The sequence below is a fragment of the Citrobacter sp. S46_ASV_140 genome (assembly GCF_018919545.1).
GTDB classification, from domain to species: Bacteria; Pseudomonadota; Gammaproteobacteria; order Enterobacterales; family Enterobacteriaceae; genus Citrobacter; species Citrobacter braakii.
Genome location: NZ_JAHLRC010000022.1, coordinates 1 through 56,138, shown reverse-complemented (window position 1 = coordinate 56,138; position 56,138 = coordinate 1). Strand labels below are relative to the sequence as shown.

The following is a 56,138-nucleotide window of genomic DNA, read 5'->3' as shown; positions in this document are numbered from 1 at the left end:
GCAACTGCGAGGAATCCACGACAATTTCGCAATTAGTCAGTAGATTCGCCGAATCACGATCGTCAACGCCTTTCAGCTTGATGATCAGATCCTGATTGTGGTGCTTCCAGCTTTCCAGCTGTACTTGCTGCCACTGACCCGCCTTCTGGATAAACCAGGGCTGATAGTCAAAAATGCTTTCGGCGTCTTCAGTGGAAGAAAACACTCTGAGCCAACCACGGATACCGTAAGAAGACCCCATTTTCCCCAAAACGATGGGTTCCACAGGAGCCTGCGCGGCGAGTTGCTTGCTCATCATGACCACCGTGACAGATTAAGCTGCTTTGTTTGCTGCTTTGATCAGCGTAGCTACGCGATCAGAAATAGTCGCGCCCTGGCCAACCCAGTGAGCGATGCGATCCAGATCCAGGCGAGTGCCTTCTTCTTTTTCGCTAGCGATTGGGTTAAAGAAGCCAACGCGCTCGATGAAGCGACCGTTGCGTGCATTACGGCTGTCGGTAACAACAACCTGGTAGAACGGACGCTTTTTAGCGCCGTGACGAGCTAAACGAATAGTAACCATAACATCCTCTTGTGTGAATAAAACACCCAGGCCCCATCGAGGAACGGAGCCCGGGTGTCATATTAAAAGCCCGAAAATTTTACTGATTTCTGGGAAAAAAGCAATCAACATGTGATGAGGCTTTATACCAGGGCGTTACCATTGCAGCCAGTTTGGCGTCGGCGTGCGCGCAGAAAGCGGAACGTACATGCAGTACGTGAGCATTTCGAGCCCACCCCGACGTCAAAAAGGTAAATTAGGTAGCCCGATATATTTATCTACCAGGGAAGCCTGGCGGCATCATACCCTTCATGCCACGCATCATCTTCGCCATACCGCCTTTCTTCATTTTCTTCATCATGCGCTGCATGTCGTCGAACTGTTTCAGAAGGCGGTTTACGTCCTGTACCTGCATACCGCAGCCGGCAGCAATACGGCGTTTACGGGAACCTTTGATGATTTCCGGCTTAGCGCGTTCTTTCATCGTCATCGAGTTGATGATGGCTTCCATACGCACCAGCACTTTATCGTCCATCTGCGATTTCACGTTGTCTGGGATCTGCCCCATGCCCGGAAGCTTGCCCATCAGGCTTGCCATGCCGCCCATGTTTTTCATCTGGTTGAGCTGCTCAAGGAAATCGTTGAGATCGAAGCCGTCGCCTTTTTTCAGCTTGCTGGCTAATTTCTCTGCCTGCGCGCGGTCAACCTTGCTTTCGATATCTTCGATCAGCGACAGCACGTCACCCATGCCGAGAATACGCGAAGCAATACGATCCGGGTGGAACGGCTCCAGCGCTTCGGTTTTCTCGCCGACGCCGAGGAATTTAATCGGCTTGCCGGTGATATGACGAATAGAGAGCGCCGCACCACCACGAGCATCACCATCAACTTTGGTCAGCACGACACCGGTTAACGGCAGCGCTTCGTTGAAGGCTTTTGCGGTATTCGCGGCATCCTGACCGGTCATGGCATCGACCACAAACAGCGTTTCAACCGGCTTGATAGAAGCGTGGACCTGTTTGATTTCGTCCATCATCGCTTCATCAACGTGCAGGCGACCAGCGGTATCCACCAGCAGCACGTCGTAGAATTTGAGTTTGGCTTCTTTCAGCGCGGCGTTAACGATATCGACCGGCTTCTGGCCGACATCCGACGGGAAGAAGTCCACACCGACCTGCTCGGCCAGCGTTTCCAGCTGTTTTATCGCCGCCGGGCGATAAACGTCCGCGGAGACCACCAGCACTTTCTTCTTGTGCTTCTCACGCAGGAATTTCCCCAGCTTACCGACGCTGGTCGTTTTACCCGCCCCCTGCAGACCAGCCATCAGCACAACGGCTGGCGGCTGTGCAGCCAGATTCAGGGTCTGGTTTTCTTCGCCCATTGCCGCAACCAGTTCGTTACGGACAATCTTGACGAACTCCTGACCCGGCGTCAGGCTTTTGTTAACTTCATGACCAACCGCTTTCTCTTTTACGCGATTGATAAACTCACGCACTACCGGCAGCGCTACGTCAGCCTCCAGCAGCGCCATGCGCACTTCGCGCAGCGTCTCTTTAACGTTGTCTTCAGTAAGGCGTCCACGGCCACTGATATTGCGCAGCGTGCGCGACAAACGATCGGTTAAATTATCAAACATTGTCTCTCGCCTGGGGTGGAAACGGTCGGTCGCGACAGCGACACATCAACAGAAATTTGTCGCAGTATAACATGAAGCCGCCTTTGTTGTTATGCAACGGTTGGAGCAGCGGTCACGTAACGCTATACTGCTTTTCTTTATCACTGGCCAACTGTCGACACCTATATGCCCGTTTTTGCTCTGCTCGCCCTTGTCGCCTACTCAGTCAGCCTCGCGCTGATTATTCCCGCTCTGCTGCAAAAAAACAGCGGCTGGCGGCGTATGGCTATTCTCTCTGCGGTCGTCGCGCTGGTAAGTCATGCTATCGCCCTGGAAGCGCGAATTCTGCCCGGCGGTGAAAGCGGACAAAACCTGAGTCTGTTGAACGTCGGCTCACTGGTTAGCCTGATGATCTGTACGGTAATGACTATCGTCGCTTCCCGCAATCGTGGCTGGCTATTGCTGCCCATTGTCTACGCCTTTGCGCTGATCAACCTGGCCTTCGCCACGTTTATGCCGAACGAGTTCATCACCCATCTCGAAGCTACGCCGGGCATGATGATTCACATCGGGCTATCGCTATTCGCTTACGCCACGCTGATTATCGCCGCACTGTATGCGCTGCAACTGGCATGGATCGACTACCAGTTGAAAAACAAAAAACTGGCCTTCAGCAATGAGATGCCGCCGCTAATGAGTATTGAGCGGAAAATGTTTCATATCACCCAAATTGGCGTGGTTCTGCTGACGCTCACCCTGTGCACAGGCCTGTTTTACATGCATAACCTGTTCAGTACCGAGAACATTGATAAAGCCGTTCTCTCTATCGTGGCATGGTTTGTCTATATCGTTCTGTTGTGGGGGCATTACCATGAAGGCTGGCGCGGACGTCGCGTCGTATGGTTTAACGTCGCAGGCGCAGGCATTCTAACGCTGGCCTATTTCGGCAGTCGTATCCTGCAGCAGTTCGTGAGTTAAATCTTTAAGGAACCCTACGTGGAACACATCTCCACCACCACGCTCATTATCACGCTTCTCATCATGGTGGTCATTTCCGCCTATTTTTCCGGTTCTGAAACCGGAATGATGACCCTGAATCGCTATCGTCTACGTCATCGGGCCAAGCAGGGGAATCGTCAGGCAAAACGCGTTGAAAAGCTACTTCGTAAGCCGGACCGCCTGATAAGCCTGGTGCTCATCGGTAATAATCTGGTGAATATTCTGGCCTCCGCGCTCGGCACCATTGTCGGTATGCGCCTGTATGGCGATGCGGGTGTCGCTATTGCCACTGGGGTACTGACGTTTGTCGTGCTGGTTTTTGCCGAAGTACTGCCCAAGACTATTGCTGCGCTGTATCCAGAAAAAGTCGCCTATCCGAGCAGTGTACTGCTGGCTCCACTGCAGATTCTGATGATGCCGTTGGTGTGGCTACTCAACACCATCACGCGGCTACTTATGCGCATGATGGGCATCAAAACGGATATCGTGGTGAGCGGTTCGCTGAGTAAAGATGAACTGCGAACGCTGGTGAATGAATCGCGCTCGCAAATTTCACGCCGTAACCAGGATATGCTGCTGTCAGTGCTGGATCTGGAAAAAGTCAGCGTCGATGACATCATGATCCCGCGTAACGAAATCATCGGCATTGATATTAACGATGACTGGAAGTCAATCGTGCGTCAGCTTTCGCACTCTCCACACGGCCGTATTGTGCTGTACCGCGACTCGCTGGACGACGCCATCAGTATGCTGCGCGTACGTGAAGCCTGGCGATTGATGGCAGAGAAAAAAGAGTTCACCAAAGAGACCATGTTACGTGCCGCCGACGAAATTTATTACGTCCCGGAAGGTACGCCTCTCAGCACCCAGCTCATTAAGTTTCAGCGAAACAAGAAGAAAGTGGGTCTGGTTGTTAATGAATATGGCGATATTCAGGGGCTGGTCACGGTCGAAGATATTCTGGAAGAGATTGTCGGCGACTTCACCACTTCAATGTCACCCACGCTTGCCGAAGAGGTAACGCCGCAGAATGATGGCTCGGTGATCATTGACGGCAGCGCCAACGTTCGTGAAATCAATAAGGCGTTTAACTGGCACCTGCCGGAAGATGACGCACGTACCGTGAATGGTATTATTCTTGAAGCGCTGGAAGAGATCCCGGTTGCTGGCACGCGTGTGCGTATTGGACAGTACGATATCGATATTCTCGACGTGCAGGACAATATGATTAAACAGGTGCAGGTATTGCCGGTCAAACCGCTACGGGAAAGCGTGTCGGACCAGTGAGAATAATTCAGGCCGGGTAGCGCGTGAGCATTACCCGGCCTGAAGGCTGATTAGCCTTTGGCTTTCGCCACAGAGACCATCGCGGCGCGGATGGTACGTCCGTTCAGCGTATAGCCTTTCTGCATTACCATCAGCACATTACCGGCAGCAACGTCGTCAGACTCTACCATTGCAATTGCCTGGTGCACGTTCGGGTCCATCGGCACATCGATATCCGCAACCACCTGTACACCAAACTTCGCCACGACATCCAGCATTGACTTACGGGTCAGCTCAATACCTTCAACCATCGCCGCCATAGCGTCATTATCTTTATCCGCCACTTCCAGAGCGCGGTCCAGGCTATCCAGCACCGGCAGCAGTTCGTTGACGAATTTTTCCAGCGCAAACTTATGCGCTTTTTCTACGTCCAGTTCGGTACGACGACGCAGGTTTTCCATTTCCGCTTTGATACGCAACACGCTGTCGCGCTCGCGAGTTTCGGCCTCAGCAAGCTGAGCTTCCAGATTCGCAATTTTTTCATCGCGCGGATCCACCTGCTCAGCAGAAGCGTCTGATTCAACCGCCTCAACTTCTTCGTGCTGATCCATGATAATTTCTTCCGGGGCTTGCCCCTCAGGCGTTTTCTGTTCTTTACTACTCATGAATTTCTCCGCGTTTTTTTCGCATTCATCTCGCTAACTTGGCTTATTATGGGGATCAGATTCAGGGATTCAAGGGAAGTACTCACATTGTCACTAATCTTCGTTACAAGGACCTCGAGAAAATGAACAAACATTTCAAGTGTATTGGCATTGTGGGGCATCCACGTCACCCCACTGCACTGACCACACATGAAATGCTCTACCGTTGGCTGTGCACCAAAGGTTATGAGGTTATCGTTGAGCAACAAATCGCCCACGAACTGCAGCTGAAAAATGTGAAAACCGGCACGCTCGCAGAAATTGGCCAACAGGCAGACCTCGCCGTGGTAGTCGGCGGCGACGGCAATATGCTGGGCGCCGCACGCACCCTGGCACGTTATGACATCAAGGTTATTGGCATTAACCGCGGCAACCTCGGTTTTTTGACCGACCTTGACCCAGACAATGCCCAGCAACAGTTAGCTGACGTGCTGGAAGGCCACTACATCAGCGAAAAGCGCTTTTTACTCGAAGCTCAGGTGTGTCAACAGGATTGCCAGAAGCGCATTAGCACTGCCATCAATGAAGTTGTGCTGCACCCCGGGAAAGTGGCGCACATGATTGAATTTGAAGTCTATATCGATGAAATTTTTGCCTTCTCCCAACGTTCAGATGGGCTGATTATCTCGACGCCGACCGGCTCTACCGCCTACTCGCTCTCTGCCGGAGGCCCAATTCTGACGCCTTCTCTGGATGCCATTACGCTGGTACCCATGTTTCCGCATACGCTTTCCGCGCGACCGCTGGTGATCAACAGTAGCAGCACCATTCGCCTGCGCTTTTCTCATCGCCGTAACGATCTGGAGATCAGCTGTGACAGCCAAATCGCCCTACCTATACAGGAAGGTGAAGACGTATTGATTCGCCGCTGTGATTATCATCTGAACCTGATACATCCAAAAGATTACAGCTATTTCAACACATTAAGCACTAAGCTTGGTTGGTCAAAAAAATTATTCTAATTTAACGCTAACCTCTTTACTGTATAAAAAACCAGTTTATACTGTATGAAATCACAGTTATGGTTTTTCATACAGGAAAACAGCTATGTTGGCACAACTGACCATCAGCAATTTTGCTATCGTTCGTGAACTTGAGATCGATTTCCAGAACGGAATGACCGTTATCACCGGTGAGACCGGTGCGGGTAAGTCCATTGCCATTGATGCTCTCGGTTTGTGTCTGGGCGGACGCGCAGACGCAGACATGGTGCGTGCAGGCGCCATGCGAGCCGACCTTTGCGCCCGTTTTGCCTTAAAAGATACCCCCGCAGCCCTGCGCTGGCTGGAAGAGAACCAGCTTGAGGAAGGCCGTGAGTGTTTGCTACGTCGCGTTATCAGCAGCGATGGCCGCTCCCGTGGGTTTATTAACGGAACCGCCGTTCCGTTATCGCAGTTGCGCGAGCTGGGCCAGTTACTTATTCAAATCCATGGCCAGCATGCGCATCAGCTCCTGACAAAATCAGAACACCAAAAATCCCTGCTTGATGGTTACGCCAATGAAGCGTCTCTGACCCAGGAAATGGCTGCGCGCTACCAACTGTGGCACCAAAGTTGTCGTGACCTGGCGCATCATCAGCAACAAAGCCTGGAACGCGCAGCCCGGGCGGAATTGTTGCAATACCAGTTAAAGGAACTGAACGAATTCAATCCGCAGCCGGGTGAGTTTGAGCAAATTGATGAAGAGTACAAGCGCCTGGCTAACAGTGGGCAATTGCTCACCACCAGCCAACAGGCGCTGGCTATCCTGGCTGATGGTGAAGACATCAATCTGCAAAGCCAACTGTACACCGCAAAACACCTGGTCACTGAACTGGCAGGCATGGACGGCAAACTTTCAGGTATTCTGGATATGCTGGAAGAGGCCACCATCCAGCTCAGCGAAGCCAGCGACGAGCTGCGCCACTATTGCGATCGTCTGGATTTAGACCCTAACCGCTTGTTCGAACTCGAACAGCGTATCTCCAGGCAAATCTCGTTGGCGCGTAAACATCATGTTGCCCCTGAAGTGCTGCCACAGTTCTATCAGTCGTTACTGGATGAACAACAGCAACTGGACGATCAGGCCGACTCGCTCGAAACCTTAACCCTGGCGGTGAACAATCACCACCTGCAGGCGCTGGAAACGGCAAAAATGCTGCACCAACAGCGTCAGCATTATGCGCAGGAACTGGGACAACTTATTACAGAGAGCATGCATGCTCTCTCGATGCCGCACGGTGTCTTTTGCATTGATGTGAAATTTGAGGAGCATCATCTGAGCGCAGACGGTGCCGATCGCGTGGAGTTTAAAGTGACCACTAACCCAGGTCAGCCGTTACAGCCAATTGCGAAAGTCGCTTCTGGCGGGGAACTGTCACGTATTGCGCTGGCTATTCAGGTCATTACAGCACGTAAGATGGAAACGCCTGCGCTAATTTTCGATGAGGTGGATGTTGGTATCAGCGGCCCGACGGCTGCGGTAGTGGGTAAAATGTTGCGACAGTTGGGCGAGTCAACGCAGGTAATGTGTGTTACTCACCTGCCGCAGGTTGCGGGCTGTGGTCATCAACATTTCTATGTCAGCAAAGAAACAGATGGCGCGATGACGGAAACACACATGCAGCCGCTTGATAAACGCGCTCGCCTGCAGGAATTAGCCCGTCTACTTGGCGGTAGCGAAGTGACGCGCAATACCCTCGCAAATGCAAAAGAACTGCTGGCGGCATAAACTTTTTTACCTTGTGAAGGTCTGAGTTCAACATAAAATCGCCGACCGACCCGACAGCAAAAGGTTTTAAAGTGGTGAAAGGTCTATTATCATCGGCATATTACATATGAGCCGCGTACTGCTCGGGCCCGAAAAGGAATCAAATCACTATGCGCTGTAAAACGCTGACTGCTGCTGCAGCAGTACTACTGATGTTGACTGCAGGCTGTTCCACTCTGGAGCGAGTGGTTTACCGCCCTGACATCAACCAGGGAAATTATCTGACACCTACCGATGTCGCTAAAGTGCGCACGGGTATGACGCAACAGCAGGTTGCTTATGCTCTGGGTACACCAATGATGTCCGATCCTTTTGGCACTAACACCTGGTTTTATGTGTTCCGTCAGCAACCTGGACATGAAGGCGTAACCCAGCAAACGCTGACGCTGACCTTTAACAGCAGCGGCGTATTGACCAACATTGATAACAAACCCGCTTTGACCGATAACAAGTAGGTTTGAGAGATCAAAAAAAGGTGCTCAATGAGCACCTTTTTTATTGTCTGTTACTTTTTAGCGGATTTCTCTGCTCGCTGTCTGCGCAGCTCTTTTGGGTCCGCAATCAGTGGCCGGTAAATTTCCACCCGATCGCCGTCATGCAGAACATCAGCAAGCTTTACCGGACGGCTGTAGATACCCACTTTATTTTTACTGAGATCGATATCGGTACGTAATTCCAGCAGCCCGGAAGCGCGGATAGCCTCTTCCACCGTTGCTCCCTGCTGCAGCGTTACGCGCTGTAAATACTGTTTCTCGGGTAGCGCGTACGCCACTTCAACAACAATTTTAGCCGACGCTGACACTGTAAACCTCTTTCGCGCGAACCGTGAAGGCCTGCACCATATTTGAAGCCAGTTCTTTAAAAATACGGCCAAACGCCAGCTCGATTAACTTATTGGTGAACTCAAAATCGAGGTGAAATTCAATACGACACGCGTCATGACTCAGTGGCGTAAACTTCCAGCCGCCAATCAGCTTCTTGAACGGCCCATCGACCAGATGCATCAGAATGCTCTGATTACTGGTCAGTTGATTGCGCGTGGTGAACGTTTTGCTGATCCCTGCTTTCGAGACATCCACAGCGGCCGTCATTTGTCCCGGAGTCGACTCCAGTACGCGGCTACCGGTGCAACCCGGCAAAAACTGAGGATAGGACTTAACATCATTCACTAGCTGATACATCTGTTCCGCACTGTAGGGTACTAAAGCGGTCCGGCTAATCTGAGGCATAACAATTCCCATCAATATCAATCACACAAATAATACCATTTATCACCCGCTAAAAAAAACGCTATAGCCTAACTCGTGCTAAGATAGCGCCTTGCGCCCCGCTGGATGAAATGGGGTGTTTTTCGATTCCAGATTACCTATACTGAGCGGCATTATGACGAAGAAAAAAGCACACAAACCTGGCTCAGCCACAATCGCGCTAAACAAGCGCGCACGACACGAATACTTTATTGAAGAAGAGTTCGAAGCAGGACTCGCCCTGCAAGGTTGGGAAGTCAAATCCCTGCGCGCGGGTAAAGCCAACATCGGCGACAGCTATGTCATACTCAAAGACGGCGAAGCGTTCCTGTTTGGCGCCAACTTCACGCCGATGGCGGTGGCCTCAACACACGTGGTATGCGACCCCACCCGAACCCGTAAACTGTTGTTAAACCAGCGTGAACTCGACTCCCTGTATGGTCGTATGAATCGTGATGGTTATACCGTCGTTGCGCTTTCGTTGTACTGGAAGAATGCCTGGTGCAAAGTGAAAATTGGCGTTGCGAAAGGTAAGAAACAGCACGACAAGCGCTCTGATGTAAAAGAACGCGAATGGCAGTTAGATAAAGCGCGTATCATGAAAAATGCTGGCCGCTAAACGCTACTCCCCTGTGACCAGTCTCCCCTCCTGAGACTGGTTCTTATTTTTTAGTTATCGAAACCCACACAATACATTCACCGCGTTTATAGTTTATTTATGCTGAATCGTTCAGATATGAAATAAACCCCCTGTCATTACCGTAGCGGTCTATAGTCCAATAATATAAAAGTTCAAGACCATAGCATTCATATTTCCATTTATTGAATAACACTATTATTACTGTTGTTTATTATATTGATGTTTATTTCAATAAAAACAAACCCATTTAAATACAATTATTTACCATAAAAACAACCATTAAAAGCAAACTGGAAAGTATCCTTTTCAAATGACTAATTACTTTTTTAATATGGATAAGTTGCAGAATACTTTCTTTCTGACTATATCATCTAATACGAAAGAACTATTCAGCCGAAAGGGCCCGGACGTATTTAATCAATAAACTAACATCTATGTGACCTAATCAATGAAATTACATGTGTAAATTCATCTTTATGATGAACGGAGCCCCTATCTGCTCATTTTCCCAGCGCGCTGTTGCGGATTAATACTCCCGGCATGCCATCAGGAGTGAACATATGCGTCTACTCGCCGTTGTATCAAAATTAACTGGCGTTTCCACAAATGTTGAAGCCTCTGAAGTTACGCTCAGTTCACCTTCTATCGTGAAACTGTCTGTGTCGCGTGAGGAGGTGAGTCAACTCACGCGCGTTAATCAGGATCTGGTTGTCACACTCCGCTCAGGTGAAACCATCACCATTAAAAATTTCTACCTCGGAAAAGGCGAAGCGCAAAACCAACTTGTTCTGGAGGACAGTAATGGCGCACTGTGGTGGGTTCAGGATACTGACGGAGCATTCCATTTCCAGCACCTGGACGATCTCACACCGCTGATGACGGCCGAAGGCAGTCATGAAGGCGGCGCCGTCTGGCCGTGGGTTCTTGGCGGGATCGCTGTCGCTGGCGGGATTGGCCTCGCTGCGGGTGGTGGTGGCGGCGGCGGTGGGAGCGATAATAACGCTGGGAACGGTAATGCCGGGAACGGGAACGGCAATGGTAGCGGCGGCAACGGCGGCAACGGCGAAGGTAACGGTAACGGTAACGGTAACGGTAACGGTAACGGTAATGGTGACGGTGACGGTGATGGCGGCACACCGCCAACGACAACCCCTAACAGGCCTGACGTCCCCGTTATCACCAGCATAATCGATAACCAGGAGCTGATTACTGGCCCTGTCAATCAGCAGGAATCCACCAACGATAATACGCCGACACTCCAGGGCACCGGCCCCGCGAATGCCACATTACATATTTTTGATAACGGCGTCGAAATAGGCCAGGTCACAATCGATGCCAACGGCAACTGGTCGTTTACGCCATCCTCTCCTCTGGCAGACGGCACACACCAGTTTACCGTCAGCGCTTCAAACGGTGCTGGCAGCAGCGGCATGTCGGACAGTTGGGAAATTATTGTCGATTCGCTTGCCCCCGACGCCCCCGTGGTCACTCAGGAAACCGACAATGTCGGTTCCATTACCGGCTTTATCGCCAATAACGGCGTAACCGACGATGCTACGCCGACGCTCACTGGTACAGGCGAAGTAGGTAGTTTCATCAGCATTTCTGATAACGGCATTCTGATTGGCATGGCCAGGGTGGATGACAATGGGAACTGGACATTTACACCGGACATTCCGCTCAGCGATGGTGTTCACAATCTGACGCTGACGCAAACTGACGCCGCAGGTAACGTGAGCGCGGAAACGCGCGTGCCGACATTCACCGTTGATACCACCCCGCCTGCAGCCGCAGTCATTTCCTCCGTTAATCCGGAAGGTACAACGGTAACCGGTAGCGCTGAGGCGGGAAGCCTGGTCATTATCATCGGCAGTAATAATCAGGTTTTGGGTTCAACAACGGTCGATCAAACCGGCAATTTCTCCATCGCGATTTCGCCCTCACAGACGCACGGTGAAACGCTGATCGCGAAAATTCAGGACCCAGCAGGCAACATCGGGCCAGATACCTCTTTCAATGCCACCAACTCTGGCTACCCAGGCGTGCCCGTTATCGTCAGCATAATGGATGATTCTGCACCCTCAACCGGACCATTGAGCAATAATCAGGCCACCAATGATAATACCCCCACGCTCTCTGGCACTGCCGACGCCAACAGCACGGTGACTATTTACGACAACGGCACAATTATCGACAGCGTACTGGCTGACGGTAACGGTAACTGGACATGGACTTCCAGCTCCCCGTTATCAGATGAGCTACACGCCTTCAGCGCCACCGCGACAAACCAGTCAGGTACAGGAGGCATGTCACCAGCGTTCAATATCAACATCGACACCCAGCCACCGTCGCCACCTGATGATCTCAACGTATCTGCGGATGGGACTGTCGTCACCGGAACGACCGAACCAGGCAATACCGTGGTTATCACCGGCAGTGGCGGAACTCAGATCGGCAGCGGCGTCGCCGGAACGGACGGCTCATTTACCATCACCATTAACCCACCACAGACCAATGGTGAAACCGTTGAAGCCATCGCAACCGATCCGGCAGGAAACCCAAGCCTGCCAGAAACGGCGCTTGCACCAGACATTACCGCGCCACAGCCCCCAACAAACCTGCTAGTTAATGGCACTGGCGACCAGGTCACCGGCAAGGCCGAACCCAACAGTACGGTCAATATTCTGGATCCAGATGGCAATATCATTGGTACGGCAACTGCCGATACGGATGGGGATTTCACCGCAACGCTGGTTCCGCCGCAAACCAACGGCGAGACCCTTACGGCAAATGCGACCGACACCGCAGGCAACAAGGGCGACGACGCCTCTGTCACCGCACCGGACACCACGGCACCTGATGCGCCAACCGGCGTCACCGTCGCCGGAGACGGCGGTTCTGTAAGCGGACATGCTGAAGCAGGAAGCACCGTTACCGTAAAAGACAGCAACGGTAACCCGATAGGCATAGGCCAGGCTGACAGCGGCGGCAATTTCACCGTGTCTATCGCGCCGTCGCAAAAGAACGGCGAAACGGTAAAAGTCACCGCAACGGACAGTAGCAATAACGAGAGTCAGCCTACCTCCGCGTTGGCTCCGGATATCACTGCACCAAACCAGCCAGTTATTATTGCCGTTACTGATGATGTTGACGATTTCACTGGCCCCATCAATAACAATGCGTTAACCAACGACGATAAACCGAAAATTGAAGGCATCGCCGAAGCAGGTTCGCGGGTCAAAATTTATGATAATGGCACCCTGCTTGCGACCGTTAACGCTGATAACAACGGTAACTGGAACTATACGCCCACCGCAGCACTAAGCCAGGGCGCGCACGTATTTACGGTGACGGCAACAGACGCTGCCAACAACACCAGCAGCGCCGCCAGTTGGAAAATTATTGTCGATAGCATCGCCCCAACCGTTCCAGTAATAACGTTGGTTAACGATGATGTTGGCAGCATTACGGGCAACGTTGCAAATAACGGTTGGGTCACCAACGATAACACGCCAACCCTCTCGGGTACCGGTGAACCAGGTTCACTGGTGACGCTGTATGATAATGGTCTGCAAATGGCAGCCTTTTTTATCGACAGAACAGGCACCTGGAGCCATAACGTTACAACCGATGAGGCCCTCGCCGAAGGCACTCACCGTTTTACGGTGACCGCAACGGATGCCGCCGGGAACGTCGTCACTTCCCCCAACCCTGTCATCGTGACCGTTGATACCCTGGCACCCGCAGCGCCCGTTATTGTGAGCGCCACCGACGACGTTGGGAATGCGCCGATCGATCTGCCTTCCGGAAGCCGTTCAAACGATACCTTACCAGAGCTGAAAGGAACCGGAATAGCCGGTTCTACAATCACCCTCTATGAGGGTTCCACGCCAATTGGCAGCACAACGGTTTTACCCGCCGGCACCTGGAGTATTCAACTCAGCCAACCGCTCAGTGAAGGCGCACACAATTTATCCGCTATCGCCACGGACGCTGCAGGCAACGCCAGCAGCGCCGGGAACTTTACGCTGACGATTGATACCACCCCACCAGTTGCCCCGGTTATCAGCTCCGCAGAAGGTCTGATTGGGACAAATCTACAAACGCTGAGTAACGGCAGCAGTACCAAGAGCTCGAATCCCGAACTCTCCGGAACCGGCGAGCCCGGCGCGAAGATTACGATTTATGATAATGGCGGTTCTATTGGCACCGTCACCGTACAGCCAGACGGCACCTGGACATTTACCCCAACCTCACTCGCCGACGGACCGCATAAATTTACCGCCACGGCGACTGACGTTGCAGGCAACACGGGGATCCCGTCGGCAAGCTTTACTCTGACAGTAGACAATACGCCTCCCGCACAACCAGCCGCGCCAATCATTACCGACGATGTGGCTCCGGTAACGGGTGTGGTCACTAATGGCAACACCAATGACACCACGCCAACCTTTAGCGGCACGGGGAACGTCGGGGATCTGATTACCCTCTATCTTGCCGGTACTCCCCCATTGCAGGGAACAACAACAGTAGGTGCAGACGGTACCTGGAGCTTCACTCCGTCAGCACCGATTGTTCCTGGTAGTTATCAGGTAACTCTCACCGCAACCGATCCAGCAGGCAACGTCAGCCTGCCATCTAACGCCATAACACTGAACATCGACACGACGCCGTCTGCACCTCCGGTGATTATCGCCGCCAACGATAATGTCGGTGATGTCACGGGCGACCTTGCGACAGATGCCGTGACTGATGACACCACGCCAACCATTCGCGGTACTGGCACAGACGGGGATACCATCACCCTGTATAACGGGGGGACGGTGATCGGTACTACAACGGTGGCTGGTGGAACCTGGAGTATTACGCCAGGGACTGCGCTGGCGAACGGAAGCTACACGTTAAGCGCCACCGCAACCGATCCGGCAGGTAACATCAGCAGCAATTCAAACAGCATTTCGTTTACGGTTAACAACACGAAGCTGACGTTGCCGCAGGTAACGGATATTCAGGATAACGTTGGAATCTTTACCGGTTCGCTAACCAGTGGCAGCGTCACGGACGATACCACCCCGACCATTAGCGGGACCGGCACACCGGGCAGTACAGTGTTAATTTTCGATGGCAATAATCCCGTCGCAATTGCTACGGCTACGGTTGCTGCTAACGGCACCTGGAGTGTGGATGTTCCCCTCACGCCGAACGTCACTCACACACTGACGTTCGGCGCCGTGGATGCCGCAGGTAACTCACTGGCTGCAGATAACCCGCTGACGGTGATTGTCGATACCCTGCCGCCTGCAACGCCTACGGTTACCAGCGTAGATCCTAACGGGACGCTGGTAAGCGGTACGGCCGATGCCGGCAGCACCGTGATTATTCGCAGCGGTAACACCATTCTCGGCCAGGGGGTGGCAGACGGTTCTGGTAACTTTGCTGTCACCATTTCGCCAGCGCAAACAACCGGCCAGGCGCTCAATGCCATCGCTCAGGACCCCGCCGGAAATCAAAGCGACCCTACAACGTTTAACGCCGCTACCTCCAGCGTTCCGCATCCACCGACTCTTGAGATCGTTGATGACATCGCGCCCATCATGGGGGTGATTGGCAACGGTAAAACCACCAACGACACCTTACCGCTGCTGCAAGGGACGGCCACTGCTGGGGCATCGGTGACTATCTATCAAAATGGCGCATCCATCGCCACGGTAACCGCCGATGCCGTGTCTGGCGCATGGAGTTATCAGCTACCCACTGCGCTGACTAACGGCATAACCTATAACTTCACGGTTTCACAAACGGTGGACGGTACCCCAAGTGGTCTGTCGCCCAACTACGCAATCACCATCGACACCACGCCCCCGCAGGTGCCAACTATCACCAGCATTATTGACGATATTGCCCCTGGCACCGGATCGTTGGATAAAGGGCAAATTACCAACGATTCACGCCCGACGTTTAACGGAACCGGCGAAGCGGGGGCAACCATCACCCTTTACGATAATGGCATCGCTTATGCCACTACCACGGTAAACAGCAACGGATTCTGGAGTTTTACCCCGACCGCTCCGCTGGGAGAAGGCGACCATATCTTTACCGCTCGCGCAACAGATGCCGCAGGCAACCAGGGAGATCCATCCGGTGATTTCCAGATCATTGTCGATACCCTGGTGCCGAATGCCCCCTCTATTGTGACAGTCACGGACAACGTTGGTGCGATTCAGACCCTGACCTCCGGGCAGTTGACCAACGATAATACTCCAACGCTTGCTGGCGTTACCGAGGCGGATTCGATTGTTACCATCCGCGATAACGGGGCGGTCATCGGCACAACCATCAGCGATGAAAACGGCAACTGGAGCTTTACGCCTGCGCCTGCCCTCGGTGAAGGCAGCCACTCGCTGACTGCCACCGTCACAGATGCCGCGGGCAATATCAGCCCGGCAACGCCGCCGTTTGTGGTTGTCGTCGACACGCTACCGCCAGCGGCACCGACCATTACCTCCGTAATTGACGATCAGCCTGGCAATACAGCGCTGACCAACGGACAACTGACAAACGATGCGCAGCCTACGCTGAACGGCAAAGGCGAGATCGGTACCATCATCACGATCCGTGATAACGGCGTCGCCATCGGTACAGCGCAGGTGGACGAGTCAGGCAACTGGCGCTTCACACCGGATGCACCGCTGGGACAGGGACAACATATATTCACCACCGTTGCCACCGATCAGGCAGGTAACTCCGGCGGAGTATCATCATCGTTTACTATTGAGCTGGACTCAGTTGCCCCGTCAATCCCGGTCATCAGCTCAGTTCAGGACAGCACCGCACCGACAACAGGCCCGATAACCAACGGGCAGACCACGAATGAATCACGTCCGGCCCTGAGCGGCACCGGTGAAATTGGCGCGACCATTACCGTCCTGAGCGATGGTCAGCCCATCGGCACCACCACCGTTGGGGCTAACGGCACCTGGAGCTTAACCCCAACGGATGCACTCAGTAACGGCCCGCATACGCTGACCGTCACCGCCACCGACAGCGCCGGTAATACCAGCCAGCCATCCAATGGCTTCACGCTTATCGTGGATACCGTGTTGCCTGGTGCGCCAGCGATTACTCAGGTTGCAGATGATGTCGGCCCGCTGATCGGTAATCTGAACAACGGTCAGGCCACGAACGATCCACTCCCGACGCTTAGCGGCACGGCTGAAGCCAATGCCACGGTAAGAGTTTACGATAACGGATCGTTTATCGGCTTTACCTCAGCGGATGGCTCGGGCGCCTGGAGCTTCACGCCAGGAACCGAGCTTGGCAACGGTAACCACGCGCTGACAGTGACAGCCACCGACGCTGCCGGAAACGTCAGCCTCACGTCCGCTGGATTTAACATCGTTGTTGATACCGTCGCCCCGCTTGCGCCAACGATTATCCAGGCTTTTGATGACGTGCTGCCGGGAACCGGAACGCTGTCGAGCGGGGCCTTTACCAACGACACCCGTCCCGTACTCAACGGCTCAGCGGAAGCCGGTGCCCGAGTAGCCATCTACGATAATGGCACGCTGCTGGCAACGGTAACTGCGGCGATAGACGGCACCTGGGAATATCTGCCTGCCGCGCTGGGTAACGGTCAGCATGTGTTTACCGCTATCGCCACCGATGCGGCCGGAAACGTAAGTCCCACCTCCGGCGGGTTTATTATTAATGTCGACACCATTGCGCCATCCGCCCCGCTGCTGGTCTCAGTGGTGGATGATATCGCAGGCGGCGTGTTCAATGCGGCGCTCAACAACGGACAACTGACCAACGATGCGCGCCCGACGCTGAACGGTACCGCCGAGGCAGGCAGCACCGTCAGCATCTATGATGGAAGCACCCTGCTGGGTACGGCGCTGGTGCAAAGTAATAACAGTTGGTCGTTTACCCCAACTACGCCGCTGACGAATGGATCGCACACCTTCACCGTCACCGCGACAGATGCGGCTGGCAACACCAGCAGTGCGACGGCAGGCTTTAGCGTGGTGGTCGACACCACAGCGCCGACGCAGCCTTCAATCAGCAGCATTATTGACGACGTCGGGCCAAACACCGGGGCGATTGGCGCTAATCAGCCAACCAACGACGCACGCCCAACGTTAAACGGCACCACAGAAGCCAACGCGCGGGTCGATATTTACGATAACGGCAGCTTTGTCATCAGCGTGACGGCGGACGGCAGCGGTAACTGGAGTTACACCCCAACCACCGCGCTGGCACAAGGTACCCACTCCTTTACCATCACCGCAACGGACAGTGCGGGTAATACCAGTGGCATATCATCTGCGGCAGCGATCGTGGTCGATACCGTCGCCCCGGGCATTCCTACAGGGCTGGCGGTAAACGCCAACGGTACCACGCTCACCGGCGTTGCCGAGCCAAACAGCACGGTCATTATTACCTCCAGCGGTGGAACGGTGCTCGGCACGGCAACCGCCAACGCCTCCGGTAATTTCACCTTCACGCTGAACCCACCGCAAATCAGTGGGCAAACGCTGCAGGTCAGCGCCCAGGATGCCGCAGGCAACATTGGCACGGCGGGTAACGTTCTGGCACCGTTTACTGGCGTACCGCCTGCGCCGGTTATTGCCACCGTTCTCGATGACGTCGGTACGATCACGGGGCCCGTCGCCCCCGGTAAAACAAGCAATGATACGCTGCCAACGCTCAGCGGAACGGCGCAGGCTAACGCCATCGTCAGCCTGTACAACAACGGCGTGCTAATGGGCACCACGACCGCAGACGGTAACGGGATCTGGAGCTTTACCCCATCCGGGGCGCTCAGCGAAGGTAACCACGCGTTTACCGCCACTGCAACAAACGCCAACGGCGCAAGCGGGTTGTCCAGCTCGTTCAGCGTGATTGTGGACACCACGCCACCGACCGCGCCAACGATACTGATCAGCGCCGATGGCGGCACCGTCAGCGGCGTCGCCGAAGCGGGAAGCACGGTCACTATCTCCCTGCCCGGCGGCACCAGCGTGACGGCAATCGCCAACAGCAGCGGTGTCTACAGCGTCAACCTGCCGGTTCGCCAGATTGAAGGTCAGTCGCTGTCCGCCACAGCGACCGATGCGGCGGGCAATACCTCATCGCCGACAAGCGCTATCGCACCGGTATTACCGCTGCTGGCTGAAGACAATGTCACCAGTCTGCCGCTGCAAACCGATGTCATCGTCAGCACCGATCATCAAAGCGATTATGGTTTCCTGCTGGTTAATGCGTTGGGGAATGTCGCCAACGTGCTGGGGAACGATACGGCAAGCGTTAATTTCAGCATCGCTTCTGGCGGCAGCGGGTCCATTACGATCAATGCCGCCGCGACCGGCGTGGTGCTGTCGCTGTTAAACACGCTGGAGATCGTCATCCAACGCTTTGACACCGGGCTGAATGCCTGGGTAACGGTGGTGGATACCGGGAAACCAGACTTCGCCAGCCTGCTCACCTTGGGCGCCTCGGGCGTAACGCTCAATTACGGCGGGCTGACTGGCGGTGATTACCGCGTGGTCAGTTACAACACCAACCTGCTGGCGACCGGCGCATACACCAGCCTTGATGTCTCGGTGGTGAAAGCCAGCGCAGGGACCATCATCGGCGGTACCACGGAATCCGGGAACATCATCACGGATACCGATCCCGCCAATGGGCAGGATAATGCGCCTTCCGGCACGTTGGTCACCTCCATCACCGACGGTAACGGCAACGTCGTGAATATCCCGGCGGGCGGCATTGATGTGCAGGGGAAATACGGCATCCTGCATATCAATCAGAACGGTAGCTACACCTATACCCTGACCAATACGTCAATCTCGGTGTATGGGCGCTCCGAAAGCTTCACCTACACGCTGACGCATGGCAGCGATCACTCCTCGGCAAAACTGGTGGTAACGCTCGGTCAGGCTCCAACCACCAGCACGGTAACCGCGGCAGACGATGCAGCAGTGCTGACTTACGGAACGCAGGTCATCGCGGTTGACCACTTGCCATCACAACAAACCGGCTTCACGCTCGCCAGCGTCGGACTCGGCAATGTGCTGGACGTCAGTCTGGTCAACGGTCTGACTAACCCGATTAAGTTCAACGTTGACGATGGCGCAACCCGCACGCTGACCGTACAGGCGAATGTTCTCGGCGTGACGCTTGGCGGCTTCGATCTCTATGTTTATCGCTTCAACGAGTCAATTCAGCAGTATGAGCAGTACCGGGTACAGCCAAACTGGGTCACTGCCCTACTGGGCGGAAGTTCGTCAGCGTATACCATTACGCTACCGGGTGGCGATTATCTGTTCCTGCTTAACGCTTCCGGCGGCCTGACGCTGCTGACCAGCTATACCCTGAATATTCAGGCCGATCACACCTACGCCGTCGACAGCCTGAGTGCGACAACCAATGGCAATCTGCTGGTCAACGACTCGGCTCCGGCCAATACCGTTATCACCGAAGTAAACGGTATCGTCGTTAACGGGACGGGCACTACCACTATTAATGGGCAGTACGGCACGCTGACTATCGATGCGAAGGGGAACTACACCTACACGCTAAGAAGCGGACTGGGTGCAGACGGTATCAACACCCCGGACAGCTTCGTGTATAAGGTCAGAGCACCAAACGGCGATACCGGCAGCGCCTCGCTGAATATCAAACCAACGCCGCAGCCGCTGGACGCCGTAAATGACGTCAGCAGCACGATGGCGGTCACCACGCAGGCGGACACCTCCAGATTGTTTGCTGACAACAGCGTCGGGAACGCCAGTTGGAACGCCCAACTCCTTTCTCCCACCTCACAAAATGGCACTGGCGTCATTGAGGTCGCGACGGGAACGGCGGTGCAAAACGCCATACTGCATTTTAACGTTGCTTCAGGTCTGACGCTGGGCGGACTGACCGTCACCTGGGCGCTGTATGACAGCAACAACGTTAAGGTTGCCAGTAACTCATTCAACGGTGGATTGCTTATTGGCGGCAATATCGATATTGCCCTGGGGATCATGTTGCACCCCGGTAACTATCGACTCGACTACACCGGCAGCGTCGGGGCTTTAGGGCTGGGGAATATCACCATCACCCCTAGCGTGAAAGGCACGATAATCGACCTGCAGAACGTTGAAACGTCCGCGGCAAACAGCGTCGCCGGCAACATTTATGACGGGGACCATATTGCCAGCGTGCATACCTTGCTGACGGTGAACGGCACGGGCGGTAGCACCGCCACGCTGGATCCGCTGAGCAGCACGACCAGCGCCATCATTAACGGGCTGTACGGCAAACTGACCATTGGTATTGATGGTCATTACACCTACGCCCTCAACAGCGATGTCTCACTTTCCACCATCCTCACCAAAGAGACATTTACTTACACCCTAAACGATCAGAATGGGCATACCGATACCGCTACGTTGACCATCAACATGAATCCGCAGGTTGTAAGCACCGTGGATGCCGATCGTTTTACCGGCAGTGTCTACGGCGATACGCTGATTTATCACCTGCTCAACGCCAACGATGCTACCGGTGGTAACGTTGGCAATGTTGGCGTTGGACCTACCGATACCTGGACCAACTTCTCGCTGGCCCAGGGCGACAAAATCGATATCGGCGACCTGCTGGTGGGCTGGAACGGGCAGAACGCTACGCTCGGCAACTACCTCACCGTGACCACCAACGGTAACAACACGGTGATTGCCATTGACCGCGACGGTACCGGCAACACCTGGCACTCAACCAAACTCATAACGCTGGAGAACGTACACACCACGCTCGATGAGCTGGTGCAACAAAATCACATTGTGCCCTGAAGCTAACGCATAACGTTAAAGCGCCATAACTACAGCCCCGGATGCCATGACGTCCGGGGCAATAACAGTCGTCGCTGCCGTATTTTGTAAGGGATAAACTATGAGAAATGTCGCGCCTGTTGCCTTACTGCTGGCATTAACGCTCTGTACCCTGCGGGTGAATGCCGAAGATGAACCGCAAATTATTACGCCGGAAGGCCTGGCCACCAGCCAGATGCTGCCCTCGCTGGACGGCGCGGTTGCCGATCTGCCGCTGAGCGCCGCCGCCCCCGGCAGCCTGACGCTCAACGACGCAGTGAGTCGCGCCGTGAGCTGGCATCCTTCTATTCGTGAATCCATCGGCAAACTGCTCTCACAAAATGAGCAGATCGACGTGGCGAAATCAAAATATTACCCTCAGGTTTCTGCCGGGATGAACAACGGTTACAGCAATACTTACACCGATCACGGCTTTAGCCCGGCCCTGGTTATTTCAGTGTCGCAAATGCTGTACGACTTCGGCAAAGTGGCAAGCCAGGTCCGTGCTGAAACCGCCGGATCCGCACAACAGCAGGCGAATGTGTTACTCAGTATTGATACCATCGCCCACGCAACCGCCAACGCGATAGTCCAGGTGCAGACGTGGCAGCAAATGGTGGACGCCGCCGAAGAGCAGCTCAGCGCCTTGAACGGTATTGGTCGGCTGACCCGTCAACGCAATGATGAAGGGGCAACCTCGCTATCCGACGTGGTGCAAACCGATGCGCGTATCGAGTCTGCACGTTCTCAGTTGGCGCAGTATCAGGCCAATCTCGACAGCAGCAAGGCAACGCTGATGAGCTTCCTCGGCTGGAACTCGCTTAACGGCATCAGCAACGAATTTCCGGTCAAACTGGACAGCAGTTGTGATGTGGTCAAACCGGACGATAAGCTGGTTCCCGCGGTGCTGGCGGCATGGGCGCAGGCGAATGTGGCCCAGGCAAATCTCGATTACGCCAACGCGCAGATGACGCCCACTATCTCCCTCGAGCCGTCGGTTCAGCACTATCTCAACGACAAATACCCCAGCCATGAGGTGCTCGACAAAACCCAGTACTCCACGTGGGTAAAAGTCGAGATGCCGCTGTATCAGGGGGGCGGACTCACCGCCAGACGCAACGCCGCCAGTCACGCGGTAGAGTCTGCACAGTACTCCATCCAGCGTACCCGACTTGAAGTGCGGCAGAAATTACTGGAATCCCGCAGCCAGGCGATGAGCCTCGCCACTGCCCTGCAGATCCTGCGTCGCCAGCAACGGCTGAGTGAACAAACGCGCGAGCTTTATCAACAGCAGTATCTGGACCTCGGGTCACGCCCACTGCTCGACGTGCTTAACGCCGAGCAGGAGGTATATCAGGCCCGTTTTGCTGAACTCCAGACTCAAAACCAGCTGCGCCAGCTCCAGTTGAACTGCCTCTATAACACCGGCTCGCTTCGCCAGGCGTTCGCCTTAAATAACCGCAGTATTCAATCGGTGGAGATAAAGCTATGAGCGACGTCGATACACATGCGGAAGATGCGATTGGCGAACACGCCCTGAGCCAGTGGGCGCTGGCGATGACGCATATTGCCAGCCACTATCGCGTTGCCTGTTCGCCCGGCGCAATGCAGGCCAACGCCCCGTGGTTTGCGGGAAAAAGCCGAGCTATGGCCCTGGCGCAGCTGGCGCGTCAGGCAGGGCTGTCATTTCATGCGCTGGATACCGCCACGCAGGCATTCGGCCAGTGGCGTCTGCCGGTGGTGGCGGAACTGCGCGACGGCCAACTGATGGTGATAGAACATTTCAACGGTGAAGATGCGTTGGATGTTTTTATCATCGCCGAAGAGGGCCAGCGTAACCGACTCACAGTTGCAGAACTTCTGCCGGAGCTCGTGAGCATTACTGCGCTGCGCCCGCTGTCGGCGCTGAAGGACAGTCGGGTAGACCGCTATATTTCGCGCTTCAGGCCCGACTGGATGCGCGAACTGGTGTTACAGGACATCCGCCCTTACCTGCCGGTCATGGTTGCCGCCTTTCTGATTAACGTCCTGTCGCTTGCCGGGATTATCTTTTCGATGCAGGTCTATGATCGGGTGATCCCCGCCCAGTCTTATCCAACGCTGTATGTTCTCTTCACCGGCGTTCTGGTGGCGGTGCTGTTTGGCTTTTTGCTGCGCGAAGCGCGTACCCACATAATGGACCTGCTCGGCAAACGCGCCGATATGCGCATTTCCGATCGCGTGTTCAGCCACGCATTGCGGCTGCGCAACAGCGCTGTTCCCCGCTCGACGGGGAGCTTTATTTCTCAACTGCGCGAGCTGGAACAGGTTCGCGAGATGATCACCTCCTCGACCCTGTCGACGATTGTCGATCTACCGTTTTTCTTTTTGTTTATCGTGGTGCTGGCCTTTATCGCCCCGCCGCTGGCGTGGATAGCCCCCGTCGCGGCCCTGCTGATGATCCTGCCTGGTTTGCTGTTACAGAAGAAACTGGCGGTGCTCGCCAACCAGGCAGCGCATGAATCCACCCTGCGCAACGCGGTGCTGGTCGAGAGCGTTCAGGGGCTGGAAGATATCAAGCTGATGCAGGCGGAAAACCGCTTTTTACAACAGTGGAACAGCTACATCCGTATTACCGGAGAGTCCGGGCTGCGCACGCGCAAGCTGACTCAGGGGCTGATTGGCTGGGGCATGTCGGTACAAAGCCTGGTCTACGCCGCCATCATTATGTTCGGCGCGCCGATGGTCATTGAAGGCACAATGACCACCGGGGCGGTGGTGGCCGCGTCGATGCTCGGTTCCAGAATGATTGCCCCGATGGCGAACCTGTGTGGCGTGCTGGCCCGCTGGCAACAGGTCAAGGCGGCGAAGATGGGATTAGACAGCATCATGCAGCTTCCCACCGAAACGCAGTACGATGAAGACCGGGTGCATCAGGAGATTTTTCACGGCCATTATCTGTTTGAAAACGCGCACTTTCGCTACCACAGCGACGATCAACGCGTTCCGCTGCGCATCTCGCGTCTGGAGGTCATGCCCGGCGAACGGGTGGCGATCCTCGGGCGTAACGGCGCCGGGAAATCAACCCTGCTACAGGCCATGGCGGGTGGCGTAGAGATTATCCAGGGCGATGTCCGACTCGATAACCTTAGCCTGGCGCAGATCGATATGGCCGATTTACGCCGCAATATCGGTTTTCTCAGTCAGAATGCGCGGCTGTTTTTCGGTACCCTGCGCGAAAATCTGACCCTCGGCGCACCGCATGCCAGCGACGCGCAGATCTTCGAAGCGCTGGAGGTGAGCGGCGCGGCGGCTTTCGTTAAACAACTCGCCAAAGGGCTGGCGCACCCCATTATGGAGGGCGGCAACGGTCTGTCCGGTGGACAACGGCAGTCGATCCTGCTGGCAAGAATGCTGCTGCGATCGCCCAATATCGTGCTGCTCGACGAACCCAGCGCCTCGCTGGATGAACATACCGAACGAGAGTTTATTCAGCGCCTGAACCAATGGCTGGGCAACCGAACATTGATTGTCGCCACCCATCGTGTACCGGTTCTGGAGCTGGTCGAGCGCGTAGTGGTGTTAAAAGAAGGTCAACTGGTCATGGATGCCCCGAAAGCGCAGGCGCTGAATGCGAGCCGGGCACCAGCCCCTACTCACGGTCGGGAGTGGAAAAATGAAAACCAATCCGCATGACGCTGCCATGGACGACCTCGATATCCGCCGCGAGCACCGTTTCTCCGGGGCCAGCCGTATTATTCTGCTCAGCACGCTGCTGTTTGCCGTCCTGGGTATCTGGGCGTATTTCGGCAAGCTGGATGAAGTCTCGACCGGCAGCGGGAAGGTAATCCCCAGCTCGCGCGAGCAGGTCTTGCAGTCGCTGGATGGCGGCATTCTCGCCGAGCTCACGGTACGCGAGGGAGATAAAGTACAGGCTAATCAGATTGTCGCGCGCCTCGACCCCACTCGCTCTGAGTCCAACGTTGGAGAGAGCGCCGCCCGCTATCGCGCCTCACTGGCTTCCAGCGCAAGGCTCAATGCCGAAGTTAACGATCTGCCGCTCGTTTTTCCCGCTTCACTACGCGCCTGGCCGGATCTCATCGCCTCCGAAACGCGCTTGTATAAAAGCCGCCGCGCGCAGCTCGCTGATTCTATGGCAGAACTACAGGATGCGCTGGTCTCGGTAAATAAAGAGCTGGCCATAACCCAACGGCTGGAAAAAAGTGGTGCCGCCAGCCACGTTGAAGTGCTGCGTCTGCAACGACAAAAAAGCGATTTAGGATTAAAAATCACCGATCTGCGCTCACAATACTTCGTGCAGGCTCGGGAAGCGCTGTCAAAAGCCAATGCCGAAGTGGATATGCTGGCGGCTATTTTGAAAGGACGCGAGGATTCCGTCACCCGCCTGACCGTGCGCGCGCCGATGCGCGGTATTGTGAAAAACATCCAGGTCACTACCATTGGCGGCGTTATCCCGCCCAATGGCGAGATGATGGAGATTGTACCGCTGGACGATCATCTGCTGATTGAAACTCGCCTGTCTCCGCGCGATATCGCTTTCATCCACCCCGGCCAGCGGGCGCTGGTGAAGATAACCGCTTATGACTACGCGATTTACGGCGGTCTGGAAGGCGTAGTCGAAACTATTTCCCCGGATACTATTCAAGACAAAGTGAAACCGGAGATATTCTACTACCGCGTGTTTATCCGCACCCATCAGGACTTCTTACAGAACAAACTGGGACGCCATTTCTCCATCGTACCGGGAATGATTGCCACAGTGGATATAAAAACAGGTGAAAAAACCATCGTCGACTATTTAATCAAACCGTTTAATCGCGCAAAAGAAGCGCTGCGCGAGCGGTAAATCCTTGAGGATTAGGGGTTGCGGGGGCTGGTCACGCGTGTCACAAGTCTGTTATACTTGCTCTAACACATTGGGGCTGATTCTGGATTCGACGGGATTCGCGAAACCCAAGGTGCATGCCGAGGGGCGGTTGGCCTCGTAAAAAGCCGCAAAAAAATAGTCGCAAACGACGAAAACTACGCTTTAGCAGCTTAATAACCTGCTCTGAGCCCTCTCTCCCTAGCTTCCGCTCTTAAGACGGGGATCAAAGAGAGGTCAAACCCAAAAGAGATCGCGTGGAGGCCCTGCCTGGGGTTGAAGCGTTAAATCTAATCAGGCTAGTCTGGTAGTGGCGTGTCTGTCCGCAGGTGCCAGGCGAATGTAAAGACTGACTAAGCATGTAGTACCGAGGATGTAGGAATTTCGGACGCGGGTTCAACTCCCGCCAGCTCCACCAAAATTCTCCATCGGTGATTACCAGAGTCATCCGATGAAGTCCTAAGAGCCCGCACGGCGTAAGCCCTGCGGGCTTTTTTGTGCCTTCAATTTGTCCCACGAAATCTGATGCCAACTAATTAAATCCGAACCTTTTAGGCACCTTGTTAGGCACCTCATAAAGCTTTATTGTTTTTGAGGTGCCTAAAACTATGGAAACCCGACAATGGCAAGACAAACTAAACCTCTCTCCGTTAAGGAAATCGAATCTGCCAAACATAATCAATGTAGCCGTCTCACGCGCCAAGAAAAACCTGTATGTGGTCGGCTCGGCTGCAGCATGGGAGGGAACCAGCCTGCAGCTCCTGCAGCGACAACTGGCAGAATCAGCGTGACAATCTCCGAGGTGACCCTCACGTAACGGACCGGCCACTACGTGCCAGCAGCGGAAGTTATTAATAGCATGATGAATGGACCAATGGAGAGCCGATCATCTATACTTTTGTTAATCCAGACTGGAAATATTGTTATCACTAGCCCTACAACACAAGAGTTAACTCTATATTCTGACGCTATAGAGGAATTTTACTCTGCTAAATAACCACCATCGATTGGATATACTCCTCCGGTACAGAACCCTGAATTGTCTGACAGCAAAAACAGAATGAAGTCTGCTATTTCTTGCATTTTTGCCATCCTTTTCATAGGGTGGCTATTTGCGAAACTACGTACGATATTTTCTGGAAATTCACTCATTCGTGGGGTTTGGACATAGCCCGGAGCGACTGCATTGATTCGAATGCCTTGACATGCAAACTCTAGCGCTGCGGTTTTGGTTAAACCGATTATACCATGCTTAGCCACGGTGTAAGGTGCTAATCCAGGAATGCCAACCAGACCATTTACTGCAGATAAATTAACTATAGAGCCACCAAATTTCATCATCTCAGGTATTTCATATTTTAGGCAGTAAAAAACGCCGCTCAATGAGGTGGCAATGACCTTATCCCAGTTTTCAACCGTCTGCTCGGTTATGTTTTTACCATGTTCACCTGTTAAGCCTGCGTTATTTACAGCACAATCAAGTCTGCCGAAATTTTTGATAACTTCATCTATCATTTGCCGTACTTGTTCGGGCTGAGACACATCACATCCGATCCCCAGCGCTTGTTGTCCCTGTGAAGATAATCGTTTCGCTTTTTGTTTAGCCTGCTCTGACGAGCGGGAGACAATAACGACCTTAGCTCCATGTTTGTGTAATTGCTCTGCGACTGCCTCACCTATACCTGCAGTACTTCCTGTTATGACAGCAACTTTATTCTGGAAATTCATAATTCACCCTATGAAGTCGAATTGAGTCTTTCATCTGGGTTAGTATACAAATTAGCTGTGACAGTTTTTGTCAGTACTCTTTCTCCTCGCTGATTCCTTCTTTTATTCTCCATTTTTTCAATAAAACTGTCCTGCTTTCTCTATATATGGAACCCAGTTGTACTATCTCTTCAATCTTGTCAGTTCTAAAATGACGAAAATCATTTCTCATCTCACACCATGCAACCAAAAGCCAGCATGACTCCATATATACCAATCCGATGGGCCATATGGCTCGAGAAGAGTAAGTATCTTTCTTGTCACAATACTTTATTTTGATTCTCTTGCGATTTTTAATAGCATTGCGGATGTCTTCAAAAAACACCTCATTATTTTCTGAAGGACCGATCAGATAAGATTGACTCTCAATAAGATTTTTTAATTCACCGGGAATGACAGCGTGGATTTTGGCAAGTGCATTCCTTGCGGTATTTTTAAAATCATAATCCGTATTATGAGATACCCAATTTAACCCAAGCGTAATAGCATTGATTTCTTCATGAGAAAGGTTTAAGGGTGGCAAATGAAAGTCAGACTTAATGATATAACCAATTCCAGCACCACCTTCAATGCACACGCCTTGATGCTGTAGCGTTTTTATATCTCTGTAAAGGGAGCGCACACTTATTCCTAATTTTTCAGAGAGAGTGGATGCAGTGATCGGATATCTTTGCGCCCTTAATATCTGTAGTAGTTCGAGAAGCCTTTCTGTTCTGGTCATGTTGATAAATCCATCTTGATTCTGAGACAAAATCTTAAAGCATCTGTTCGATAAGTATCTTAGTACAAAGTAAGCGTACACGCTTAAGTTGAACTTCCCCCTGGATTAAGGATAGCGTTGCATCAACCCGTTGAACTCACACCTCATAGAAGACCTTTAGCCCAGTTAGCCTGTCCGCTGTATGCCAGAGACGCTCTAAAAGTTGATGGTTCGTTTTGCGGGGAGACTTACACATACTTAATATGTCCATGCTTAATAACGACAACCACTTATTATTTAACCTAACACTGAATGCGGCTTTTTGACCCACCACAAAATTACCGTATTGATCGCTCACAGCTGCACAAAATGGATAAATACCGTCATCAGCACTTACAGTTTTTTCCTAAAGCCAGCGCTTCGTTCGTGTGCCATGCTTAATCACGCTAATAACCTATAACGCTAAGCGAGGATATTATGAAAAAGACAATTATCGCATTATCTGCAATTCTGCTGGCTTCTCCCGTTATTGCCGCGACGACACACGCAACTGATAATGATGTAGCCGCCGCACACGAAAATGCCAATACCGCAAAAGAAAAACTGCATCAGGCGCAGAATCAGGGCGAAGAGCAACAGTTAAAAGCAAAACATGCTGCTGAAGGTAAACAAGATGACCTGAGCAGTAAAGTGAGTGAAGGCTCACAAAAAGCCTGGAATACAACCAAAGAAGGTACTGAAAAAGGTTGGAATGCAACAAAAGAAGGTACCGAGAAAGGCTGGAATAAGACCAAAGAAGGTGCTGCCTCCGTTGAGAAAAAAGTCAGCGAGTAATCTTCCAGCCATTCAATAATAAAAAGCCGCTTTCGCGGTTTTTTATTATTAGCAATCCTTATAATAAACGTAGAAACGCATTAAAGGGTATTGGTTTACTGAACAGATACCCCTGCCCAAAGCTAACGTTAATCCGTCGCAGCCTCTCCATCTGTTCTTCACTTTCTATTCCTTCCGCCACCAGTGGGATCCTGGCCAGTTCAGACAGGTGAACAATATTGCTGATGATAGTATCACTCACGCCGCCTTTACCCAGTGAGTCGATAAACATCTTATCAACTTTCAAGAACCGCGGCGAAATACGTTGCAGCGCAGCATAGTTAGAATATCCGGTCCCAAAGTCATCCAGGGCTAGCGCAGCGCCTGCCTCTTTCAAGCGCCTCAGAACACTTTCACGGATCAGATTCTGCTGCCGTTCGGTGATTTCCAGCATTACGCCAATATGAAACAAGTTCATCCGCTGAATAAAAGCGATAGTGGCATCGGTAAATTCATTATCCTCCAGTGAAAGTGGAGGTACGTTAATACCGATATGAAATGGTATATCACACTGAGCCCTAAGGCACCGCATATCAACCTCTACCTGCGTCAACAATTTCAGCGTCAGCGCATTGATCAAGCCGCTATGTTCAGCCGTGTGGATAAATTCGTTAGGGGGAATAATTCCCTGCTCAGGGTGATTCCAGCGAACAAGCACTTCAGCCCCGACGATTTTTCCGCAAGCGAGTTCAACGACGGGCTGATAAAACGGAATAAATTCATCATTATTAATCGCACGCTGCAGTATTTTTATCGGTGATATCCGCTGTGCCCGGCGTAAGTGGAAATATAACAGCAAAGACAGAACCACAAATAAAATAAGAAGATAATGATTATCCCGCACATAATCCGCAATGCCATCCTGTGAATCCGTCACAATCCAGAAAGGATAGTTTTGCGAGGCCATCTGCACGAAAGGATGTTTTTCTGGATACAAAAAAAAATGCACATCAATTTTTTCTTTACGCGCAAAATCCATAAGAATTTTATCGATCGCCGCTTTATATACTGCAACAGCCACCACCTGCCCCTGAAACGGAAAATAGATTATATACATCTCCGTGTTCAGCCGATAAATCTGTTCAATCATCAGTGAGTGTGTAGTCGTTCCATTGGAAATAATCCCCGGCAATTCTCGGCCTTCAAGAGAAGAGCAGTTCCACTCACCGTTCCTGATGATACTGACTGAACGAATCTTCTCGCCAGACGCCGTAAGAAGACGCAATTTTCGTAGCAGATCGTCAGTGCAATTCTCTTGTATATGTGCGCTGGCTAACACAGCCAGTGTATTTACGTCGTCAAATATCGTATCGATTTCTTCGACCAGACTATTTATCGCGTGTTCTCTGACAAGTTGTCCCTCTCTATCCCATTGCTGCCATGACGTCAGCACACCGGCCAGAAGAAAAAGCAACACCAGCATGATGGGTGTGATTTTCTTGGTTACAGACATGATTAACTCGTGTTGTTGAACAGAGCGCCCCGAAGGACGCTTTTTTGAGATTATTTCAGGAGGAAATGGCCAGACTGACATGCGCCAGTCTGGCTGAACTTGCCCGGTAGAATCAGCTTAGAAGTTCCATTTCACGCCTACCATCGCAGCGCTGTCGTTATACCCTTTGTCGCCAGCCTGAACCCCGATATTGCCCCACAGATTAAGACGAGGACTCACCTGTCCCTCCACACCCACTTTTACCTCGGCAATATTTTTCGCTCCATCCTGGCGCACATTCACGCCATCCATGGTCGTACTGAAATCGCGTGAATTGTGCAGCCAGTTCAGCTCGGCAAACGGCTGGAATTCACGCTCTTTAGCGTTATCCATCTGGTGATGGCTCTTAATCCAGGTTTTCAGGCCCAGTCTGGTCTGCACATTACCATTACCGTTGCTGGTGATACGGGTACCGTTACTTTCACGATGGTCGTTCGCCTTCACCCCCATCCAGACTGCCTGCGCCTGAGGTTGTATGTACCATTCGTTCAGCGTTCCGTGACTGCCGGCAAACTCGCCCATTTTTTGGGCATATCCCATTTCCAGCGAAGCGGTAACCCCTTTCGATTTGTACGATTCGCCTTGCAGGTCATCGCCTTTAACATTGTTATCAAACCAGCTGTACTGAGCCCAGCTGTCCAGCCAGGCGCCGTTATGCGACGCATCATTGGCATACCACGTGGCATAAACACCGGTGCTGTAGCCATTCACTGAGCCTTTTGAACGATAGCCCGTGCGTGAAGACTGGGTATTGCTGTGATCGTTACCGTAGCCCGCCATCACGCCAAGGTGCCAGCGATCAAGCCCACTCTGGCTCCATTGCGCAATGTCGCCCCCCAGTTGCAATACGTAACGGTTGCTCTGGGTTTTCAACTGGCCGCTACCGTCACGCCAGTTGTTGTGCCCACCGACGTGGCGCATCCACATGCTGGTGACTTTCTGCTCGCCGGTGAGGGCATCGATATACTGCGTTTCGCCCAGACGATCGTGCAAACGGGTGACGAACATGTTGTTGGCTGCCGCCAGGTTAGCCGTGTAGCTGCCGCCTTCCGGACGCAGATCTTTATCGGGATCTGGATCCGGGTTTGGCTGCGGATCGGGGTTGGTTTTACCGCTGGTCAGATACCAGTTGCCGCTGTTTTCATCCTGACCACGTCCAAGGCTGTAGTCATATGCCCCCGCCACAATACGGCCAGCCTGAATAAACTCACCGTCCGATACGCCATCAACATGGATAACTTCGATACCATCAATCGTTGCGGCACCTTTCCCACCGGCGTTAGTGACGCTGACAGAAGTAGTGCCACTGGTATCGCCTTTCACCACCAGCTTATCCGTAACGGAATTGTCATCCCCCAGCGCAGTGTTTAAGGAAAGATGACCATCATTACCCGTGTAATTGCCATTGACCACCAGTTGATTACCGGCCTGCTGACCATTCACACCGGTTGCGAGGATACCGCTGTTAACCAGGTCTCCCTCTACAGTGAACAGGAGGTTGTCACCGGTCCCGGTACCCACCTGCAGCACACCGGCGTTATTTACATTACCTGCGACACCCCCTACACCCGAGAGCATCCCCGCCGTAGCAATGTTGACCTCGGTACTGGCAAGCGTGACGGGAGATGTGCCGTCACCCAGAACCAGGCCGCCCTGCTCAATATCCGTTTTCCCCGTCCAGGCGGCGTTATCACCGACGGTAATGGATCCGGCTCCCAGCTTGGTCACGTCGCCGCTACCATAAACGTCGTTATTAAGCTGCCAGTCGGTATGACTGTCCAGCACCAGTGAACCGCTATTGTGCACCTCTGCGCTGCCCAGATTTTCTGCGGTGAACGCGGTGAGCCGGGAATCCGCATCAATAGCAAATTGTCCCGTAAAGGCACTATTGTTGCCCACCAGCGCGACATCGCTTTCGGTAAGTTCAATCCGTCCGGCATCGCTGATGCTGTTGTAAAGTACACCTGCCGCCTTATTCATCGTCAGCGTTCCCGCCGCCACAATATCGCCCGTGCCGAGACCCAGCGTCGTGTTCATCAGCACGCGTGCGCCTTCTGCAATGGTCGTTTTTGCCGTCAGCGTGCTGTTTTCACCGGTGATGGTCAGCGTATCGCTATTGATGTTTAGCGTGCCGCTTCCGGTCAATATTCCATCGGCTGTTCCGCCCTGCTCCAGGGTCAGGCTACCGCCATTGATGTTCAGCAGTGAGTCAGCCCCCGCCGTCAGCTTACCGACAGTCTGGCTATGACCATTCATGTCAAAACCGGTATCGGCGGCCAGACGTAGTTCACCGGTCTGTCCCAGAACATTATCGTTTTTCATCAGCAGGTTGCCGCTGCGCACATCGGTGATACCGGTGTAATCGTTATCCATATTCGACAGCGATACCGTCTGGCCTTTGGCGCTGTCAAACGCCAGATCGCCACTGCCAGTCACGCGAGCGCTCAGATCTGCGGCATTACCGGTTTTTCCGTTCGCATCCAGGACCAGTGCATTGTCTCCGGATGCGAGCAGTTCGACTTGTGTCAGACCATAGCTAATGTACAGTCCATCATCGTTATCCCCTCCGGTGAGGCGATAATCATAGGTTCCATTCGCAACAATCTCGCCATTTTGGCTGATATCGGCTTCAACCCCATCGCTGATGATATTGCCATTGCTATCGGTCAGCGTCAGATTGCCCGCACCGCCGGTGACGGAAGAATCAGATGTTGCCAGTTGAATCAGGGACTGCGCATCGTCCTGCTCAAGAAGAGATAGCGTGGTATCAGCCAGCGGACGATCGTTCGTAATCGTGCCGGTATCAACCTGCACGGTTCCACGTCCGGAGAGATCCATCGCGCCAGCATGAATTGTTCCTTCGGAACTGCTCTGCCCCGGCGTCACCCCGTCAAAGCTGACGGTGCCGCCGTTAAACGCCAGGCCTCCGATATTTTGCTCACCGGACCCCACGTGGGTGACGTTCCCCTCGCCTACATTTAATGTTGCCTGGCTCAGCGCCTGAGTATTTAATCCAGCCAGCTCAAAGGTGCTGTTCGTTAGCGCCAGCGTACCGTTGAATCCATCTGCCGCATTGTTGCTGGTAAAATCAAACGCATTACCGCTGACATCAACGGCGACAGTTCCGGTTCCCGCCAGATGGCTATTAAAAGCCAGCGCAGCGTCAGAATTCAGCGACAAGGTGCTGGTCGTATCAATGTTGTAACCCGTACCGGTCGCATCGTTTTGGTTATCACCCAACGCAAAATCAACATTATTAACGGTAAATACTGAACCAGCAGTCAGATCGATATGCTCCATGCCGGTAATAGCATCAGCGTGATTGAGGATGTACTGTGCGTTATTCAACTGAAGTGTATCCTCCCCATCACCACCATTGAGGCTGGTAAACAGTGAGGTTTCTGTCTCTTTGACATCTTTCAGTAGGTACAGATCGTTACCGCTGCCCGTCTTGATGTCGGTTGCGGTACTGCCAGACTCCAGCGTAACGGTGTTATCACCGCTCATCAGGTTAACCTGACCAACAATGCTGGCTCCCGCCGCGTTAGTAAACGCGATACCTGCCCCCGAGAGCATTTCTACCGCTTTTTGCGACGCATCCAGCGCTTTAATAACGCCTTTATTGATAAACGTTTCCAGAGAACCGTTATCAACATTCACCACCGCGTGGCTGGTCGATTTCGATGCCAACTCACCAGCCTGTTCAACATTTTTGGTCGTGCCACCGACAATCAACGCTTCACCACCGTTAGCGTCGAGTACGTTAACGCTGACGCCCGTTTTCAGGTCGGTTGACGCATTGGTGACGATCCCTTTACCCGCAGCCTGCTCAACATTGATAACCAGATCGCGCGAATCAGACATATCCAGCGTTTGATTCGTTTCGCTGCCGTCGATATTTTCAAACAGGATCCCCGTACCGCTCCCCGTAACATTAATCGTTCCGGAGTTGGTCTGCGCCAGGGATGCTCCGGTATGAATACCGATTCCATTCCCCACACTGATAGTTGTATCTTTTAGCTGGATACCCGCAATGTTGGCGACGTTTTCAATCGCGCTTCCTTTACCCGTACTGTCCATCGTGATGATGGCTCCATCGACCAGCAGACCTTTCGCACCGGCGGCCAACAAGATACCGTGCGCGTCTCCCGATGCTTTGGTTTCTCCCGTACCCGTCAAACTTAATGACGCATCATTGCCCACGAGATAGGCTGCGGTGCCATCCGTCGCGGTAACCGTCGCATTGTTGTTCACAACGGAATCAGCGCCTTCGATGCTGACCGCCACGCCATTAACCTTGATGTCGCCGTCGTTATTCAACGTACCACCGGAAACCAGCACGCCTGTGCTGCCCGCCTGGTCAAAGTCGATGCTGCCTTTATGGTTGAGCGTACCGCCGTTGCGGGCGATGTAGCCGAAAGCACCATCCGCCGTATTACTGGTATTCAGCGTGGCGTAACTGGTCAGGGTTGAGTCACCTTTCTGATTTTCATCGACATTCCCGGACAAGTCATAATAATTACCGTCCACAATCCCGGCGGTGGTGTCTTTACCGGAAAGTTTCACGATCACCGCGTCTTTGGTGATAACCCCATCCGCTCCGCCTTCAACCCGAATCCCGGTCGCGCCGTCACCCGTGATACTCAGCGATTGCGAGCCGGAATCAAAATGGCTCCCCGTCCCGGTCACCTGCAGAATAGTGCTGTCGGTGCCTGATGCCGTCATTGTCGTACCAGACGACCCGCTGCCATCAAAAGTCGCACCACCTTCTATGCGATATAATGTTGACCCTTCAGTCGAGACATCTTGCGTATTGGTAGAGGAGGCGTTTACTTTTGAACCTTCACCATAAATAAAATAGCCAATCTGGTTTTTGCCACTGGTAAATGAGACTTTGCCCGTATCGGTAATATCGATAACGCCGCCGTCACGAACGTGCAGACCAATGGCGTTATCAGCAGCAAGATTCACACTCCCACTCATCGTGAGTTGAGACCCGGTCCCCTCGACCCAGGCACCAATATTTTTTAATGTATTATCCGTGGTACTACCATTGGTGATATTTATCGTACCCGAGTGAAGCGCCTGACTCCCTCCCTGCAGTTCAATACCGCTGGCGCTGTACCCATTGAGGTTAATCGTGCCGCTGTTTACCAGCCCTTTTGCACCGTTAATCCCCATCAGGCCAATATTTTGCGCTGAGCCGATGCCATTGATGTCAATGACGCCGTCCTGGGTAACGTTGATTGCACCAGGAGACGCACTGCCGTTTGCCTGAATGGCAACAGCATTCTCGACTTTTTCTCCGATCGTGATGTTCCCGGTGTTATTGATGGTTCCACTCTTCACAAACATACCAATGGCCGGAAGAGTGACCTGAACGTCACTGCTCACCTCATCTTTTACCGCTTGTGCAGTGCGTCCGATGTAGAGCGTCCCGTTATTAGTAGCCACGGCATTACGTTGAACAAACACGCCGTAGGTATAGACACCATCGGAAGATTTCGCAGGCTCACCTCCGGTGGCAATATTCATTACTCCGTTATTAATAAAGGTCGCCGTGTCATTCATCAGCACGCCATAGGCGTTATAGATATCCTGATGCGAGGCAAGGTTGATGACGCCGTCGTTCTGTACCTTTGTCGTCCCGGTCGCGAGAATCCCGGTATGGGCGCCAACCCACGCATTTTTCACATCAAGACTGGTACCCGCATCAATAACTCCATTGTTATTTACGATGCTATCACGCGCTGAAACGACATAATCACCACCGGCTGCACCGGCGGCAACCCCCAGTGTGCCGTTGTTATTGAGGGTGGCTCCGTCGGTCAGCGTCACCACGGAGGTATCGCTAAAAACCGCCTGAATATTGGCATCAGCAGAAATATTGACGACAGAGCGCGCACCGGAAGCTTTAATAAAACTGTTCACATCACGATTCGCAGCCTGCAACACCGCATCGCCATCCGGGATATTGGTGTCGAAGTGAATGTTTTTCTGTTCCGTGGTATAGGCTTTATGAAGCTCAGCTTCGTAGTCCGTGGGCGAAAGTTGCCCAGCCTCTACGGCTTTCACCAGAGCATCATTGTAGTTTTTTAAATCATCAAGATTATTAACCGTATACTCGCCAAGCGCGCTGGAGAAGGTGCCGTTATAGGTTGCGGTATCAAAGTTATAATCTTTACCGGTATTTTTCGCGACATTACCAACGTTACCGCTTTGAACGATGGTTTTGGCGTTGTAATTCAGTACCGCGTCTTTAGTGTCACTGGCGCTGCTCTCAACGTTATAAACTCCAGAGACCTTGGTGACAGCATTGAAGATATTTGCCGAGTTTGATGCCCAGTCGCTTCCCGTTGAACCAACATTCACATCAAGCGTGCCGCCTGATGTCACTGTCGCCAACTTCATATTCACATACTGCCCATCACCGACGCTGACCCCCAGATAAGTCGTCAGATCGCCAACGCTGGTAGAAGCAAAATTATCGCTGTCATACACCTGGACTGTACGCGAAGCCCCGGTGATGGGGTCAACGTATTGAATGCTGTGGGTACGACCACCTAAAGTCGTCTGCGTCAGATTTATATTTTCACTTCCTGACGAAATATAACCATTATCCATTGCCTGCTGAATAGTCATCGTTTTAAAGCCCGATGCACCAGAGGCGATGCTGCCATATCCTTTAGTACCGGTGATAATATTCATGGTTTCACCGTCACCGACAACAAGTTGTCCTGCGCCATTAGCGTTAGTCGACGGTAAGTAATCAGGCAAGATGTAGTCAGCGGCAAAAGCATATATTGAATGCGTAGCCAGTACGGCACCTATTATACTTAGCGCAATTCTTGAAATATTAAATTTATGCGTTCCAGATTCAATGCGAGCAGAACTATTGGTTTCCACAGAAGCACCACAACGTTTTGCCAGTTCAGAAACAACAACCGCGCAAGAGTGCGAAACACTCCATACCACTTTAAAAATCTTGTTCATCATTACCATTCCGAATAATTCCACGAATACCCTTCCTGGGAAAAATTCGTGGTCACATAGCATTATGGGATGCTCATAATTACCCCGCGGTCAGATACCTCTTCTCTGGAGTTTTTTTCCGCTGAAACATTGAGCGATCTGTACATGACGAATGGTATTACCGCATCAACAACCAATCTATTTATACTGATAAATTTGCAATTTATAGATGTTTTATCTAAAAAGATAATTAATTATAGATTTAAATATCGAAATCATTACAGGAACACATAAGCAACTGTTAATGAATTGCATAAACAATGTAATATGATGACCTAATTTTCTACACAATAAACAAACATTTCAAATTAAATAAAACGCATATTAATTTATTTCATATCCCGTAAAAAAACTTTATAATAACAGCTCTTAAACAACTAACAACTTATAAGAGAAATCTTATTTCATGGGTTATATTGAAAAACATAACCCATTTGAGTTACTTAAATTATAACTGCGAGAAACAGGGATTTCAGTCAGTCGAAAACACACCTCGCGATAAGCAAGTTCCGCGGCATCTGTACCGCCAGGGGTTGAATGTAATAAGTGAAAAATATCAAAGCCTTTCTAATTGTTGTTTAAGACGCTTGATACCATACTATTTTTAGATTATTTTACTTAAGTAACTTTTCGTTTACTCATTATAAAAATGCCACTTACTAAAGTTACTGACAATTTGTAAATCAACCAGAGACTCAGAACTACGCAGTTCTCAAACCGGCGAATGATTATAATGGTCTATCTGAAAATAGTAGCACTCTTATAATTTAAGCAGAGTGAAGCAGGTATTTATACTTAAAATGAACAATTTCATAGTTTTTTATGCCAGAGGGGATATTTTATAATGCTAAAATGCCTCTCCTCCTGCCTCGGCCCTGTCACCTCTCACGATACTGTAGTGAAGAAGAAATACCACTATGGTTTATAATTACGTAATACCCTGTTAATGATGAAAAAATGAAATATCTAATTAACAATGAAGTTACATTTAGGACTGATGATGGCGTTTTGGCGAGTCTGAGTCCGTCGGACAACTCACTCACCCTGTCTATTACCGCAAACAGGATCTTCACCTATCTCCTCGAGCAGGAAGGGAAAGTAGTCTCGAGAGAAGAGATGTTTACGAATGTCTGGGACAAAAATGGTCTGCAAGCCTCAAACAACTCATTAAGCCAGTATATTTCTTTGATTCGTAAAGGCTTACAGGAGCTCGGTTGTGAACACGAGATTATTCAAACCGTACCACGGGTCGGCTTTTTCATCGCTGAAGGATTGGTAACCACCATAGAGGAACCGCCTTTGGTTTCCGCGGCGTCCCTCACTCCCGCAAAAGCCACACCTTCCCTGTCAAAACGCGTAAAAATGATGCTGCTTGCAGCTGGGGGCGTCTCATTATTCATGCTTCTTTACCCAGTCAACACATTGTTTAACAGCACTCAAAACAACCTTCCCGTCGTACAGTTGTATAAACTTGGCAATATCGACCTCTGTCCGGTCTATACCGTTTTTGAAAGCTCACGAGAAGTGGCAACTGCGAAACTTGAAAAAGCCAAAAAAATGGCTGATTTACACCTGAAGTGTCTGGCTGGCGCATTGTTTATTTTCCAGCCTGACGATCTGTACGTCTACGGCGAAAAAGGTCGCATATTTTTATCCCGCTGTACTTTCAATAATGCAGAAAAAACAAAGTTTGCTGGATGCAAGGACCTTTATATCCATGAATACTAAATATAAAACCAAGATATTACTTGCAGGAGCGGCCGTTCTGGTCGCTGTCAGCGCCTTGTTAAGCGCGAATGGAATCACCCTCATTCCAGTCAATCAGGGAATAAGCGTGCATTGCGTCTCCACACTTTCACTACCCGAACTGCCCGGGGGTGGGAAATACGATGGTAGCCTGATGATCCAGTTGCAAACAGATAACACTGGCGTCATTGATTTCTCAGGGATTATTACCACAACCCCACTGGCAGACAACCGCCCAGGACGTCGCCTTATCCTGCAACGCTCCGTCAGTTTTAATTATCGGATAAAAGATAAAGGCGTCGTTTTTCTGCAAGACGTGAAAATGAGTAAACACAGTCTGGATAACGTGTCGGATGAGATGTTTATCCATAATATCTATGACCCGTTCACACCCAGTAAGCGTGCGCAAATATATAAAATTGATAATGCCTACCTGTTAGGCAATACCTTTTCGCCAACGAACGTCTGCGTTAGTAAATCGTAGTAATAAGCCGTAATCCAGGATTGCCTACCCGCCAGGCTAAACCAGAGCAGGGCCACGGTAACGCATTGGACCAGACTCCACGAGTGGCGACAGTAAATCGCTTCCCTGTCGCCACACACTTTCGCCCTCATCCAGCGACCAGAGAAAATACAGTCCGTTATTACCATAAGCTACAATAATATTAATTTTAGATAATCAACGGCACGTTTGCTGACAATAATGAGCAAAGGGTTACTATAGGCCTGTCTTTTTTTTTAGCAGGAAAGTAAAATGAAAAAAACAAAAGGGTTGATAATTGTTGCCCTTGCTTTCACCCTGGCGTCATGTGCTTCAATTCCTGAGAATATCAAAGGTAATAATCAACCAGATATACAAAAAAACTTTATCTCCGTGCATAACCAACCGGGATTATATACCGGTCAGCAGGCCCGCTTTGGGGGTAAAGTCATCAATGTGATTAACACCAAAACGGATACATTACTGGAAATCGCCGTTCTGCCACTGAACAACTATGCTAAACCGCAAATAGACGCGAGCTATCAGGGACGTATTCTTGCCCAGCAGAAAGGTTTTCTCGATCCGGTAAACTACAGAAACCATTTCGTTACTATTTTGGGGACAATTCAAGGAGATGAACCAGGATTCATCAACAAAATCCCGTACAACTTTGTTAAAGTTGATTTACAAGGTATTCAGGTTTGGCATTTAACGGAGTCAGTCAACACCACCTATAATATGTGGGATTACGGCTATGGCGCGTTCTGGCCTGAACCCATGTGGGGCGCCCCCTATTACGCTAATACAGTAACTCAGGTAACTCCGGAGCTAGTGAAATAATCTCTGTAGTAAGATGGCGCGAATATATACCGGAGTCGGGTACTGACAAACGCCCACCACATCACCCCGCGTTAGCCTTATTGCGCCATCCTGCTTTATGAGATCCTTCGCTTAGCACGCACTCTTCCTGTTACATATAATTTTACCCGCTAACACTTGAGCGAAAAAATGGGCTTTAGCCATCTCATGCCTGAGCATCTTTTGTTATTTACCGATAACTCTCCCACCCTGCCTGTAATAAAAGAACATTGGTGTTTACGATTTATTCAGGGATTACTATGAACAGAAAATGCTTACTGTTGATACCATTATTTTTTAGTAGCGTCATCATCACCGCCTGCGATAATAAACCTGCAGTAAAAACCACCGCGATGGAGCCCGAGGTCGGCGTTGTTACCTTAGCGCCCTCTTCAGTGAATATTAAAAGTGAACTTCCAGGTCGCGCGGTTTCATTTGAGATCGCCGAAATCCGCCCTCAGGTTGGTGGGATCATCATAAAACGCAACTTTATTGAAGGTGATAAAGTCAGCAAAGGAGAGTCACTGTATCAAATTGATCCTGCCCCGCTGCAGGCACGACTGGATTCAGCCAAAGGCGCGCTGGCAAAGGCACTGGCGACGGCCAATAATGTGCGTCTGACATTAAATCGGCAGTCAGCGTTAATAAAATCCAATTACGTCAGCCGCCAGGACTACGACACGACACGCTCACAGCTTAATGAAGCAGAAGCCAATGTCGCCGTCGCCAAAGCGGATCTTGAGCAGGCCACCATCAACCTTCGTTACGCTAATGTCACCTCACCGATTGATGGCATCAGCGGTAAATCCTCCGTAACCGTGGGTGCCCTGGTCACCGCAAATCAGGAAAACGCGCTGGTCACCGTTCAGCGGCTGGATCCGATTTATGTTGATTTAACACAGTCAGTACAAGATTTCTTACGCCTGAAAGAAGAGAAAGCCAACGGCAAAATTGCCCAGCAACAAGGCAAAATTCCAGTTGAGCTGATGCTGGAAAACGGCAAACCCTATCGCCATACCGGTACGCTTGAGTTTTCCGATCCCGCCGTCGATGAGACCACCGGATCGGTGACTTTGCGCGCCGTGTTCCCCAATCCTGAAGGTGAAATTTTACCCGGCATGTATGTCACGGCGTTGCTGGACGAAGGCAGCCAGAAGAACGTTTTGATGGTCCCCCAACAAGGGATTACGCATAACGAACAAGGAAAAGCCACCGCGCTGATCCTTGACCAGCAAAACGTGGTGCAACTGCGCGAAATAAACGCCGTGAAGGCCGTTGGCAATCAATGGCTGGTGACAGCAGGATTACGCCCCGGCGATCGGGTCATTGTGTCCGGATTACAAAGAATTCGTCCGGGAATCAAAGCCCGGGTCCTCCCTTCAAAACTGACCACTCCTGACGCGGGAACTGAACAGTAATATTTCAGGTATTAAGGACACTTTCTTCATGGCCAACTTTTTTATTGAGCGCCCGGTTTTCGCCTGGGTGCTCGCCATTATCATGATGTTTACGGGCGGTATCGCGATAATGAACCTGCCGATCGCCCAATATCCACAAATCGCTCCCCCAACCATTACCATCAGCGCTGCCTACCCAGGGGCAGACGCAAAGACCGTTGAAGACTCCGTAACTCAGGTGATTGAACAGAATATGAATGGTCTTGATGGCCTGATGTATATGTCATCCACCAGCGATGCGGCAGGTAATGCGTCGATTATCCTGACCTTCAAAACGGGCACGTCACCCGATATTGCGCAGGTTCAGGTACAGAATAAACTGCAGCTGGCGATGCCTTCTTTACCGCAGGAAGTACAGCAGCAAGGGATCAGTGTTGATAAATCCAGCAGCAATATTTTGATGGTCGCCGGCTTTATCTCTGATAATAACAGCCTGAGCCAATATGATATTGCCGACTATGTGGCCTCGAACATCAAAGACCCAATAAGCCGCACTGCCGGGGTGGGGAGCGTACAGTTATTCGGTTCGCAATACGCCATGCGTATCTGGCTGGATCCGCAAAAGCTCGACAAGTATAACCTCACACCTCAGGACGTCATTACCCAGCTCAAAGTTCAGAACAACCAGATATCGGGCGGGCAGTTGGGAGGCATGCCTCAGTCAGCCGATCAGCAGCTAAATGCGTCGATAATCGTCCAGACGCGCCTGCAAACTACCGATGAATTTGGCAAGATCTTCCTTAAAGTTCAGCAAGATGGTTCCCAGGTTCTGCTGCGCGATGTCGCGCGAATTGAGCTGGGTGCGGAAAATTATGCAACGGTTGCACGCTACAACGGAAAACCCGCCGCCGGGATTGCAATTAAACTTGCCGCTGGCGCGAATGCCCTGGAAACATCCCAGGCAGTCAAACAGGAGCTGAACAGATTATCGGCCTGGTTTCCGGCCAGCATGAAAACCGTTTATCCCTATGACACCACTCCGTTTATCGAAATTTCGATTCAGGGGGTTTTTCATACTTTGATTGAGGCAATCATTCTGGTATTCCTCGTCATGTATCTGTTTTTGCAAAGTTTCCGCGCAACGCTTATTCCCACAATCGCCGTTCCGGTAGTTATCCTTGGCACCTTTGCGATACTCGACATCGCGGGTTTTTCGATTAATACGCTCACGATGTTTGGCATGGTGCTGGCGATAGGGTTGTTAGTCGATGATGCCATCGTGGTGGTTGAGAACGTAGAACGCATTATTGCCGAAGAACACTTGTCACCAAAAGCGGCGACCCACAAAGCGATGGGCCAGTTGCAGAGAGCGCTGGTCGGTATTGCCGTTGTGTTATCCGCCGTATTTATGCCGATGGCATTTATGAGCGGAGCAACCGGTGAAATTTTCCGTCAGTTTTCTATCACTTTAATCTCCTCCATGCTGCTGTCGGTGTTTGTGGCGATGAGCCTGACGCCAGCACTCTGCGCCATGCTGTTGAAATCCCACGAGGGAGAAAAAGCAAACACACATTTTCTGTTTACCCGTTTCAATCACTTTATGGAGAAATGTACTCAGCACTACACGGACAGCACCCGTAAACTGCTACGTTGCACAGGCCGTTATATGGTCGTGTACTTAGTGATTGGCGCGGGCATGATTGTGCTGTTTCTACGTACCCCGACCTCCTTTTTGCCTGAAGAAGACCAGGGGGTATTCATGACCACCGCGCAATTGCCTTCGGGCTCAACGATGGTGAACACCAGCAAAGTGCTCGGGGAAATAACGGATTACTACCTGACGAAAGAACAGAAAAATGTCGCTTCGGTTTTCACCGTAGGCGGATTTGGTTTTAGCGGCCAGGGGCAAAACAACGGTCTGGCGTTTATCAGCCTGAAACCGTGGTCAGAACGCGTTGGTGAAGAAAACTCAGTTACCGCCATTATTCGACGGGCGATGATGGCCTTAAGCACCATCAATAATGCCGTCGTTTATCCGTTTAATTTACCCGCTGTTGCAGAACTGGGAACGGCTTCAGGGTTTGACATGGAGCTGCTGGATAACGGTAACCTTGGGCATGAAAAAATGATGCAGGCCCGAAACGAGCTTCTGGCGCTGGCCAACCAGTCGTCCGGTGAGGTCGACGGGGTGCGCCCGAATGGTCTGGAAGATACACCGATGTTCCGCATTCATGTCAACGCCACGAAGGCAGAAGCCATGGGCGTTGCATTATCGGATATCAATCAGACCATCTCTACGGCGTTCGGTAGTCGCTATGTCAATGATTTCCTGAATCAGGGACGCGTTAAAAAAGTGTATGTCCAGGCCGATACGCCGTTCCGTATGTTGCCGGATAATATTAATCACTGGTACGTACGTAATGCCTCCGGCGCTATGACGCCGCTTTCGGCCTACTCATCCACCGAGTGGACCTACGGTTCTCCCCGCCTTGAACGCTACAACGGTCAGCCTGCAATGGAAATTCTGGGCCAGCCGGTCGAAGGGAAAAGCAGCGGCGATGCGATGAAATTTATGGCATCGCTGATAAATAAACTGCCTGCGGGCGTCGGCTATGCCTGGACCGGTCTGTCTTATCAGGAGGCGCTGTCCACAAACCAGGCACCAATGCTGTACGGCATTTCGCTGATCGTCGTGTTTCTGGCACTGGCGGCACTGTATGAAAGCTGGTCGATACCGTTCTCGGTAATGCTGGTTGTGCCAATCGGGGTGGTCGGCGCTTTGCTGGCGACCGACTTGCGCGGCCTGAGCAATGATGTTTACTTCCAGGTCGGCCTGCTCACCACCATGGGGCTCTCGGCTAAAAACGCCATTCTGATCGTCGAGTTCGCCGTCGAGATCATGCAAAAGGAAGGAAAAACGCCGCTTGAAGCCGCAGTAGAGGCCGCGCAAATGCGCTTACGCCCTATTTTGATGACGTCACTGGCCTTTATCTTAGGGGTTATCCCTCTGGCAATAAGCAACGGCGCGGGCTCTGGCGCGCAAAATGCCGTCGGTACGGGTGTTATTGGTGGGATGCTGGCCGCAACAGTGCTGGCGATCTACTTTGTTCCGCTGTTCTTTGTTCTCGTAGAAAACATGCTGGCGCGATTCAAAACACGGCGCTGATTCCCTGCCCTCGTACGTGATTATCCCTGGGATAAGTTTATTAAATCCCAGGGATTCTCAATGCTCTCTCAGAGAAAGGGTTCCGTTCACCTTAAGTTCTTCATTTCATTACAGTGACGATACTGTGACTACGTTAAGAGTGGCATTCTCCACCACACTTGAGTCCCTCTGCTCTGCGGGTAATCAATGCCCGGTGGCGCTTCGCTTATCAGGTCTACGGTTGTTAGCGGGCCCTGTTATCCAGCGAATTTCTCGTGGATAGCAGGGTAAACATTACGGGGATTTTTTCTTGTAGGGTAACAACTAAGGTAGGTACAGAGGTTGTCAATTCTGACTCATGCCAGGCTATCAAAACGGGTAATCAATAGTGCAGACCGGAACCCTTCAGATTTACGGCCAGCTCGCCCAATTTAGTATCAGGGTGTCGATGACACATTTTAATCATCTTGGGTACAGCGACAGTTTCCACCTCATGCAGGGGAACATAATCATCGCCTTTAAAGTCCGAATTTTTATTAACAATCACAAAGGCTATTGCTGTCATGTATTGCCGACTCATATCAACGAATTCTTTACAGGTCATATCTTGTGGCGCCGCTTCCGTTGCCTGTGTAGCAAAAGCACGGCTCATCGGCGCCATAACAGAGGTCATAAGAATAGCTGCAGAGACAATCAATTTAATATTCACAATGCGCTCCAGAAGTAGCATTAATTTTTATCGGCGAGTTTTTCAGTTTGTACCAACGACGCATTTCTGCGCAGACTGATAAAAGCCAAAGAACTAAAAATCATCTCAACGCCTATAAAGATGGAGGTAAACACATAAGAACGGTCGGGATCCATATTCAGCCATACGGCTGCAATAAGCAGGTCAAAAATACCGATAAAAATATTCCATCCATAGCCCGGACTGCGGAACATTTTGACGCCGGAAGCAACACGAAAAATCCCGCCAAGAATAAACAGGCAGCAAAAAACCATTGCCAATGAATTCATACCTATCACAGGATTTTCGAGGAAACAGTATCCCAGCAGCAACCATGCGATAGCAAAAAAGGCATAGGTAAATTTGGCTTTCAACTGCTTTTTACCCGAGGAAAACAGGCTGTAAATAGAATAGAAGCCGCACACCAGGAACATAAAACCTGTTGCATAGCTTAAGTAAACACCTGCAGCGATTGGATAGATTAAGCAGCAGATGCCGCAAACCAACAACAGCACGGCCATGATTGTGGCGTGTCTTTTATAATGAAATAGTGTTTTTTCATTAAATGCTTTCAGGCTACGCTGATTAAAAACAAACATACATCCTCCGTTACATAGAAACGCAATGTAACCTACTAATAAAAGAGTAATATTCACTTAATACATATCACTTACAATAGGATGATAAGACTTTCACTCCGAATTCGTATATAAGAATAAAGGAATGTCATTATCCGTATAATCCTACATGTGTCAGACGTCTGACACCTGTAAGATTAAACGCTCATTATTCTATCCTGGCTCTGATTCCACTCTTCGAAGTTATTTAATATGCTTATTTCGTTTGGTGAGATATACCAAATTTATTCAGGAGAAAGTAATGAAAAAGATTATTCTTGCAGGTCTGCTTGCAACCATGATGGGCTCAGCCCCGGTACTGGCAGCTACCACTACCACGCCGGCACAAACTGCTACCGCCAATGTACAAAAAGAAGCTGCCGATATTATGCAGGTCGCAGTACAAGGTGCAAACGCGATGCGTGATATTCAGCTTGCCCGTCTGGCCCTGTTTCATGGACAGCCTGACAGTGCTAAAAAGTTAACCGATGACGCCGCTTCCCTGCTTGCAGGTGACAGCCACGACTGGGCGAAATTTGTAAAAGCTGCGCCTAAAGCCAAGATGATTGACGATCAGTACGTGATTATTAACGCTACAATTGCGCTGTCAGAAGACTATATTGCCACCCCAGCTAAAGAATCTGCTATCAATACAGCGAATGGCAAAATGGCTAAAGGCGACTGGAAAGGTGCTGTGGATACCTTGCAACTGGCGGGTATCAGCGTGCTTCAGACCCAATACCTGATGCCCCTGAATCAGACGCGTAAAGCCGTTGCCAGCGCTCAAAAACTGCTGTCTTCAGGTAAATACTATGAAGCAAACCTTGTGTTAAAGGGTGCTGAAGAAGGCATTGTGATCGATAGCGAGATGCTGGGCGCAGGCCAGTAATACTCAGCACTACGGAGTGTTGAACCAGGACTTTCTCTCCTGATCGGGTTGCTACGGCAACCCGATCAGGGGGGTTAATGGCTAATCAGACTGTTAATCTCAATCTCAATTTCCCGCATGACGGCAACAATCTTCTGTAATGCTTCCTGGCGTACTGCCAGAGGAAGATCGTCATGTCGCATCGATTCAAAAGGTTCGCATAGCGTCTGAAGAGCAGTAATGCCCAGAATTTGCGCCGAACCATGCAACCGGTGAAGGGCTCGCAAAAACAGCTGGGGTTCGTCTTGCTCAACGGCTTTCTCAGCCGCCTGTAAATCGCTAAACGTTGCCTCGCGGAATGTTTCGAGTATCTCGTTCATTAATGCGCGATCGCCGCCGGTATTTTCCGTCAAGACATTGAATTTCAAATGCCGGATTGCACATGGAGACGAATAACCGGTTTCGATTTTGCTTAATTCATGCGTCAGTGTCTGAATCGAGACGGGCTTAAACAGACACAAATTCATGCCGTTTTGCAGACACCTGTCACGTGACTGTGGGAGCGCGCTGGCCGTCAGTCCCCATATTTGTAAATGAGGCTGCTGACGACGTAACGAAGCCGCAAGATCAAACCCGTCCTTCTTCGGCATATTCACATCGGTAATCAACAGGTCGTATGATTTTTTAGCCAGTTTGGCTTCGGCTTCCTCACCATCACACGCTTCATCCACGCTGTAACCAATGGCGTTCAACTGTCGCTTAAGCAACAGGCGATTGGTCGGGTTGTCATCTGCTATCAAAATAGACAGACACGGCAGCGGCAACAGCGCCCCCGGCGTGTTGCTATCCGGTACAACTGACTGGCGGGCAGTCTCAACCGGCAGCGTTATGGTAAACGTAGTTCCTTGCGCCGGGACGCTCATCAGCTCCAGCGTACCGCCCATCAGCGTCACCAGCTCTTTGCAGATAAATAATCCCAGACCAGACCCCGTTTGTTGACGCCCACAGCGCCCCTGAGCGTAGCGACGAAACAGCCCGGCCTGCTCCTCTTCGCTAATCCCGCAACCGGTGTCGCTAATGGCGATGGTCAGGGTACCGTGATTCTCCCCGTCAGGGGTTAAACGGGCCGTCACATGAATGCTACCCTGCTCGGTAAACTTCAGCGCATTGCCCACCAGGTTGGTGAGAATTTGCCGCAAAGCTTGTTGATCGACAAACACCCGCTCGTTTGCCGGCAACTGGCTTACGCAAGCAAGCGTAACGCCTTTCTGTCTGGCTAAGGCATCAAAAGAGTGACACTGCAATTCAATGAGCTGCGAGAGATCCGTCCATTGAGGAACAACCTGATATTTACCAGACTCAATCTTATCAACGTCCAGAATCTTACCGATCAGCCCAAGCAATGACTGGGCTGTCGCTGCGGTAAGAGCAATCGCCTCTTTTCGTTGTGCCGGGCTGAGTTCTGAGCTCGACAGTAATTCCAGAAAGCCCACAATCGAGCTGACAGGGGTACGTAATTCATGGCTCATGCTCGCAAGAAAGCGACTTTTGGCCTTGGTTGCTTCAATCGCTTTATTTTTTTCGGTTTCCAGTTCTTGAGACAATGCCTCTTTGAGATGAAGCTGCTCTTCCAGCTGCCGCTGCGATTGTTTTCTTTTATTTACCTCACGGGAGAGTGAGATCCCCCAGATCAGGCTAATTGCTATCAGCAACAGCGCAAACACCACCAGTTGATAGAACTGTTTGCTATACCGACTCCAGAGATCGACCTGCGTATTAGAAATTTTCGACCACTTCTCCGTCATCTGCAAAATCTCACGCGGCGGTATCGCCTGCAGCGCTTTATCCATTACGGACTTCAACATGGGCTCGTGGGGAGAAACCGCAAAGCTCACCGACGCGCCAGGCATATCTGGTAGCCTAAAAAAGTGCATGTTTTTCTGGTAGTCATGATCGACCATGAACCTTGCCGACAATTCGGTAGCAATTGCCGCGTCAACCTTGCCATCCCTGAGCATAGTCATCGCGACGCTGCCAGTATCAGCATCCACCCAGGTGGCCTGCGGGTAGCGTTGTTTCAGGTCACTTTCCAAAACATGTCCGGCGGGCAACGCAATACGGATCGGTGTATTCAGTAACGAGTCGGCCGTTTCATCGCGGGAAGTGATAATCACAAACGCCACATTCATCAGCGGATCGCTAAAGGTCGAATTGTGCTGATTTTGATTTGTCAGGGTGATAGTGGGATACATATCCCATCGTTCGCCGCTTATTTGTTTGGTCTGTTCACTTTTGGTGTTGGCCAAAACCGGCTCAAAATCAATCCCCGTTTGCAGATGAATAATATTCAGCAAATCGCCAAGAATTCCACGTAACTCACCGCTGCGATCGACAAGCGTGTAAGGCGGATAATCTGGATTGATAAGAATGCGAATAGTATGTTTCTTCTTCAGCCACGCTTTTTCCTGATCGGTAAAAGGAATAGGCGCATTCAGAAAAGCAAGGTTACCGCGGTTCAGCCAGTTCTGCATGACCTGCATATGAATTTCATTACTGATTGACGTAATGAAACCATCAAGAATATTTCTTAATACTGGCTGGTCGTCCTTCACCACAAAATAATTATATTGCTCTTGTTTATCAAAGTAGTGCGTAATAACCAGTGATTGCGAAAAATATCGGGAGACACAATGACTGCTGGTGATATTGTTCCCAATATAATATTGGTTATCACCGTTCACTACCGATGCCATGGCCTGATACTCGTCGTCGAAAAATGAGACTTTAGCTTCAGGAAAAGCATCCTGGATAACATCAAGAAAAGGACAATCTCGCACACACGCGACGCTAACCGGATGCTCCGAGGTCAGCGGCAGCATGGTGTTTTTTAGCGAGGTCACAAGCGTCGGCCACGTCGTCAGTAATGCCGAAGTGCGCAATAAATGGCCGCCGACATCTTGTCGCCGGGACAGCTGAGTTATCAATGTATCTACATCGTTACTGGCAAGTGCGGTCAGCGCTTCTTGCTCATTATCATACTGCTTTATAACAATTTTTATATTGAGATTCTTTTGCATTAACGCAAGATAATCCGCATTGACGCCCCGATAATATTCACCGCTATTTTGATAAACAATGGGGGAGACTTCCGGTAACCAGGTGCCAACAACCAAGGTTTTTTTATGCGCTAACCAGTTTGTTTCTTCCCTGTTCAGGCCGATATGTTGTACTGAGGTATTATAGTTACTTTTTAGCTCAACTTGCCGGGCTGAGCTTACACCCGTAGAAAACCCGATGGTAAATATGACCATCAAAAAAATAAACAAGCGTTCCAGCATTACTCTATCCTATTTTATTTCTTTGCGCATAATCATAAATTTCCATTAATGACGAGCAATCTAATTTTTCCATCAAACGGCTTTTATAGGTGCTTACCGTTTTATTACTGATGTTCATTTTGCTGGCAATAGTGCTGTAATCCATACCGTTAAGAATATAACGCAACACTCTCATTTCCTGGGTCGACAACGTATCAAGCTTATCCTGTTCGCTGACAGATGAGCCAGTAAAATGCTCAAGGGAAAAGGGAAAATAGCTATACCCATTTTTTGCAGCTTCGATTGCGGCAAGAATATTATTCATACCCTCTTTTTTACTCACAAATCCATTGGCACCATATTCGGCGCTACGTTTGCCGTAAAAAAATTCATTTTTGGCTGAAATGATAATGATTACACCAGCATAGTGCCGCTTTCGCAGTTGCTCCAGCACTTCGATGCCGCTGATGCCCGGAATATCCACATCAATAATCAGTAGCTCCGGCTTAGTTTTTTCAACGGTTTGGACCACATGCTCTCCGCTGTCGAGCTCGGTGGTTACGGTAATACCATTAGTATCGAGTAAGTTGCGGATGGCTATGCGAGCTAATGGGTGATCATCAACGATTATCGCGTTCATTGCGTATAAGAATCCCGATAAATAAAGAGAGGCGATGGCTATCGAGCAGGTGAGCCTTAAGCATTATAATTTATAAAAATAAGGCGTTATCAGGTAAATCCTAACACATTCACACGTATATTTATTAGTTTTTTATAAAAACGAAGAATAAGGCATAAATGCAACACTGTATTTTACAAATTTTAAACCTTGAGCCTATCTAAATATCAAACCATTAACACAACCAAAAGGAATATTCCTACACGCGTAGGATAAATCTCTCATTTATTATGATTCATTCTTAATGGCCGGGGTCATATAACCAGGGGGAGTTTTCATCACAACGGCAAAGGTGTATATGCAGAATAGCTATCTAAGAATCATTTTTATACCAGGTCAAATCTGGAGAAAAAGATAATAAACCTGCTGATTTGATAGTAAAACGCCCTGTGGCTCAGGAATCAGCAGAGCCACAGGAGTCAGTCATGAATCAGGCTTTACTGGGCAACGCCCCAATAGCATGGGAGCTTTTCACGGTCAGCGTAACGACGGCAGAACACAACAGCGCGGCAATCATAAAGATAAAGGCGCTGTTATAACTTCCACCACTGCTTTGGATCAGCCAGCCGATGATAGGTGCAGAAACGACTCCCGCCATCTGACCGCCAAAGTTAACGATCCCGGATGCCCGCCCCATGATGTTGCTGGGAATGGTGTCCATCAGAATGCCCCAGAATGTCGCCATGGCGAAGAACATGAACAGGGCTGAAATACACTGATAAACCACCGCCATATCTGCACTGCTCACGCTGAAGGTCAGGTACAGGAAACCCGCGGCAATAACGGAGGTCACGACATACAACGTTTTACGCTGGGGTTTAAATTTATCTGAGCAATAGCCGCCTAACAACGTTCCGCCTGCGCCAAACAGGAAGGGAATGGCCGCCATGACGCCGGTTTTTGCCAGAGAAAACTCACGAACGGTGATCAGGTAGCTTGGCAGCCAGGTTGAAAAGCCCCAGAAGGTGATATCAAACAAAAACCAGATACTTGCCATTTGCCAGAGCACCGGCATTTTGAGGACGTCTTTAAACGCGATGCCGCTGGTGTTTTGCAGGCTTCCCTGCTCGTCAGCAGCCAGTTCCGCCAGATCCTGCTGCGTAATTGCGGGGTGATCTTTCGGATTGTCACGGGTAAAAAAGTAGATCCCCGCCGCGATAAACAGACCCGGAATACCTAGCACGATAAAGACCATGTGCCAGCCAAAGGCCCCGATTATGCTTGCAGCTACCACTACCGCCAGCGCCGGGCCTAAGGTGTTTACCGTTGACTGAATCGCCGTGGCGCGGCCACGCTCTTTCGACGGGAAATAGGTTGATATCATCTTCCAGGAAGCCGACGGGAAACAACCTTCACCAACACCAAAGAAGAAGCGAACGGCCAGCATTAGCGGCAGCGTCAACACGGCGCCGGTTAAGCTGGTGAAAACAGACCACCAGGCAATACCGATGGCCATGATTTTGCGCGAACCAAACTTATCCGCCAGTAAACCGCCGGGAATTTGAAATGCGGCATAACCAATAAAAAAGGCGCTAATAATTAACCCTTGTTGGGTTGTATCCAGATTTAAATCTTTGCCGATATAAGGGAGCGAAACGCTCATCACCATTCTGTCGAGAAAAGAGAGCAGCCACGCTAGCCAGATCAATGTCAGGACGGTATACCTTGCTTTCCAGGTCTTTGGTTTACCTGAAGGTAAAGACGTTTGTAGGTTCATTGTGATGTCCTTAGGGTGTAGTGATCTACCGCGGCCATAAATGGTCGCGATAAATCAATGCGTGTTTAGCGTTATTTATTAATATTGTTTTCTAATAACCGTACCGCTACAGGCATAACTTTCAGTGCCATTGATTAAGGCAATGCGCCCATTAACCATGACAATTTCAATCCCTTCCGGATATTGATTGGGTTCAACAAAAGTGCCCTTATCGGCAATGGTGTTAGGATCGAACATCACAATATCCGCCGCATAACCCACTTTCAGCAGCCCACGATCCTGCAGGCCTAATACCTCAGCGGGTTTGCCAGTCATCTTACGGATTGCCGCTTCCCAGCTCAGACATCCCTCTTCACGCACATATTTACCGAGCACACGAGGGAATGCGCCAAACACGCGCGGGTGCGGTTTGCCAGCCCCCATTAAACCGTCGGTACAGACGTTTTGCTCAGGACGGCAAAGGAACTTAATCACATGCTCTTCAGTACCGTAAAAGTCGACCATCCCAACGGCGTTTTCTTCTTCAAACAGCAGATCGAAGGTGGCGTTGTACGGATCTTTTCCGCGTAGCTCGCCCAACTGAACGAGGTTAAGACCGACGGCATCCTGGTTTTTTGTCGTTTTCACGCTGGTGACAAAAATCTGGTCCAGCCCGGCAAAATCGATAAAGTTATCCCAGCCAGGAATGCCCTGCTGAATATCGTCGATCATTTTGGCGCGCAGTTCAGGCGAGGCCAGCCGCTCAAGTAATTTGTCAGTGCCACCGGAGTGGACCCACGGCGGCAGGATCACGCCGAGCATCGTGCTGCCCGCCACATACGGATACTGGTCGAAAGAGATACGAATCCCCTCTTCCTGCGCCTGTTCCAACATGCCCAGCATCTGGTCAATCAGCCCCCAGTTTTTCTTACCGCAAACCTTCATATGTGAAATATGCAGCCAGACACCGGTGGCGGTGGCGATATCAATCAGTTCCTGCGTTGAGTTGATAATATCGTCTGCTTCACTGCGCTGATGCACTACAAAGATCCCGTCATATTTCGCCGTCACTTTGCACAGTTCAATCATTTCGGCGGTATCGCCAAAGGCGCAAGGCATGTAGATGAGCCCAGTGGAAAGACCAAACGCCCCCGCTTGTAACTCCCGCTCAAGGATTTCGCACATCTTCGCCACATCCTCACGAGTAGAGGGGCGCCCATCCAGGCCCATGGCTTCCATGCGTACGTTGCCATGCGGAACTAAATACGCGAGGTTTGTCGCCGGATGACGCGATGCCAGCAGATTGAGGTAGCCGTCTGTGTTTTTATATTTCCAGTCTATTTTGTCGGTATCGCCATCCAGTCCGGCGATATTTTTACGCCAGGCCGGAATATATTCTTCAGGCAACGGCGCCAGGGCGACACCATCCTGCCCTAACAGCTCGGTGGTAATACCCTGACGAATTTTTGCCGACAGCGCGGGGTTAATAATGGCCGACAGGTCAGAGTGCGTATGGGTATCAATAAAACCAGGACAAATAATTTTTCCCGTTGCGTCAATAACCTGCTCATTAACGCCAACGTCAATTTGTCCGATTGCGACAATGCGTCCTTCGTCAACCATCACATCGGCAATTCTGCCTTTGCTGCCCGTCCCATCGATTACATTTCCGTTTTTGAAAATGGTTTTCATCGTTATTCTCCATAGCGGTGTCGCTTCACGACACCACTTGTAAGGTAAGAGGTTGTTATCTTTCTTTTTATTGGCGATAGAGTGTCTGAATGATGCTGTAATAGCCGCTGGCCGAGCCGGTTAACTGATCAATCTCGATATATTCATCGATGGTGTGGGCCAGGTTTTCACGTGAAGGTCCGAAGCCGATAGTTTTAATTCCCGCTTCGCCCGCATAGTGGCTGCCGTTGGTGCAAAATGAGTACTGTGTGATGGTTGGATTAAACCCGGCCTCGCGAACGCCAGCCAGAGCGGCCTGCACGAATTCGTCAGACTCGTCATACACCCAGCCCGGGAAGAAGCGCTCGCCCTCAATCGTGGCACCGGTATAGCAAGACTCCTGACCTACCGCGTAGGAGACACGGGCCTTAAACTGCGGATCCTGTGCGGTAAGTTCCGCAAGCGCATTTTCCAGTGGGGCAATAACACTTTCTTTGGTTTCACCCACCAGCAAACGACGATCGTAGGTTGCGCGACAATAATCCGGCACTACCGAGGCTCCCGGGTATGGCGAAGATTTAATGTCGGTAAGCTCC

At 51.1% G+C, this 56,138-nt stretch carries 34 protein-coding genes and 1 other RNA gene; 18 read left to right on the top strand and 17 right to left on the bottom strand.

All coding sequences use genetic code 11. The features are described from left to right. The 3 genes from rimM to ffh form a co-directional block, all read right to left on the bottom strand. Positions 1-295 (bottom strand): ribosome maturation factor RimM (rimM, locus tag KQJ19_RS08775; protein WP_216403556.1); only part of this gene is annotated, 295 nt, incomplete at its 3' end. A gap of 18 nt (positions 296-313) precedes the next feature. Beyond that, a complete protein-coding gene (gene rpsP, locus KQJ19_RS08770) occupies positions 314-562 on the bottom strand; it encodes a 30S ribosomal protein S16 (RefSeq protein WP_003031228.1) in 249 nt (82 codons plus the stop codon). Positions 563-815: 253 nt separating this feature from the next. After that, positions 816-2,177, bottom strand: a complete 1,362-nt coding sequence (gene ffh / locus KQJ19_RS08765; protein WP_003031226.1) for a signal recognition particle protein — start codon at positions 2,175-2,177, stop codon at positions 816-818. A 165-nt stretch (positions 2,178-2,342) separates the two neighbouring features. Between ffh and KQJ19_RS08760 the strand changes: the two genes are divergently transcribed. Together KQJ19_RS08760 and KQJ19_RS08755 are read left to right on the top strand one after the other, a co-directional pair. Further along, on the top strand, positions 2,343-3,134 hold the full coding sequence (locus KQJ19_RS08760; RefSeq protein WP_003031224.1) for an inner membrane protein YpjD: 792 nt from the start codon (positions 2,343-2,345) through the stop codon (positions 3,132-3,134). A gap of 18 nt (positions 3,135-3,152) precedes the next feature. After that, positions 3,153-4,442 (top strand): HlyC/CorC family transporter, encoded by a 1,290-nt coding sequence (locus tag KQJ19_RS08755; RefSeq protein WP_008785520.1) that lies wholly within the window; start codon positions 3,153-3,155, stop codon positions 4,440-4,442. Between the two features lie 50 nt (positions 4,443-4,492). Here the strand turns inward: KQJ19_RS08755 and grpE are convergent, their stop codons facing one another. Then, a complete protein-coding gene (gene grpE / locus KQJ19_RS08750) occupies positions 4,493-5,086 on the bottom strand; it encodes a nucleotide exchange factor GrpE (RefSeq protein WP_003031221.1) in 594 nt (197 codons plus the stop codon). Between the two features lie 122 nt (positions 5,087-5,208). On the opposite strand from grpE, the gene nadK reads away from it, so the two are divergent. From nadK to bamE, 3 genes are all read left to right on the top strand, one after another. Then, positions 5,209-6,087, top strand: a complete 879-nt coding sequence (gene nadK, locus KQJ19_RS08745; protein ID WP_016154073.1) for an NAD(+) kinase — start codon at positions 5,209-5,211, stop codon at positions 6,085-6,087. A gap of 85 nt (positions 6,088-6,172) precedes the next feature. After that, positions 6,173-7,834 carry a DNA repair protein RecN gene (recN, locus tag KQJ19_RS08740; protein WP_019077416.1) on the top strand — a complete coding sequence of 554 codons (1,662 nt, stop codon included), beginning with the start codon at positions 6,173-6,175 and terminating at the stop codon, positions 7,832-7,834. 149 nt (positions 7,835-7,983) lie between these two features. After that, positions 7,984-8,328, top strand: a complete 345-nt coding sequence (gene bamE, locus KQJ19_RS08735; RefSeq protein WP_003826401.1) for an outer membrane protein assembly factor BamE — start codon at positions 7,984-7,986, stop codon at positions 8,326-8,328. Between the two features lie 50 nt (positions 8,329-8,378). Here bamE and KQJ19_RS08730 read toward each other — a convergent pair whose 3' ends face one another. Then, positions 8,379-8,675 carry an RnfH family protein gene (locus KQJ19_RS08730; RefSeq protein ID WP_003839823.1) on the bottom strand — a complete coding sequence of 99 codons (297 nt, stop codon included), beginning with the start codon at positions 8,673-8,675 and terminating at the stop codon, positions 8,379-8,381. Then, entirely contained in the window at positions 8,659-9,102 is a 444-nt protein-coding gene (ratA, locus tag KQJ19_RS08725; protein WP_216403555.1) for a type II toxin-antitoxin system toxin RatA, read from the bottom strand. Before ratA ends, KQJ19_RS08730 begins: the two co-directional genes overlap by 17 nt. Positions 9,103-9,256: 154 nt before the next feature. On the opposite strand from ratA, the gene smpB reads away from it, so the two are divergent. The 6 genes from smpB to ssrA all read left to right on the top strand — a co-directional run bounded on the left by smpB (position 9,257) and on the right by ssrA (position 26,894). After that, positions 9,257-9,739, top strand: coding sequence for an SsrA-binding protein SmpB (gene smpB, locus KQJ19_RS08720; RefSeq protein ID WP_003031211.1), 483 nt, complete (start codon positions 9,257-9,259; stop codon positions 9,737-9,739). 581 nt (positions 9,740-10,320) lie between these two features. Beyond that, on the top strand, positions 10,321-21,594 hold the full coding sequence (locus KQJ19_RS08715; protein ID WP_216403554.1) for a BapA/Bap/LapF family large adhesin: 11,274 nt from the start codon (positions 10,321-10,323) through the stop codon (positions 21,592-21,594). Positions 21,595-21,694: 100 nt separating this feature from the next. Further along, positions 21,695-23,104 carry a TolC family outer membrane protein gene (locus tag KQJ19_RS08710; protein WP_046275995.1) on the top strand — a complete coding sequence of 470 codons (1,410 nt, stop codon included), beginning with the start codon at positions 21,695-21,697 and terminating at the stop codon, positions 23,102-23,104. Further along, on the top strand, positions 23,101-25,287 hold the full coding sequence (locus KQJ19_RS08705; protein WP_216403553.1) for a type I secretion system permease/ATPase: 2,187 nt from the start codon (positions 23,101-23,103) through the stop codon (positions 25,285-25,287). Before KQJ19_RS08710 ends, KQJ19_RS08705 begins: the two co-directional genes overlap by 4 nt. A 7-nt stretch (positions 25,288-25,294) precedes the next feature. Next, positions 25,295-26,458 (top strand): HlyD family efflux transporter periplasmic adaptor subunit, encoded by a 1,164-nt coding sequence (locus tag KQJ19_RS08700; protein ID WP_085951071.1) that lies wholly within the window; start codon positions 25,295-25,297, stop codon positions 26,456-26,458. Between the two features lie 72 nt (positions 26,459-26,530). Further along, positions 26,531-26,894, top strand: a transfer-messenger RNA (tmRNA) gene (ssrA, locus tag KQJ19_RS08695). A 563-nt stretch (positions 26,895-27,457) separates the two neighbouring features. On the opposite strand, the gene KQJ19_RS08690 is transcribed toward ssrA, so the two are convergent. Next, a complete protein-coding gene (locus KQJ19_RS08690) occupies positions 27,458-28,204 on the bottom strand; it encodes an SDR family NAD(P)-dependent oxidoreductase (RefSeq protein WP_016157243.1) in 747 nt (248 codons plus the stop codon). A 70-nt stretch (positions 28,205-28,274) separates the two neighbouring features. Continuing rightward, positions 28,275-28,964, bottom strand: a complete 690-nt coding sequence (locus tag KQJ19_RS08685; protein WP_200079740.1) for a YafY family protein — start codon at positions 28,962-28,964, stop codon at positions 28,275-28,277. A gap of 456 nt (positions 28,965-29,420) precedes the next feature. Between KQJ19_RS08685 and KQJ19_RS08680 the strand changes: the two genes are divergently transcribed. After that, complete coding sequence (locus KQJ19_RS08680) at positions 29,421-29,777, top strand: hypothetical protein (RefSeq protein WP_016157245.1); 357 nt, start codon at positions 29,421-29,423, stop codon at positions 29,775-29,777. Between the two features lie 58 nt (positions 29,778-29,835). Here the strand turns inward: KQJ19_RS08680 and KQJ19_RS08675 are convergent, their stop codons facing one another. Together KQJ19_RS08675 and KQJ19_RS08670 are read right to left on the bottom strand one after the other, a co-directional pair. Continuing rightward, entirely contained in the window at positions 29,836-31,269 is a 1,434-nt protein-coding gene (locus KQJ19_RS08675; protein ID WP_216403552.1) for an EAL domain-containing protein, read from the bottom strand. 117 nt (positions 31,270-31,386) lie between these two features. Further along, the gene (locus tag KQJ19_RS08670) at positions 31,387-38,325 is read right to left on the bottom strand and encodes an autotransporter outer membrane beta-barrel domain-containing protein (RefSeq protein WP_216403551.1); all 6,939 of its coding nucleotides are present in this window, start codon (positions 38,323-38,325) and stop codon (positions 31,387-31,389) included. Positions 38,326-39,297: 972 nt separating this feature from the next. On the opposite strand from KQJ19_RS08670, the gene KQJ19_RS08665 reads away from it, so the two are divergent. The 5 genes from KQJ19_RS08665 to KQJ19_RS08645 all read left to right on the top strand — a co-directional run bounded on the left by KQJ19_RS08665 (position 39,298) and on the right by KQJ19_RS08645 (position 45,988). Continuing rightward, complete coding sequence (locus tag KQJ19_RS08665) at positions 39,298-40,068, top strand: winged helix-turn-helix domain-containing protein (RefSeq protein ID WP_200102793.1); 771 nt, start codon at positions 39,298-39,300, stop codon at positions 40,066-40,068. After that, positions 40,058-40,570: a hypothetical protein gene (locus KQJ19_RS08660; protein ID WP_047414843.1), complete on the top strand. Its 513-nt coding sequence runs from the start codon at positions 40,058-40,060 to the stop codon at positions 40,568-40,570. The genes KQJ19_RS08665 and KQJ19_RS08660 overlap by 11 nt, the downstream gene beginning before the upstream one ends. A gap of 270 nt (positions 40,571-40,840) precedes the next feature. After that, positions 40,841-41,407 carry a Slp family lipoprotein gene (locus KQJ19_RS08655; RefSeq protein ID WP_080859107.1) on the top strand — a complete coding sequence of 189 codons (567 nt, stop codon included), beginning with the start codon at positions 40,841-40,843 and terminating at the stop codon, positions 41,405-41,407. A 278-nt stretch (positions 41,408-41,685) separates the two neighbouring features. Continuing rightward, entirely contained in the window at positions 41,686-42,843 is a 1,158-nt protein-coding gene (locus tag KQJ19_RS08650) for an efflux RND transporter periplasmic adaptor subunit (protein ID WP_216403550.1), read from the top strand. A 28-nt stretch (positions 42,844-42,871) separates the two neighbouring features. Then, positions 42,872-45,988, top strand: a complete 3,117-nt coding sequence (locus KQJ19_RS08645) for an efflux RND transporter permease subunit (protein WP_049040330.1) — start codon at positions 42,872-42,874, stop codon at positions 45,986-45,988. A gap of 361 nt (positions 45,989-46,349) precedes the next feature. On the opposite strand, the gene KQJ19_RS08640 is transcribed toward KQJ19_RS08645, so the two are convergent. Beyond that, positions 46,350-46,640 (bottom strand): HdeA/HdeB family chaperone, encoded by a 291-nt coding sequence (locus KQJ19_RS08640; protein ID WP_233592848.1) that lies wholly within the window; start codon positions 46,638-46,640, stop codon positions 46,350-46,352. Positions 46,641-46,696: 56 nt separating this feature from the next. Continuing rightward, positions 46,697-47,293: a DUF308 domain-containing protein gene (locus KQJ19_RS08635; RefSeq protein WP_047358942.1), complete on the bottom strand. Its 597-nt coding sequence runs from the start codon at positions 47,291-47,293 to the stop codon at positions 46,697-46,699. 280 nt (positions 47,294-47,573) lie between these two features. Here KQJ19_RS08635 and KQJ19_RS08630 point away from each other — a divergent pair, with 280 nt between their 5' ends. Next, positions 47,574-48,200: a YfdX family protein gene (locus tag KQJ19_RS08630; protein WP_016154099.1), complete on the top strand. Its 627-nt coding sequence runs from the start codon at positions 47,574-47,576 to the stop codon at positions 48,198-48,200. Between the two features lie 74 nt (positions 48,201-48,274). Here KQJ19_RS08630 and KQJ19_RS08625 read toward each other — a convergent pair whose 3' ends face one another. The 5 genes from KQJ19_RS08625 to KQJ19_RS08605 all read right to left on the bottom strand — a co-directional run. After that, on the bottom strand, positions 48,275-51,517 hold the full coding sequence (locus KQJ19_RS08625) for a transporter substrate-binding domain-containing protein (RefSeq protein ID WP_181629999.1): 3,243 nt from the start codon (positions 51,515-51,517) through the stop codon (positions 48,275-48,277). Between the two features lie 4 nt (positions 51,518-51,521). Continuing rightward, positions 51,522-52,136 carry an acid-sensing system DNA-binding response regulator EvgA gene (gene evgA, locus KQJ19_RS08620; protein ID WP_016157256.1) on the bottom strand — a complete coding sequence of 205 codons (615 nt, stop codon included), beginning with the start codon at positions 52,134-52,136 and terminating at the stop codon, positions 51,522-51,524. Between the two features lie 469 nt (positions 52,137-52,605). Further along, on the bottom strand, positions 52,606-53,892 hold the full coding sequence (locus KQJ19_RS08615; RefSeq protein ID WP_016157257.1) for an MFS transporter: 1,287 nt from the start codon (positions 53,890-53,892) through the stop codon (positions 52,606-52,608). 78 nt (positions 53,893-53,970) lie between these two features. Then, positions 53,971-55,563, bottom strand: a complete 1,593-nt coding sequence (locus tag KQJ19_RS08610; protein WP_080859110.1) for a D-aminoacylase — start codon at positions 55,561-55,563, stop codon at positions 53,971-53,973. Between the two features lie 67 nt (positions 55,564-55,630). Next, positions 55,631-56,138 (bottom strand): M20/M25/M40 family metallo-hydrolase (locus tag KQJ19_RS08605; RefSeq protein WP_216403549.1); only part of this gene is annotated, 508 nt, incomplete at its 5' end.

What these genes read in the sequence shown, in the direction of transcription:
- KQJ19_RS08645 (WP_049040330.1), top strand. Translation starts at nt 42,872, where the DNA reads ATGGCCAACTTTTTTATTGAGCGCCCGGTTTTCGCCTGGGTGCTCGCC.
- KQJ19_RS08655 (WP_080859107.1), top strand. Translation starts at nt 40,841, where the DNA reads ATGAAAAAAACAAAAGGGTTGATAATTGTTGCCCTTGCTTTCACCCTG.
- KQJ19_RS08700 (WP_085951071.1), top strand. Translation starts at nt 25,295, where the DNA reads ATGGACGACCTCGATATCCGCCGCGAGCACCGTTTCTCCGGGGCCAGC.
- KQJ19_RS08715 (WP_216403554.1), top strand. Translation starts at nt 10,321, where the DNA reads ATGCGTCTACTCGCCGTTGTATCAAAATTAACTGGCGTTTCCACAAAT.
- KQJ19_RS08705 (WP_216403553.1), top strand. Translation starts at nt 23,101, where the DNA reads ATGAGCGACGTCGATACACATGCGGAAGATGCGATTGGCGAACACGCC.
- KQJ19_RS08625 (WP_181629999.1), bottom strand. Translation starts at nt 51,517, where the DNA reads ATGCTGGAACGCTTGTTTATTTTTTTGATGGTCATATTTACCATCGGG.
- KQJ19_RS08615 (WP_016157257.1), bottom strand. Translation starts at nt 53,892, where the DNA reads ATGAACCTACAAACGTCTTTACCTTCAGGTAAACCAAAGACCTGGAAA.
- evgA (WP_016157256.1), bottom strand. Translation starts at nt 52,136, where the DNA reads ATGAACGCGATAATCGTTGATGATCACCCATTAGCTCGCATAGCCATC.
- ratA (WP_216403555.1), bottom strand. Translation starts at nt 9,102, where the DNA reads ATGCCTCAGATTAGCCGGACCGCTTTAGTACCCTACAGTGCGGAACAG.
- recN (WP_019077416.1), top strand. Translation starts at nt 6,173, where the DNA reads ATGTTGGCACAACTGACCATCAGCAATTTTGCTATCGTTCGTGAACTT.
- KQJ19_RS08680 (WP_016157245.1), top strand. Translation starts at nt 29,421, where the DNA reads ATGAAAAAGACAATTATCGCATTATCTGCAATTCTGCTGGCTTCTCCC.
- KQJ19_RS08650 (WP_216403550.1), top strand. Translation starts at nt 41,686, where the DNA reads ATGAACAGAAAATGCTTACTGTTGATACCATTATTTTTTAGTAGCGTC.
- KQJ19_RS08660 (WP_047414843.1), top strand. Translation starts at nt 40,058, where the DNA reads ATGAATACTAAATATAAAACCAAGATATTACTTGCAGGAGCGGCCGTT.
- KQJ19_RS08760 (WP_003031224.1), top strand. Translation starts at nt 2,343, where the DNA reads ATGCCCGTTTTTGCTCTGCTCGCCCTTGTCGCCTACTCAGTCAGCCTC.
- smpB (WP_003031211.1), top strand. Translation starts at nt 9,257, where the DNA reads ATGACGAAGAAAAAAGCACACAAACCTGGCTCAGCCACAATCGCGCTA.
- nadK (WP_016154073.1), top strand. Translation starts at nt 5,209, where the DNA reads ATGAACAAACATTTCAAGTGTATTGGCATTGTGGGGCATCCACGTCAC.
- KQJ19_RS08635 (WP_047358942.1), bottom strand. Translation starts at nt 47,293, where the DNA reads ATGTTTGTTTTTAATCAGCGTAGCCTGAAAGCATTTAATGAAAAAACA.
- KQJ19_RS08675 (WP_216403552.1), bottom strand. Translation starts at nt 31,269, where the DNA reads ATGTCTGTAACCAAGAAAATCACACCCATCATGCTGGTGTTGCTTTTT.
- KQJ19_RS08640 (WP_233592848.1), bottom strand. Translation starts at nt 46,640, where the DNA reads ATGACCTCTGTTATGGCGCCGATGAGCCGTGCTTTTGCTACACAGGCA.
- KQJ19_RS08710 (WP_046275995.1), top strand. Translation starts at nt 21,695, where the DNA reads ATGAGAAATGTCGCGCCTGTTGCCTTACTGCTGGCATTAACGCTCTGT.
- grpE (WP_003031221.1), bottom strand. Translation starts at nt 5,086, where the DNA reads ATGAGTAGTAAAGAACAGAAAACGCCTGAGGGGCAAGCCCCGGAAGAA.
- bamE (WP_003826401.1), top strand. Translation starts at nt 7,984, where the DNA reads ATGCGCTGTAAAACGCTGACTGCTGCTGCAGCAGTACTACTGATGTTG.
- KQJ19_RS08630 (WP_016154099.1), top strand. Translation starts at nt 47,574, where the DNA reads ATGAAAAAGATTATTCTTGCAGGTCTGCTTGCAACCATGATGGGCTCA.
- rpsP (WP_003031228.1), bottom strand. Translation starts at nt 562, where the DNA reads ATGGTTACTATTCGTTTAGCTCGTCACGGCGCTAAAAAGCGTCCGTTC.
- ffh (WP_003031226.1), bottom strand. Translation starts at nt 2,177, where the DNA reads ATGTTTGATAATTTAACCGATCGTTTGTCGCGCACGCTGCGCAATATC.
- KQJ19_RS08610 (WP_080859110.1), bottom strand. Translation starts at nt 55,563, where the DNA reads ATGAAAACCATTTTCAAAAACGGAAATGTAATCGATGGGACGGGCAGC.
- KQJ19_RS08690 (WP_016157243.1), bottom strand. Translation starts at nt 28,204, where the DNA reads ATGAATTTCCAGAATAAAGTTGCTGTCATAACAGGAAGTACTGCAGGT.
- KQJ19_RS08685 (WP_200079740.1), bottom strand. Translation starts at nt 28,964, where the DNA reads ATGACCAGAACAGAAAGGCTTCTCGAACTACTACAGATATTAAGGGCG.
- KQJ19_RS08665 (WP_200102793.1), top strand. Translation starts at nt 39,298, where the DNA reads ATGAAATATCTAATTAACAATGAAGTTACATTTAGGACTGATGATGGC.